We start from the raw sequence: 56,362 nt of genomic DNA, 5'->3' as shown, positions 1-56,362 counted from the left end.
GTAATTCAGTGCGACTGTCAAATGAACAAGATCGTTGTTCTGGGTTTCTTCTTCCAGAGAGTCCATCAACTCGATCAGTTTCGAATCCAACCGGACGCGGTCTCCGATAAACCGAACCCGGATGCCATTATCCGCAAGTGTCCGGGTTTCCTTGATGATATAGCGGCGGAACAGGTTCATCAGGCCCGCCACTTCGACCTGTGTCCGCTTCCAGTTCTCGGTCGAAAAAGCGAACACCGTCAGATACTTGATTCCCAAACTTGGACAGGCCTCGACAACCTCGCGCACGCGCCGCGCACCGGCATGGTGACCGAACAGCCTGGGACGACCGCGCGCCTGTGCCCAGCGGCCATTGCCATCCATAATGATGGCCACATGGCGCGGGCCGGACTCCAGGTCGGTTTGCGGGTCTTTTGGCATCAGTCGGGCTCAGACCTGCATGATTTCTGCTTGCTTGGTTTCCAGTGCTGCATCCACGGCTTTGATCATCTCATCCGTCATTTCCTGAACTTCGCCCTCCCACAGCTTCTGGTCATCTTCCGACATCCCGTCCGCTTTGGCTTTCTTGATCTGATCCATGCCGTCGCGACGCACATTGCGGATCGCGACACGTGCGCTTTCCGCATATTGACCGGCGACCTTGCTCAGTTCGCGGCGGCGTTCCTCGTTCAGCTCAGGTATCGGCAGCATTATAATGGTGCCGTTCAACTGCGGATTGATACCAAGGCCGCTTTCGCGAATGGCCTTTTCCACCTTACCGACCAGTGACTTATCCCAGACATTTACAGTGACCATACGCGGTTCGGGCACGTTCACGGTGCCCACCTGGTTGATTGGCGTCATCGAGCCATAAGCGTCAACCATGACAGGTTCCAGCATCGAGGCCGAAGCGCGTCCTGTTCTCAATGATGCAAATTCGGTTCTCAGATTGGCCATTGCGCCATCCATGCGGCGCTGCAGATCATCGGTGTCCAGTTCGAAGTCGTCAGACATTCTGCTCACTCCCCGTCTTCAGGTACTCTTTGGATGGGTCTTACGCCATCGCCATTGGGATGTATAGCAATCATGATCGGGAAATTTATCAATGGCCAGAGGTGTTGCGACCAATTTGGACAAACGTCGTCTTCCCGAACCTGGCCGAGTTTCTCCGGCCAGGTTGAGTTCAAAGCTCAGCCTCAGGCATTAATATCAACCACGACGCGCCCCTTGACCTGTCCTTTCAGAATGTCGGCCCCCAGTTGCGGCAGATCGGACAGACAGGCCGGTTGAACCATCGCCTCCAGCTTGTCCATCGGCAGATCCGTGGCGATCCGTTTCCACGCACGCACCCTGTTGTCATAGGGCTGCATCACGCTGTCGATCCCCAAAAGGTTCACGCCGCGCAGTAGGAATGGAATCACCGTCGCAGGCAAAGCAGCCCCCCCTGCCAAACCAACGGCGGCGACGGAGCATCCGTATTTCATCTGGCCCAGAACACGCGCCAGCATGGCGCCGCCCACAGCGTCAATGCAGCCAGCCCAGGATTCGCTTTCCAGAGGGCGTTTGGTCGTCTCATTCAATTCTTCTCGCGGAACAATTGTCGTCGCGCCCAGGGATTTCAGATAATCACCGGTTTCGGGGCGCCCGGTTACCGCAGCGACCTCATAGCCCAGCTTGCCCAGAATGGCTGTGGCCACCGAACCGACGCCACCCGCGGCCCCGGTCACCAATACCGGCCCCCGATCCGGGGTAAGCCCATGATCCTCCAGCGCCATGACCGCCAGCATCGCAGTGAACCCGGCGGTGCCCACGGCCATGGCCTGCCGCGTGGTCAGCCCTTCGGGCAGCGGCACCAGCCAGTCGGCCCGCGCGTTGGCTTTTTGCGAATAACCGCCCCAGTGAGCCTCGCCCACGCGCCATCCGGTCAGAACAACCTTGTCACCGGGCTTGTAGCGATCATCCGATGAAGCTTCGACCGTACCCGCGTAATCAATACCGGGGACATGTGGATAGGCCCGCACCAGCCCGCCCCCTTTCGGAGACAGGCACAGGCCATCCTTGTAGTTCACTGTGGAATATTCAACGGCGACCGTGACTTCACCATGCGGCAGATCATCCACTGACAACTGTTTGAGCGAGCCGGTGGCAAGTCCGCTTTCTTCATCCTTGTCCATTACAAGAGCATTGAACATCTGTCATTCCTTTCGTGTTTCAGCGACCAGCCCAATTCTTCACCTGGCCAAAAATATCCCGAGGACGACACAACAGCGCCCTTAACTGTGTTAGATCCAGAAATGCGATTGCACGGTTGCGCGACGCATCCCATCCGGTGTTTCCACGTCCAGTTCCGTTCCGGCATCCCAATGGCTCAGGCGCACCATACCGATCGCGACGTTGGTTTCAAAATCAGGAGACCAGGCCGCCGAAGTCACCTGCCCCACACGCTTTCCGTCCGCAAACATACCCCAGGGGCGATCGCAACCCGGCACCGGATCACCATCAATGGCGATAGGTCGGATTTGCTGTACTGGTCCCTCTTTGGCGACACGCAACAATGCGTCCCTGCCGATGCAGCCAATCGCGGTATGCGTGTTACAGAACTTCCCCAGACCGCATTCATGCGGTGTATTGTCATCGGTCATGTCGTTCCCGTAAGACAACAAGCCGCCCTCTATACGCTCAATCAGGTTCGGACAGCCCGCGCGCACCTGCAGGTCTTCGCCTGCCGTAAATAACGCGTTCCACAAAGGCATGCCGATATCGCTGCCATCCACATAGATCTCGAACCCGCCCTGTTTCGAATAGCCGGATCGTGCGACGGCCAGATCCCGTCCTTCGAACTCGAACATATCAAATTTGAAAAACCGGATGTCCCGCACGCGATCGCCGAACACACGGGCCATCAGATCGTCCGCCTTGGGCCCCTGAACGGCAAGCGGCGACACATCAGGTTCATCCACCAACACATCCAGACGGTAGCCAACGGCGATACCCTTGACCCACAGCAACAGATCGCTGTCGGCAATCGATATCCACCAGCGGTCTTCAGACAGTTTCACCGCAACCGGGTCGTTCAGCATGCCGCCGGTTTCATCAACGATAGGCACGTAGAAACATTGCCCCGGCAACATACCGCGCAGATCGCGCGGGGTCAGCATCTGCATCAGACGTGCAGCATCAGGGCCACGCAATTCGACCTGCCGCTCGCAAGACACATCCCAGACCTGCACATGGGTTTTCAGGTGCCGGTAATCAGCTTCAACGCTTTCAAAAACCGTCGGCAACAACATACGGTTGTAGACCGTGTATCCCTTGACCCCGGCAGCTTCGACCCCTTCAGAGAACGGAGTGCGCCGCAAGCGGCGTGAGGCGGAAATCTGTGGCATTCATACCTCCTCGGGCATAAAGACGATATCACTGACAGGCGCTTCCGAGCCCGTCTCGGTCAGCATTTTATGCACTTGTCCCCTGTGGTGGGTCTGGTGATTGAAGAAATGGATCACACACAACGCGTAAGGCATTGTGACATCGGCCTCTTTCGCGGCAGAGTACCACGTGAACGATCCGGTCAGCGGATCATCCCCCAACCCTTTCGCCCATTTCTGGATGCGGCCATCAATCTTCTCGCGTAACGCCAACCAGCTTTGCAGGTCCGGGCACAGGTATACACTTTCATGGATACCCCCGCCCGCATTGTGAATATTGCCGTCGGGCCCGTCGCGCTTTTCGAAACGAGACATCCACATCCAGTCGCCCCACAGCAAATGGTTTACCGTGCCCATGATCGAGCCAAAGAACGCCCCGCGTTCAAGGGTCAGTTCCTTGGGTGTCAGAGATTGCAAAAACTCTGACAACTGCTTGTTTTGCCAGTGATTGTACCGCGCCATTTCCCGCGCATACGCGCCCGTGATCATCATTTGGGCCCATGCCAGTCGATGGGGCAGATTTCAGCGGACTTGCCGCCGAAATCCCAGACTCTGCCGTAGTCGCGCACCTTCGATTTGGTACCACGCGCCACGATGATGTCCGGTCCCATCCAGTATTTGGAGTTTGAAACCATCACCGGATGCTCCGGATCCTTGCCAGCAAGCATCTCGATCTCGCCCTGGATTTTGCGACCAATCGCGATCCGGCGTTTGTTTCCGTCGCGTTCAATCTGGACCGGAGCTCGTTCCGCCCCAATGATCTCGCTGACCAGCATGGTAAACAGTCCGGTTGTACCGCCCGCCTGACCGCTGAAGATTTGCAACAACCCGTTATATGCCTTGCCGCTTGCTCGCTCATCAACGTAAGCGGCGACTTTCCACTGGCCTTCACCCATCCGGCCCGGAATATCGACCAGCAACCCGACATTCAGGCCCGACAGATCCTCGCCTTCATAGTGGCCTTCATCAACGATGATACCCATCCACGCATGACAATGACCTTCCGTCGGAGGATGCGCGCCCAGCGACACTACACAGGGGCAGAACACGTCACATGAACAGTTCAGGATCAGCTCACCCTTGATGGCCCAGTCCGTCGGGCTCATTTCACGCCGCTTGGGATTGGGCATGCGGCTGTCGATGCGCTGGCTGACAGGTAGCCGATCGGCGTCTTGTTTTCTGTTTTTAGCCATAGGCTTATCCTCCGTAGCTAATTGGGTACACGAGCAGAAAAAGACCGCCCGCAATTAATACAAATCCCATTGGACGGGTCACAGCGTGCCCGATCTGAGGGAGTTTCTCCAAAACCATGAACAGGGTTGCGAGCCCCATCCACAACAGGCTCATGACACCGCCGACAAAGCCAAGTGCCATGAAGCCCCAGCAACAGCCGACGCAAAAGGCACCAAGACCCAGGCCCATACGTAAACCGCCTGAAAAACCGGTTCTCCAATGCCCAAGGAAATAAGTCATCGGAGCATGGCAAACACCGTGGCAAACCTCTTTGACGCGGGAAAACTGAAAGGCGCCCACGGCAATCATCAAGCCGCCCGCGACCCAGCCGGATTTGGCAATACCCAGCATATCGACAACGCCACCAAACAGCAGAAGCAGTTGTATTCCTGCGATCAGAGCCGCAAACCCGACCCAGACGATGGAATACCCGACCAGAACCCCCAGCCAGCCTCCGCGGCTGCCATTTGCACTGCGGATCAGGTCCTCGTAACTGCGCAGGGTCGGAATCAGGGTCGGCAGCATCATTGCCGCCATCATGATCGCCCACATTGAAAACAGCGGGCCGAACTCGGCCATCGGCATGTACATATCCATGCGCGGATCCATTGCGGCCATCGCCTGCCCCATCGGCCCCGGGCGACCGATCAGATCAAGGTCCATGTCCCGGCTCATCGAGAACATGATCCACCACGCCAACAGGATCAGAACATAAAAGCCCAGCCACATTCCGCTGCGCAGCCACGTGCGACTCACTTCAGCCTCCCGACTCAACTCCCTTGCTTTTCAAATGTCAGACTTTTAAATGTCAGACAAATAAAAATTTACCCAAGGTCGTCTGAAGATGAAAACCGCGCCCCGAAAAACCGCAGACCTGTCTGCCCAGATCGCCCAAGCCATTCGGGATGCGATCGTGTCGGGTGAGCTGATCGTGGACGCGCGCTTGCCATCCGAAGCGGAACTGTCGGATCAGTTCCAGGTTTCTCGCCCGACTGTGCGTGAAGCATTGAAACGGCTGGCGGCGCAATCCCTGATCCGCACACAACGCGGCGCTTCCGGCGGCGCGTTTGTAAATCGCCTGAGCTTTGAGGACGCCTATTCTCAGCAAGTCACGACTTCGACATTGTTGCTGTCGATGAATGCGGTCAGCTTCGATACGGCTTGCGAGGCGCGATATGCCCTGGAAAGGGCCTGTGCGCCTTTGTCCGCGCAGCGACGCACTGCAGATCACCTGGCGACTATGCGGGCGGAGATATTCCGCCAGTCCCAACCCGGCCTGACGGATGAAGCCTTTTGCGCATCAGACGTGACTTTCCATCGCGCGTTGGTGGATGGGGCTGGAAACCCGGTCCTGTCCTATCAACTGGCAGGTGCTGTGGAAGCGATGCAACCGCTGATGAACATGATCACTTTCACTGCGCGATCCCGCGAGGAAATTATCAGCCTGCATGGTAAAATAGTGGACGCGCTTGAGACAAAAGACGCGGATACCGTGGACTCCGCACTGATTGATCTGGAACGTTACACACGACGGCTGGCCCATGATGTGGCCAAGAGCAAACGTAAACCGACTTGAGGGCTGAATTCGAAACAAAATCAGAACAAGGGGCACACGAGCAGGCAGATTGTCATCCGGCGCCAAGACCGGAACTCTCAATGTGAATTGAAGATCAATGACTTACGGGAGGACGTTATGAATCAAAGACCGGACCCTAGTTTTTATCCATCCGCAAAACTGGCGATGGAGGGCCCCGCTGAGACGCTTGCATTCACGCTGATGCTCAGCCCTGACTTTTCACAACCCGACGGACTGGCGGTTGTGAATGTTGATCCAAGCTCGGACGATTTCGGAAAGATCGTGCATCAGGTGATCATGCCCGAGAAAGGCGATGAATTTCACCATTTCGGTTGGAACGCCTGTTCTTCGGCCCTGTCGCCGCTCAGCGGTCACGCGTTTCTGGAGCGGCGCTATTTGATCATCCCAGGCATTCGGTCCAGCCGAATTTACGTCATCGATGTCAAAAACCCGCTCGAGGCCAAGATACACAAGATCATCGAACCCGAAGAAGTCTTTGCAAAGACTGGGTATTCCCGTCCGCACACGATCCATTGTGGGCCTGAGGGCATCTATGTAAGCACCCTTGGTGGCGGCGGCCCCGACGGCACAGATGGCCCTCCGGGCATTTTCATCATGGACTGCGAGACCTTCGATATAATCGGGCGCTATGAAATCGAGCGCGGCGTGCAGGACAAGCATTATGATTTCTGGTGGAACCTGCCGCGTGACTACATGGTCAGTTCCGAATGGGGCCTGCCACCGCAATTCGAAAACGGACTCGTGGCCGAAGACCTGTTGTCCAATAAATACGGCCATAGCATCCATTTTTGGAACCTTCGAAACCGGACGAACATTCAAACCATCGATCTGGGTGAAAACCATCAGATGGCCTTGGAAATCCGCCCCGCTCATGATCCCGTAAAACAATACGGGTTCTGCGGCGTTGTAGTCGATACAACAAACCTGCAAGGTGCGATCTTCACCTGGTGGCGCAATGATGACGGCACGTTCGAAGCCAAGAAAACCATAACAATCGATCCGCAACCCGCTGATCCCGATGATCTTCCTGACCTTCTGAAAGGCTTCTCTGCTGTTCCGCCGCTGGTCACTGATATCGACCTGAGTCTGGATGACAAGTACCTCTATGTCGCCTGCTGGGGAACCGGCGAGATGCATCAATACGATGTATCCGACCCGATGAATCCAACTCTGGCAGGCAAGGTCGAGATCGGTGGAATCGTCAAAAAGACAAAGCACCCAAATGGTCAAACCTTTGGCTATGGTCCACAGATGGTCGAAATCAGCCGCGACGGCAAACGGGTCTACTGGACCAATTCTCTCTATTCCACGTGGGACGACCAGTTCTACCCCGAGGAAGGCGGTGCGGCCATGGTCAAGGCTGATGTCGGCGAGAATGGTGGTCTGATACTGGATCCGAAATTCTGGGTGGAGTTTCCCAAGGGTTATCGCAGCCACCAGATCCGGTTAGAGGGCGGAGACTGTTCAACCGACAGCTTCTGCTATCCGTCGGTCTGAATTGGACGTTCTGATGTCATCAACGGCTGGCCTGTGGCTGGCCGTTGTTCTGAGCGGCGCCTATCACGGTCTGAACCCCGGCATGGGCTGGCCGCTGGCGGTGTCTTCGGCTTTGATGGAACAACGCCAATCCGCCCTGTGGAGCGCACTCGCGGCTTTGGCTGGCGGGCATTTCGTGGCCATGCTCGGCGTGCTTCTGCCTTTTGCCCTGATGGCCGTACTGGTCGACTATCAAAATGAAATCCGCATCGGCGCGGCCCTGGTCGTCATAGGCATGGGACTGTACATCGCCATAACCCGCCGTCATCCCCGCTTTCTTTCACGTGTTCCGCCAAGCAAGCTCGCGCTGTGGTCTTTTCTGGTGGCGCTTGCCCACGGAGCCGCCCTGATGCTGGTTCCAATCTATCTGGGCCTTTGCGCTGTGGATGAATTGGACGCGGGACATCAAGCGATTTCCCAGATCATGACGACAAATACGCTTTTGGTTCTGGGTGTCGCCGCGCTGCATACGGCCGCCATGGTTCTGGGCGGGGGGGTGTTGGCCTTTGCGGTCTATCGTTGGCTTGGTCTGCAATTTTTGTCGCGCAGCTGGTTCAACCTGGAACTGATCTGGGCGCTGAGCCTCATTCTGGTCGGTGGTCTGGGTCTTTGGTCCGCACTTGGCTGACCTTGTACTTTGTTTTGAAACGCGCTTTGTCTGCATCAAAACAAAACTGGAGCTTCCGAATGCAGGACCAAACCCGCCCAACCGAAGTGCTGCGTCAGGGCAAAATCGACCAGTGGCAGGCCGCGACAACCCATGCCTTCACCTGCGAACTGTCTGACGGCACCCTGCCCGAGGATAAAATGCGCTGGTACCTGCGGCAGGATTATCAGTTCGTCGACGGTTTCGTGCGTCTTTTGGCCAGCGCCATCGCGCATGCACCGACCCTTGCAGACAGCGTACCGGCCGCGCAGTTTCTGGCGGTGATCACAGGCCCCGAGAACACCTATTTTCTGCGCGCGATGGACGCTTTGGGCACTGAACCCAGCACCGACCCCGCGCCGGCCACACGGGCGTTTCAGGATCTGATGACCGAAGCCGTGGCCTCTGGCCGCTATCAGAACATGCTGGCGGTACTCGTCGTAGCAGAATGGGTTTACCTGAGCTGGGCCAGCCCGGAAAACCCACCCAAAGACGGCTTGCCGTTCTGGTTTGCGGAATGGATCACGCTACATGCGGGCGAAGGGTTCGAAAGCGTGGTGGAATATCTGCGGCGTCAGTTGGATAACGTCTGGCCAACGCTGGATGCGGATGAACAGGCCGAGGTTACACGGCTGTTTCATCGAGCCGTCGAGTTGGAACGTGATTTCTTTGACGCCGCTTACGCGGCCTGAACCAAGGAGGCCGCTATGGTCGCTACTCTGAACGTCATTGCGGCATTGCTGACCATCGGGTTCGGCGCATTCGGGTTTTTGGCCCCGGCCCATACCGCGTCGGCCCTGGATCTGGCCCCGACCAACAGCACAATGGGGTTGTCCGAGATGCGCGCCTCGGTCGGTGGTTTATTTGTTGTGACCGGGATCGCCGTTATCTGGCTGAACAACCCAATGGCCTATTTCATGCTGGGCATTGTCTATTCCGGTGCTGCACTGGGCAGGTTTGTATCGGTCGCGCTGGACAATCCACCCTTTGCCAAGGCGTTGATCTTTGGGGGAATCGAACTGGCTCTGGCGGTTTGGCTTATCTCCGCAAACTTCAACAAAGCCACCTAACAGATTGGAAATATGGGATGCGATAGACTTCATTCTGAGTTTGCATCCATCCATCACCTCACCTATATAAGAGGTGTCCTTCGGGACTATGGACATAAACGCGCTCGTAATAAGCGGATCGGACCCGGGGGCGGTACCCGGCGGCTCCACCATACACCTTCTGGGGGCATCCTTCGTTTGGGGATCACTTTCGGAACCGGGGGGCCGAAATAGGATCGACGAACGTCTAAAGGGGTTAGCTTTGTCCCGGCTGTCTGCCACCGTTACCGGCGAAAACAGTACAATTGCAAACGACAATCGTGCTCCGGTTGCAGTTGCTGCGTAAGCAGTAGCAAGACCGAAACTTAAGCCCTTGCGCCTAGCCGCGTAAGGCGGGGTTCGCAGGTACCTGGCAACAGAAACCTGCATTAATCTCCTACAAGTCTGAATTATTTACCCGCGTTTTCGCGGGTTCAGAGTTTGTTCACTCCTTTTTGTCATCTTACCAGCACTTGGACAGGAGAGCTGGGATGACGAATTCAGAGATACGCAGAACGTGGTATTCCGAAGTTTGGGAAAACGGAAACACCGAAGCAATCGATCAGTTCTTCGCACCCGAAACAATGGCCGAAGGGCTGATTCCGGAAATGCAGGTCGGTGCCGACGATTTCAGGGATCTGGTCATGGCGTTCCGCCACATTCTGGGGGACATCAAGGTCGAGTTGCCCAAGATCATCGAAAACGGCGACTGGGTGTCAGCCATTCTGCATGTTCGTACTTTTCGTGCCGACAATGGCGCGCCACTGGAAGTCACCGGCCAGGTCATGGCGCGGTTCAAAGACGAAAAGATGGTCGAGGCTTACAATCATTTTGATTTCATCTCGTTTTTTGAAGAACTGGGCCAGTTTCCATCAGACACCCTACCCGTGTGCATGACAGGGCAGCGCCTGGACTGGGCGTGAACACAACGCAATCTTGACCCCTATGACCCTTGCGCGTTAGCAAGTGTCATGGGGTAAGATTGCGAACGCCCCGTGAGGCGACAGCCCAAGTTTCGCATGTATCCGCGGTTACAAGGAAACATGCCATGGCATCGCCCAACTCTATTTCCCCCAAACAACTCCTGCGTCTGATTGGTACTCCGAATGCGCCCGTTCTATTCGACGTCTGCCTGAATGACGATTTTGACGAAGATCCCTATCTGATCCCCGCGTCAGTCCGACACCCGGTCACAGATCTTCAGGGGCTGAAATGCAAGATCTCCGGCCGCTCGGCTGTGATTATCTGTCAAAAAGGTAAGAAGCTGAGCCAAGGCGTTGTATCCTGGCTGCGCAGCGAAGGGCATCAAGCCGAATATCTGGAAGGTGGTATGTATGCCTGGCGCGAATTGACCGACGCGCTACGCGTACCCGCAGCCCGCATTCCTGAACGGATTGGTGGTCATACGCTCTGGGTCACGCGCCACCGACCAAAGATCGACAGAATCGCATGTCCCTGGCTGATACGCAGGTATGTTGATCCCGACGCAAAATTCCTGTTTGTGGCACCCGGCGAAGTCGAAAGCGTTTCGACTGCTTTCAGGGCGTCACCTTTTGATATCGAGAACACGTTCTGGAGCCACCGGGACGACAATTGCACGTTTGACACCATGTTGGATGAATTCGAGCTTCACTCCCCTGCACTTGACCGGTTGGCCACAATAATCCGGGCAGCAGACACGAACCGACACGCGCTTGCACCCGAAGCGGCGGGATTGTTGGCGGTGTCCGTCGGGCTTTCAAGGCAGTATCGCGATGACCACGAAAACCTGGAGGCCGGGATAACCCTTTACGACGCGCTGTATCGCTGGGCTCGCGATGGGTTTGACGAAAGCCATGACTGGCCCACAGGTCAAACACCATGACACCGGTACTGACAGAGATTATCAAGGTCTTCGGCAGGATCGGACTGCTGTCTTTCGGTGGACCCGCTGCACAAATTTCCTTGATGCATCAGGAATTGGTCGAGCGTCGATCCTGGCTGGATGAACAGACGTACCTGCGCGCCCTGTCTCTGTGCATGTTGCTACCTGGTCCAGAGGCGATGCAGCTTGCGACCTATGCGGGGTGGCGTCTGCGCGGTGTTGCTGGCGGGCTGATTGCCGGCAGCTTGTTCGTGTTGCCCGGCGCGGTGGTGATCGCGGTTCTGGTCGCACTCTATTCAGCATTTGGCGATATCCCCTTGGTGCAGTCGGCCTTCACGGGCATCAAGGCAACTGTCATCGTGATCGTTTTGCAGGCGCTTCGCAATCTTTCGCGTAAGGCATTGAACGATCGCGAGCACCGGACAATCGCAATTCTGTCCTTCCTGTCCATTTTTCTGCTGAACCTCCCCTTTCCAGCGATCATTTTCGCTGCCGCTTTCTGGGGGTACGTGACGTTCAAGGGACCCGTTGAAACACCCACACGGGAAGGAACATCACATCTGGCGCGTTCGCTTCGAACGATTGCTGTCTGGTTGCCGCTGTGGCTGGGCCCGCTTGTCGCTCTGAGCGTCACTGGTCATCAACTGCTGAGCGATCTGGGGTGGTTTTTTGCCCGTCTCGCTGTCGTGACCTTTGGCGGCGCATATGCCGTGTTGGCCTATATGACCCAAACGGTTGTTGACCAGTACCACTGGATCAGCACGGATCAGATGATAGACGGGCTGGGTCTGGCGGAAACGACACCGGGTCCGCTAATTCTTGTTACACAGTTTGTCGCCATGCTGACCGGGCAACAGACTAGTGGGTTTACGTTGGCACTTGCCGCTGGTGCAGTTGCATTGTGGGCGACGTTCGTTCCCTGCTTTCTTTGGATTTTTCTTGCGGCCCCTTATCTTGATCGTTTGGCTGCACGTCCCCGCCTGTCAGCAGCCCTGCACGGAATCACCGCAGCCGTCGTCGGAGTGATTCTCAACCTTTCCGTGTGGTTCGCCCTGAATGTTCTTTTCGAATCGGTGCCTAAAAAATCAATGGGGCCATTGGCAATACCCGCGCCGCAGTTATCCGCATTGGATTTCACAGCACTTAGTCTAACTATCCTTGCTGGGGCCTTGATTTTTCGACTGAAATTAGGGATGGGAACTGTGTTGGCCTTGATGTCGATGGCCGGGCTGGTTGCACACAATATCTGATCAATCCGGTCATACCCGCCCTTTCGTTTCCGAACAAAACCCCTATGCTGAGCATAACCACTTTTGAGGATCAAATATGTCGCAAGGCATCGATTATGGAAACCTGATGCACACCGCCATGCGCGGCCTGATCAAAACAGTGCTGACGGAAGTTTCCCAAACCGGTCTACCCGGGGCGCATCACTTCTTTATAACTTTCGACACGCGTGAGAATGGTGTGGAAATCGCAGACTGGCTGCGTGAACGCTATCCCGAAGAAATGACCATCGTCATGCAGCATTGGTTCGAGAACCTGGAAGTCGGAGAGGCCGGCTTTTCCATCACTTTGAATTTCGGAGACGCACCAGAACCGCTGTATGTCCCCTATTCCGCAATCAAGACGTTTGTAGATCCATCGGTCGAGTTCGGCCTTCGCTTTGAAAGCCCGGAAGATGAAGACGAGGAAGATCACATCATCGAAGATGAGATCGAAATCGAAGTCGAGGAAGATGAAGTCCATCACGATGCGGAAGTCGTGTCGCTGGACAGCTTCCGGAAATAACACTTAAAACCCCGCCCTGCGCGGGGTTTATCGTTTCATCAGAAAAGTCTCGACCGACCGGGATTTTTGGCCGTCGATGAATCGTGAAAACGCGAGGTTCAGCCCGCCTTCGGCCAGTGTACGGTCGAATTGCTGCAACTCATAACCTCCATCCTCATCTATAAACAACGAAAACACAGTCAGCGTGTCGCCGACAATGCGGCCCCATACAAACGGCTCGCCCTTCATCGGGTCCAATGGCACTTCGTGACCAAAGACATTGCGTTTCATCGCCGCCGAAAACACGTCCGGGCGGTCCGACGGGACAAAATCAATCGAAAACTTCTGTTCCTTTATACGACCGTCCAACTTGTACGTCGTCGTCCGCCAACTGACGTTGAAACCGTTTTTGGTCTCGACAATAGAAACGCTCATGTCGCGTGGCGTTGCAGTGCCATCCGCGTCCACAACTTCGGCTGAACCGATATAGTCACCTATGAAAGGTGCTATGTCTGACGCGCGGGCCTGCAAACTCAGAATCGACAGCCACAAAGCGCAAACTGCAAGTATCGCGGCAGCTTTTTCAAGCTTAAGGCGATGGAAATTTGGCATTTTATCCTCCTGGGCGGTCATTGCTCTATTGTAGCCCAGAGGTGTCCGCAAACAACGCACATTCTCCCCCAATTACGATTAAAGTGACGCACCCCGCGCCTATACGTTTGACGTCCTTAAGTTTAAGGTGCGCGCAACTGGCCGATTGCGTCACGGCGTGGCTGCGGCTAAACGGCATACAACTGCATACCAGACGGAGTGACCGATGTCTCAAACCCGCACAGAATCCGACAGCTTTGGCCCGCTCGAGGTTCCTGCCGACAAGTATTGGGGCGCACAGACGCAGCGCTCGATCATGAATTTCCCCATCGGCTGGGAGAAGCAGCCGGTCGCCATCGTGCGCGCGCTGGGCGTGATCAAGAAAGCCTGCGCGATGGAGAACAAGGCGACCGGAACGCTGGACGTCAGGATTGCCGATGCGATCATCCAGGCCGCAGGCGAGGTGATCGAGGGCAAATTTGACGACAACTTCCCGCTGGTCGTATGGCAGACGGGTTCGGGCACCCAGTCGAACATGAATGCGAACGAGGTCATCGCCAACCGCGCTATCGAGATTCTGGGCGGCGTCATTGGCTCAAAGGACCCGGTGCACCCGAATGATCACTGCAACATGGGGCAATCGTCGAACGATACCTTCCCAACCGCCATGCATATCGCCACTGCAATGAGCGTCAGGGACGTGTTGCTTCCGGGGCTTGAGAAACTGGCGTCCGGGCTCGAGCAGAAGGCCAAGGAGTTCAAAGACATCATCAAGATCGGCCGAACGCACACGCAGGACGCGACACCGCTGACACTGGGTCAGGAATTCAGTGGCTATGCCCACCAGGTTCGTCAGGGGATCGCACGCGTACACGCGGCAATGCCGGGGATTTATGAACTGGCCCAGGGCGGTACGGCCGTTGGCACCGGCCTGAACACCCAACACGGCTGGGATAAAGCCGTTGCAGGCCATATGGCACAGATCACCGACCTGCCCTTCGTGACAGCCCCGAACAAGTTCGAAGCGCTGGCCGCCCATGATGCCATGGTCTTCCTTTCGGGCGCTTTAGCGACGATTGCCGGCAGCTGCTACAAGATCGCAAACGACATTCGTTTCTTGGGCTCCGGTCCTCGTTCCGGTCTGGGTGAGCTGATCCTGCCGGAAAATGAGCCCGGGTCGTCGATCATGCCCGGCAAGGTAAACCCGACGCAGGCCGAGGCACTGACTCAGGTCGCCGCGCATGTGATGGGCAACAACGCTGCGATGACATTTGCCGGGTCGCAAGGTCATTTCGAGTTGAACGTCTATAATCCGATGATGTCCTACAACCTGCTGCAATCGATCCAGTTGCTGGGAGATGCCTCCGACAGCTTTACCGAGCGGATGCTACTGGGCATCAAGGCCAATGAGCCGCGAATCGACAAGCTGATGAAGGAATCGCTGATGCTGGTCACGGCGCTTGCCCCAACCATCGGGTATGACAATGCCACCACCGTTGCGAAGACCGCTCATAAGAACGGCACCACCCTCAAGGAAGAAGCCATCGCGCTGGGCTTTGTGGATGAAGCAACCTTTGACGCCGTCGTCCGTCCCGAACAGATGATCGGCCCGAAAGACTGATGGGCAAGCCGGTCAATCTGAACCGGTATCGAAAAGAAAAAGCGCGGGCCGTGAAAAAGGCCCGCGCTGACCAGAACGCGGTCGCGTTTGGACAAACGAAAGCTGAAAAAGAAATCGTGAAGCTTCAACAAGAAAAACAAAAGCGCGACCTCGACAATCATGAGCTGGACGAATGAGCGGCCGCCCTGTCAAACGCTCTCTGACCCTGAAAGGGCATCGAACCTCGGTTTCACTCGAGGATGAGTTCTGGAGGGCTTTTCGCGAGATCGCTCATGAAAAAGGGCAACCAATCAATGTCTTGGCGGCTGAGATTGATGTGGAACGCGACCCGCAAACCGGCCTTGCATCGGCCATACGCGTCTTTGTTCTGAACTGGTTTCGCAATCGCGATTAGGACTTGTCACTCCTTGATCACCGCGTGTAACGTGAATGGAGAACAAAAGAGGTACATTCATGAGCAACACCATTACCGGCCCGGATGGTCAGCAAAGGTGCGCATGGTGTCAGGCCGCGCCCGAGTTCTTTGAGTATCACGACAATGAATGGGGCTACCCTGTTGGCGAAGACCAACGGTTGTTTGAAAAACTGTGCCTCGAGAGCTTTCAGTCAGGCCTCAGCTGGCGGACAATCCTGAACAAGCGCGAAAACTTCAGGAAAGCCTTCTGCGGATTTGATTTCAACAAGATGGCTGCGTTTTCTGATGCAGATGTGGAACGCCTGCTACAGGACGCCGGGATCATCCGTCATCGCGGCAAGATTGAAGCAGTGATCAACAATGCGCGTTGCGCGCAGGAGTTGGTGGCCGAGGAAGGGTCTCTGGCGGCCTATGTCTGGCGTTATGAAGCTAAAACGCCGCCGCCACCGCAAACAGCATCCACATCTCCCGAGTCTGTAGCCATGTCAAAGGATCTCAAGAAACGGGGGTGGAAGTTTGTTGGCCCCACAACCGTGTTTGCGTTCATGCAGGCCATGGGCCTGGTCAATGACCACGCCGAGGGCTGCATCGGCAGAAAAAAAGCGGCACAGATGCGCCGCTCTTTCACCAAACCTGCCTGACGGATCAGACCGAGGCTTTGTAAATCTTGTCGATGTTACCACCCAGAGCCGCGTTGAATTCGGCATCTGACTGCTGCTTCGACAGACCTTCGGTCAAAGCCCGCGAGAAGGATGCGATCATCTTGCCGTTCTGACCCAACAGGTCGCAGGCTTGTTCCGTCGAATAACCGCCCGACAAGGCCACAACACGCAATACCCGCGGGTGGTCTGCCAGCGCGTCATACAGGTTTGCCTTTGTCGGGATCGTCAGCTTCAGCATCACTTCCTGACCCTCGGCCAGTTGATCGAGGTTTTTGAGGATTTCCGCCTTCAGGATTTCTTCTGCCTCGGCCTTGGTTTGCGAATGGATGTTAACTTCGGGTTCCACGATCGGAACCATACCGGCATCGGTGACTTCGCGGGCAACGTCGAACTGTTGGGCAACCACCGCCGCGATGCCGTCGGCATTCGCTTCGTGAATGACAGAGCGTTCCTTGGTGCCGAACACACCATCGGCCTTGGCCAGGGTCTCGGCCAGACCGGGGATCGGTTTCATCACCTGGACGCCGTTTGCCTGTTCTTCCAGGCCTTTGTCGATCTTCAGGAAAGGCACGATACCTTCGACAGACCACAGGTAGTCGGCAACCTTGCGACCTTCGATCTCTTCCCCCAGCGTACGTTCGAACAGGATTGCGCCAATCACTTTGTCCTTGGTGAAGTCGTCGGCCAGAATGATGCGGGCACGCATCTTCTGGATTTCACCGAACATCTCTTCGTCTGAGCTGTAGTCAGATGCCTCGACACCATACAACGCAAGCGCTTTCGGGGTTGATCCGCCGCTTTGATCCAGTGCCGCGATAAAGCCCGTGCCGTTGATCATCTGCGCGCGCTGTTCTGCTTTGGACATATTGTTTTCCCGTTCAATGATGATTCCGATGTTCTTCCCCGCATACAACAGGGCGTGAACCGATGGTAGGTTGTTAGCGCTCAAACAGGCGTAACCATATGCCATCTTTAGATCGAACCGTCAGATGTGCGACCGGAACAGGTGTTTTTCCCGGGATTGTTTCGAACCGGAAACGGCGCAAGAGCATCGACAGGATCAGCGGCCCTTCGACCATTGCAAACCCGGCCCCGGTGCACACTCGAGGGCCCGCAGAGAACGGAATGTAGGCGTCGCGCTGGCAGCGCTTGCCGTTTTCCGTGCCCCAACGCATAGGATCAAAACCGTCCGGATTGTCCCACAAACGCTCCTGACGGTGCAAATGCCAGGGGCTGATCACGATTTGCGCGCCAACCGGCACATCCCTGTTACGGAACCGTTCGGGGCACGTGGCCTCGCGGACCATCATGGGCACCGGAGGATAAAGGCGTAGCGCTTCGCGAAACACTTCCCGGCTGATCCTGAGTTTTGAAACAGAGACAAATGAAGGCTCATCCAGAACAGCGGCTTCATCTGCAACTTTCTGTTGCCATTCCGGGTAAAGGGCCATCAAGTACAGCGTCCAGGCCAGGGCGGACGCACTGGTTTCATGCCCGGCAAGAAAAAAGATCGCTACCTGATCAACCATTTCCTCGGGGTCGAAGAACTGTCCGGTTTCGGGATCAGCCGTTGTCATGATCTTGGTCGCCAGATCATCCGGTGCCGTTCCGTCCTTGATGGCCTTTGCGCGTGTTCCGGTGAGTTCCGCAATCAGCGCCCTGATATCCCGCGCGTTTTGTTTCGTCGCCTTGGAATGGAACCGGGGCAGCCACTTTGGCAACGGAACAAAGGCCGCGAGATTCAGCAAAGGTTGCTCACGCTGATAGGCCCGAAACTTGTCAAACACCTGACTGGCAATAACGTGTTCGATAGGAACGGAAAACAAGGTGCGGAATATGACGTCCGCCGCCGCATGGCTTGTCTGTTCTTCAAATTCGATTTGTCCGCCGACGTGAGGTCGCAACCGTTCCACGCACGCCTCGGCAGCAGCCAGCATGGCAGGAAATGTATCCTTCAACCGCCCGCCTTCGAACGCCGGATCGATAATCCTCCGCTGTCGTTTCCAAGTCTCACCATTGGTCAGAAATACCGAATTGCCAAGCAACGGCCGCAGGCCTTCGCTGATCCTGCCAGATTTCGGGAAATCGTCAGGTCGCTTCTTGAGGACCGTTTGAATCAGGTCCGGTTGATTGATCATGAACGACCGGAAGAACGGAGTTTTGAATTCGGCCATCCACGCGCGATACAGCCGGGCTGGCTGGGCCGACAGCAGGTCATGTCTGAACAGTTTCAAATAGCGCAGCAAAGAAACCTTATCAGGGCGCGGTTCTGGCTTGGGCGGGGTCATGGGCGTACCGCGGTGAACTTGGACACAGGCGTCTCGATGCGGCTGCGCGAAGCCTCACGATCCGCAAACCTTTGCTTCAGCGTCAAAGGACCAGCCGTTATCCGGAAATAGTCATAGCTTCCCGGCTTGTCGAACGCGCAAAGGTACTGAAAGTGCAGGCGAAAAAACCGCCATCGCAACGCCTTCCAACGTTCCGGCGACAACGTTTGCGTAAAGGCCGCCGACAGGACCAGCGGCCAACGCTTGTCAGAGGGCGCAACCCCCGTGACCGCAACCGGATCGCAAAGAGCAAAGGCGCAGCCGTCTCCGGGGGCAGAGACATCGACCCAGGTGAGTTCAGACCGCGTGGACAGGAATTGCAGATCGGACCGCAACTCATATGCCTGAGGCAGAAATGAAACCATCGGAACAACCTGCCCCAAACTGAGGAAAGACAGTGCTGCCCGCCGCTCCTGCACGTTCGTTTTTCGGATCAGTTCAGCCAGAACAGACGTTCCCATATGCGCGCCCGAGCTGTGGCCTACGACCAGCACTTCATCCACATCGGACTTAAGCGCAGCTTCGATCGTTTCTCGAAACGCAGCCAACCTGTCATGCAGCTTGGCAGGAGTTTTTCCCTTCAACTGTGCAGAATAAGCGTAATCATGCATCAGGTAGTAAGCAAACAGCCGGTTGTCGACCTTGCGAAACCATAACAACAGCGCAACGGCTGCGGCCGCTCCCGGGAACAGCCCCCACCAACCTGCCATGGCTGTGCATGCCCATGCTACCGCAAGCGCAATCAGCAACTGGGACACCAACATACCTACTGGATACAACGCCGCGATCACCGGCCCCTTACGGAGGCGCATCAGACGCCACAATGTGCCGGTTGAAATGTAGATCCAGGCCGTGCGCGCCAATTGCCAATAGGTCGCCGGAATCGAGACCGACATGCTGTCGCGCACGATGTCGGACCACACCAGAACCTCGAACTCAGTTTCAACGGTCTGGCCATCTTGTTCCGAGGTCACACGCCACCCAAAACGCTCGCCTGTCGTCTTTGGGGCGATTGCGATCTTGTACCCCGAGATCCGGGCCTGTTTCTGAGACTCGGTGCGATACAACTCTCGATACCGCCGGGGCGGCATAGGATCGTAGCCGGGTATATAGAACACCCGACGTCTGCGCACCTGCGGCTGATTTGTGTGACTGCTCATGCCCTCACCTTCTGACGCGCAGGTTAACGCAGGCTTGAGGTCAAGGTAAGAGGGTCAGGTGCTCAACCGAAATTTGCCAGCGCCGGGAAGGTTTCCAGCAGCCACCAGCTAAAGCGGGTGAAAAGACCCGTGATCAGCATTATTCCGACAAACAACAGCAGGCCGCCCATGACCTTCTCGATCGTGCCCATATACGGTTTGATCCGGTTCATCACGGTCATAGAGCGATTCAGGAACATGGCTGCCAACAAGAACGGAATACCCAAACCCGCAGCGTAAACACCCAGCAAAAGCGTGCCTCGTGCAACCGAGGCTTCGTTGGCAGCCAGTGACAGGATCGCCCCCAGTTGTGGCCCAATGCACGGAGTCCAGCCGAATGCAAAAGCAAGGCCAAGGATATAGGCACCAAAGACCGAACCACCGGAATCACCGGTTTCAATCCGTGCTTCGCGATCCAGAAAAGGAATCCGGAAAACATTCAGGAAGTGCAGACCGAAGACAATAACAACGGCTCCGGATAACTTGGCAAATAGCACCTGATTTTGCAGCACAAACGCGCCAAAGGCCGATGCGGTAAATCCAAGCAGCAAAAAGACGGTCGACAGGCCCATGACAAAGAACAGGGCCGACATGGTTGCCTTGCGCCGCGCGCGCGCCTCGTCCTGCATCTCATGTATGGTGACGCCGCTCATATACGCCAGGTAAGGCGGTACGATGGGCAATACGCAGGGCGACAGAAAGCTGATCAAACCACCCAGAAGCGCGACGAACATGGCGGGCAGAAGTCCCGCGTCTATGATTTCGATTCCGAACATGTTTCTGCACATATGTGATGAAGAACGATCCGTCACGGGGCCAAACAGTCACATCCTCGTGCTCGAAATCTGGACAATATTACAACTTCACCCTATCCCGATAATCATGTCAGAGATTACAGATACCCTGGACGCCTTGGGCCTGTTGTGCCCGTTGCCCGTCCTGAAAGCCCGTAAACGACTGAAGTCTATGCCTGAAGGTGCTGTTCTGCGGGTACTGGCCGATGATCCTGCGGCCATAGTGGATGTCCCACATTTTTGTGCCGAGGCCGGACACACGCTACTTTCGCAAGACCTTGACGGCGCGCATCAGATTTATCTGATCCGGAAATCCTGCTGACCTTTCGTGAGGTCAAAAAAAGGCGGGCCTGTCAGCCCGCCTTTTTTGTCAACTTCCCAGCGACCACCAACCGCGCCGTTTAGGCTTAGTTGATACAGGGTCAGGTTCTTCCGCGACGGCTTCCAGCACCGGCTCGGGCGTAGCTGCTACTGGCGCGTCATCGACGGGATCGTCGGCATCTTTTACCTCGGATGCTTCCACAGATTCCATAGATGGCTCTTCTGACTCATCGGTCTGTTCCGCCGCATGCGCCATATCCGTGCCGTTTACAGATTGCTCTGTTGGCAACGACGAATCAGGTTCCGCTTCGACAGATTCAGCGGTCACCTCAACCTGATCCGCTGAGACCTCAACGCCTTCACCCTCAATGCTCTCGCGAGCTTCTTCGGTCGCTGATTCTTCTGCAACAGCTTCAACCGCAATGGCAGTTGTTTCTTCAGACTGATTTGTAGCTTCTTCCGCTGTTACGTCTTTCTTACGACGACGTGGAGCACGTTTGCGCTTGGGCTTGGCAGGCTTCTCTTCCTCCGAAGCTTCAGCTTCAGCCGATTCAGCATTTTCAACGTCAGAAGCATCGCTCTCTGCGTCTTCTTGTGCAGGCGTTTCGTCCTCTTCCGCGCTCTGCTCCTGCGTGTCGCCATTGCCCGAGCCCTTTTTGCGGCGGCGGCGACGGCGTTTGCGCTTGGGTTTTGTCTCTTCTTCGGTCTGAGCGATTTCCTCTTCAGCCTCTTCCTCGTCAGAGGAATCGACAAGATCCATCAGCGACGCATCGACCGACACGACAGGCGCCGTGGCCTCGGGAACGATCCTGCTGGCCGTCTTGAATTTCTCCATCGAGAATTCCGGGCTGACCAGATGGATATCCCCTTCGATCCTTACCGACAGGCCGTACCGCGCCTCAATCTGCGCAATATGTTCCCGTTTCTGGTTCATAAGGAAGTTGGCGATGCTAACCGGGCAGCGTACTAACACTTCGCGCGAACGTCGACGGGTACCTTCTTCTTCAATTTGACGCAGGATAGACAAAGCCATGTTGTCGTCCGAGCGGATCAGGCCGGTGCCATGACACGCAGGGCAAGGCTGTGTCGTTGCCTCGATCATACCGGGGCGCAGGCGCTGACGGCTCATTTCCATCAAGCCAAAGCCCGAAATACGACCCACTTGGATGCGCGCACGGTCGGTTTTCAACCGCTCTTTCATACGCTTTTCAACGGCCGCATTATTCTTGCGCTCATCCATATCGATGAAGTCGATCACGATAAGACCGGCCAGATCGCGCAGACGCAACTGCCGTGCAACCTCCTCTGCAGCCTCAAGGTTGGTCTTGAGTGCGGTTTCCTCGATCGACCCTTCCTTCGTGGCACGGCCCGAGTTCACGTCGATCGCCACCAGTGCTTCAGTCACGCCGATCACGATATAGCCACCGGATTTCAACTGTACGGTCGGGTTGAACATCCCCGCCAGATAGCTTTCCACCTGATAGCGCGCGAACAGCGGCAGCGCATCCTCATACCGTTTCACGTTCTTGGCGTGAGACGGCATGATCATCTTCATGAAATCCTTGGCGATGCGGTATCCGCCCTCGCCTTCAACCAGAACCTCGTCGATATCGCGGTTATAAAGATCACGGATCGACCGTTTGATCAGGTCGCCTTCCTCATAGATTTTCGCGGGCGCAATGGATTTCAGCGTCAGTTCGCGGATCTGTTCCCACATGCGCTGCAGGTACTCATAGTCGCGCTTGATCTCGGATTTGGTGCGTTTGGCCCCTGCAGTCCGAATGATCAGACCAGCCCCGGTAGGCACATCAATTTCCGCAGCAATCTCTTTCAGTTTTTTACGGTCCGGCGCATTGGTGATCTTACGGCTGATGCCGCCGCCGCGCGCCGTGTTCGGCATCAAAACGCAATAGCGACCGGCCAGCGACAAATACGTGGTCAGAGCGGCACCCTTGTTGCCACGCTCTTCCTTGACGACCTGAACCAGCAGGACCTGACGTACTTTGATGACTTCCTGTATCTTGTAGCGACGCGGGCGCGGTTTGCGCGGCGGACGAATGTCTTCGCTGTCATCCTCATCAGCTACCGTTTCAATCGAAGCGTCTTTTGAAGCAGCGTCAGCGTTCAGCGTATCGTTGCCGTCCTCATCGGAGTCCTGTTGATCCTCAGTAGCGTCAACAGGTTCTTCTGTTTGCTCCGATTCAGATTGGGTTTCATCCCCTTCCGATTGAACTGCTTCTTCGGGTTCCACAGCCTCTTTGGCTTGTTCGTCTGCGTCGTTTTCCGACGCCTCGACAGCCTGTTCCGTGACAACCTCGGCAACGTCTAACGCGTCCTCATCCGATGCGGCTACAGCCGCTTCTTCGGCCGCCAGCGCGTCGTCACCATCTGGCTCCTCTACCGGAGTTTCAGCGACGACTTCCATCGGCGAGGTACCCTCGGGCACGTCTCCGTTGGAATCGTCACCCTCATCCAAATCAATGGTTTCCATGCCGGATGGTTCCGTCGACACCTCCATCGATTCGACCGGATCGTCGGATTTCACATCCGCGGCCTTTGAACGTGTCCGGGAACGCCGCTTCTTGGGTTTGGCCTCTTCAGCCTCATCGCGCGCCTTCATTGCCTCGGCATAGGCGCGCTCTTCCTCCATCAGCGCCTCGCGGTCAGCAACGGGGATCTGGTAATAGTCCGGATGAATTTCGGAAAACGCCAGGAAACCATGCCGGTTCCCGCCATAATCCACAAAAGCCGCCTGCAGTGACGGCTCAACCCGTGTTACTTTTGCAAGATAGATGTTGCCAGCAAGCTGGCGTTTGTTTTCGGACTCAAAATCGAACTCCTCGACCTTGTTTCCGTCCACCACCACGACGCGGGTTTCTTCCGCGTGGGTGGCATCGATAAGCATTTTCTTAGCCATGTGTCCTTGGTGCACCGCGCCAAACGCGTTGTCCTGACCTGTCCAGGCGGACAGGCGCTTTTGGGGAGGTGTCTTGTCAGGGCGATATCGGACGGCGCGCGGCAGGGTCTGGCGCTTTGGCCCCCTGCCCGTTCTCTCAATCGTTGCGCGCGCGTCATCGCGGTTCTTCTCCGACAGGCGCGTCTGAACGCAGCCTGCCCATTTATTCCTTTCGCCCAGATGTTCCGGGCTCAGGTACTCTACTGCCCCTATCGAGGCACAATCGGTCTGCTGAACCGCGAGGTCTTGATCCTCACCAACGGATCAGCAGCGAAACTCAAAGATTCGGGACTTGTAGGCGTCAAATACACCCGGCCCGTTCGGACACAATAAAAGCAACCCTGTGGAAAAGACAATGGGCAAACTGCATTCCATCACCCAACCAGCGTGACGGATCCACTTCATCTGGCCAAAAATATCTCGGGGGAGGCGTCATAGGCGACGGGGGCAGAGCCCCCGATCGCATCGCTTAAAGATAATCCGAACGCTGGAGGCCGTATTTCGCCATCTTTTCGTTCAGCGTCCGACGCGGGAGGCACAGCTCATCCATGACAGACGCAATCGAGCCCTTGTGCCTGCGCATCGTGTTGTCGATCAGCATTCGCTCGAACGCTTCGACATATTCTTTCAACGGCTTGCCTTCGGTCGTCATCACCGGCTGCATTTCCTCATGATCCGACATCAAAAGCGACGCGATCGTGCCTGACCCACGACGCGACTGAAGCACCGCCCGTTCGGCAATATTGATCAACTGACGCACATTGCCCGGCCAGGGGGCCTGCAACAACTGCGCCGCCTCCTGCGCGCTCACCTGAGGTGCATCGCAACCATATTCCTCGGCAAACTGCTCACTGAGACGGGTGAACAGGGTCAGGATATCTTCCCCACGCTGGCGCAACGGTGGCATGGTGATGCGCAGCGCCGCCAGGCGATAGAACAGATCTGGGCGCAGCACGTCTTCCGACGTCTTGCCCGCCTCCTGCAAGTTCGAGATGGCAACGATCCGAGTCTCCGCAGGTGTGCCTTGCTCGTTCATCACGCTCAACAGCTTGGCCTGCAACGTATCGCTCAACGCTTCGACATCTTCCAGAACCAGCGTCCCGCCCCGCGCCTCTTCGATGGCAGGCAGTTGCGCATCCTCGGGCATCATCGGACCAAAGAGACGCTTGGCCAGTGCGTCTTCTTCAAGCGCAGCACAGGATACAAGGACAAATTTCTTGCCTGCACGGCTGCCAACAGCATGAAGCGCGTGTGCTACAAGGGTTTTCCCGGTTCCGGTTTCTCCGTCGATCAACACATGACCGTCGGCCTGGCCGAGATCCAAAATATCCTCACGCAGCCGCTCCATAACCGGGCTGGCACCGATCAGCTTGTTCATGATCTGCGTGCCACCGGACAGCTCGCGCCGCAGCGCACGGTTGTCCAGTGTCAGTCGGCGCGCATTGCTGGCGCGTTTGGCCAGCTCAGACATACGGTCTGGATTGAACGGTTTTTCAAGGAAATCAAACGCGCCAACCCGCATCGCCTCAACCGCCATCGGGACATCACCGTGACCGGTGATCATGATCACCGGCAGGGTACTGTCGGCTCCCATCAGCTTTTTCAGAAGCTGAATGCCATCCATACCCGGCATCTTGATATCCGAGATTACGATCCCTGGATAATCCGGACCCAGAACCTTGAGCGCATCTTCCGCGCTGGCAAAGGTTTCCGTGTCATATCCGGACAAAGCAAGCCATTGGCTGATTGACTGGCGCATGTCCTGTTCGTCATCCACAATGGCAATTTTCATGGCCTGTGCCATAGTCATTCCTCGTTATTCCGCGGCCTCGAGGCCGTCGCTTCCCAGTGCTGGCAACTGCATTTCAAACACCGCACCGCCGTATTGGCCGTTGCGCGCAGTCAACCGTCCCCCATGGTCGTTCACGATCCCTGACGAGATGGCAAGCCCCAGCCCAACTCCATCTCCGGGTTGTTTGGTGGTATAGAACGGCTCGAACAGGTTCTCGATATTCTCGATCCCATGCCCGTTGTCGCGCACCGTCAGTACAGCCGTATCACCCGCCGCCAGGATGATTTCCACATCTGGCTCTGCCATTGATTTGGTGGCGTCCAGCGCGTTTCTCAAGAGGTTGACCATAACCTGCTCGATCCGCATCCGGTCCCCCATCACCATCACCGGTTCTTCAGGCAGGATCTGAGTGATCTTGACATGGCGCTGGCGCAACTGCGGTTCCATCATCGACAAGGCTGAGGCCAGTGCTTCGCCAAGGTTTACAGGTGAAAACGCGTCCGCCCCCTTGCGGGCGTAAGATTTGAGCTGCCGCGTAATCGCCCCCATCCGTTCGATCAGACCATCGATGCGGCCGAAACTTGCCAGCGCTTCTTCAGGCCGGTTTCGACGCAACAGCAAACGGGCACCGGCCAGATAGGTTTTCATTGCAGCCAGCGGTTGATTCAGCTCGTGACTGACTGCGGCTGACATCTCACCCAATGCCGCCAGTTTCGAGCTTTGGGCAAGGGTCTGTTCAGCCAAATCCAACGTCTTTTCAACCCGTTCACGTTCAGCGATTTCCCGCTGTAGCCGGGCGTTCAATGCGCGAAGCTCTGCCGACTCGCGCTGAAACAGGGTCATGCGCAACGTCGCGCGTCGGCTCAGCGCGTAGAACGCCAGCGCCAGAAGAATCGCAAAGCCCATGATCTCGAGCGCCAGAACGCTGTTCACTTTCTCGCGGATCGAGGCATAGGTCGTGAATGACGTCATTTGCCAGCCGCGGAAGGGAATGCGCGTTTCCAGACGCATTACCGCCTCGCCTTGCAGGTAGGCGTCGGGTGGCAAAGCTGTCCAATCGGTCGTTGCGCGAATGGCCCGCTGGATGGCCCCTTGGGGTGGCTGACGCAGCAGGGCCGAGCCCTCATCTAGACCTCGCCAGCGCGGCTCAGTAGACAAGATGATGGTTCCGGTGCTGTCTGTAACCATCACCGCATCAGAAATACCGGCCCAGGCCTGTTCAAACTTTTGCAGATCGACTTCGACAACAATTACGCCCAGTATTTCAGCGCTGTTTTCAAGTCGCCGTGAGTAGACAAAGCTGTACCCGCCGGATTCCTTGGGAATGACGGAAAAGATTGTCGCATTTGACCGGATCGCGTCCACGAAATACGATGTGTTCCTGTGTGCCTCGCCCAGTTTACTCCGATCTGTCGCTGCAACCGTTCGTCCGTCACCATCCAACAACCTCAGCGACGCCGCACCGATTTCTTCGACGAAAGAGATCAATCGCTGCGTCGACAGCGAATAGTCCCTGGATTGCAACGCCGAAATCAGGGTCGGGTCCCGCGCCAGCAATTGCGGCACGATGGAATTGCGCCGCAATTCGCTCAGCAAATTACCGGAATACAGCGCAAGGCGCAGCTCGGCCCGATTGCGTGTGGATTCGGTGAACCTGTCAGTCAGCAGACGGTTGGTGACCCAAACCGTTGCAATTGTCGCCACCATCAAAACCAGAACAGCCAGCCGCAGTCGCCATCCCAATGGGGCGCCGCGAAACGGTTTCAGCAGTTTTGACCAGCCTGATCGCACGTCCGAGTTCATGGTCAGACGTTACGCGTGGGCGCGCGTGACCTCAAGTCACGCCGCTTGAAACACACCTGACAATGCGCGGAACAGCGCCGCCCCGTCGGTGCCGCCATGCCCTTGGTCCGCCGCGCGTTCGGGGTGCGGCATCATACCCAGAACACGACGGTTTTCGGAAAGGATCCCCGCGATATCACCGACCGAACCGTTGGGGTTCTCGGTATAGGTGAATGCGATCCTGTCCTGACCCCTCAACGCCGCCAGCGTCGCGTCATCTGCGAAATAGTTGCCGTCGTGATGCGCGATCGGAATACCGATCACGTCGCCCGCATTGTAGCCGCCGGTAAAAACACTGTCGCTGGTTGCGACTTTCAGGCCCACGGTCTTGCAGATGTATTTCAACCCGGCATTTCGCAACAGTGCCCCTGGCAGGATACCCGTTTCCGTGAGAACCTGAAATCCGTTGCAAATCCCCAAGGCGTAACCGCCACGTTCGGTGTGATTGACCACGGCCTTGCAGATCGGAGATTTCGCGGCAATTGCACCACAGCGCAAATAGTCGCCATAGGAAAAACCACCTGGAACGCCCACGATATCAATGCCTTCCGGCAGCGCGGCATCTTTGTGCCAGACCATGTCGACCTGAAAACCGGCCTGCTCGAAAGCGACCGCGAGGTCTCGGTCACAGTTTGATCCGGGGAATACGATTACGGCTGCGCGCATGGCGGGCCCTCCTACGAGACAAAATCGGTGACGACCGCAACACCCGGAGGAGTTGAATGGTCAAAGGCGGCAAGCTCTGTGCTCACCTGGTTCAGAGATATTTTTCGCGTGACCAATGGGCTCAGGTCAACTCCGCCGCCTGCGATCAGCGACAACAAAGAGGGATAGCGCCAGCTTGGCATTCCACGCGTTCCGAAGACAGAAAGTTGACCGGAATAAAGAACATCCATCGGCAACGCCATCTGAGTGTGGTCCCCGGCAGGCATCCCGATCTGCACCATGCGCCCCATTTTACGCAGGGATCGCATTGCTGAAACGGTCGTCACTTCAACGCCAAGCGCCTCAATCGCAACATGAGCACCGCCACCGGTGAGATCCTTCACCGCCTGCGGCGCATCGCAGGTAGCCGCATTGACCGCCGCGTCAGCGCCCAGAGCCTTGGCATAGTTCAGTTTATCATCCGTGATATCGACAACCACGACACGAGCGCCAAGCGCCTTACCCAAAAGAAGCGTGGATATCCCTACTCCGCCGCCGCCGAAGACAGCGATCCATTCACCACCCTGAACCTTTGCCCGACCGACCAGAGCCTGCCAGGCTGTCGTCACCCGACACCCCAACGCGGCCGCGGTTTCCGGCGCAATACTGTCCGGCAATGACGTCAGGTTCGCATCGGCATGCGCCACCGCTATGTATTCCGCAAAAGCGCCGTCACAGGTGAACCCCGGTACAACCTGATCGGGGCAGATCGTCTGATGACCCTGCGCGCAATCGGGACACCGGCCGCAAGCCAGAATGAAAGGTGCGATCACCCGATCCCCGACACGCCACCGGGTGACGCGCGCGCCGACTGAGACCACCTCTCCGCAATATTCATGCCCGGGAGTGATGGGCAAGACGACGTCCGGATCCGAACCAGACCACGCGTGCCAGTCTGACCGGCACACGCCGCAGGCCAGCACCCGCACGATCACGCCGTCTTCCGCAGGTGCGGGATCCGGGATCGTCGTTACCTCAAGCGGCTGACGGGAGGTGATCAGACGCGCGGCCCGCATTCAATCAGACCAGTTCGATCTCGTAGCGTTCGATAACCGTGTTGGCCAACAGCTTTTCGCACATCTCGGTCACATCTGCTTCGGTCGCGCCGTCGGCCAGTTCAAGGTCGATCACCTTGCCCTGACGCACACCTTCGACCTGATCAAAGCCCATTGCACCCAATGCGTGCCGAACTGCTTCGCCCTGCGGGTCCAGCACCCCGTTCTTGAGCATCACATGAACCCGTGCTTTCATTTTGGCAACTCCACCTGCGGGCCGCAATCTGCGGCCCATTTCGTTGCGCGGGGGATAGCGCGCCAAATGGCATTCGACAACCCTGTTTGCAAAGCAGTTTGCCGCAGCAATCCAACTATCCGCTTTCTTTGACCAATCCCGGATAATGCGCATCAATTGCATGGAACGTGCCCGTTAGAACCATCTCGACCGCGACGGCGACCAGCAGGATTGCCATGATCCGGGTCAGGACATTGATCATTGTCTCACCCAACAGGCGCGAGATCTGATCTGCGAACAACAAACCCAGCCCCACGATCGCGCAGGCAATCAGGATCGCCGAACCCAGCGTCAAGATTTCGGCGCCGTTAGAGAGTTGGTGCGAAAAAACAATCGTAATGGCAATCGTGCCCGGCCCGATGGTCAGAGGAATGGCCAGCGGTACGACGGCGAAATTCAATTTGCGCTCATGCCCGTCGTCCATCGCAGCCTGATCGCCCGGCGGCCTGTCCTCGGCCTTCAACATCGACATCCCGATTCCGAAAATGATGATCCCGCCAGCAATCCGAAAAGACGGCACATCAATACCGAACACCCCGAGCACTTCTTCCCCGATCACAACCGCGGTCAGCGCAATGACAGTAACCGAAATCGTAACAACGACCGCAACATGCCGCCGTTCGGCCGCAGTACAGTTCTTGGTCATGCTCAGAAAGATCGGGATATTGTACAGCGGATTGAAGATTGCAAGCACGGCTGCCAGAAACTTCAGAAACACCGTCTGATCAAACAGTTCAGCCATTTGACACCCATCCTGAACCTTTTGTGACTGCACGGGGCAAACATGCTCAGGAAACGGGAGGCTGTCAAATTCAACCGCCAACGAAAAAGCGCCGCAAACACAGCCGCGGCGCTTTGGCGAGGTTCCGATCCAGCCCTGCTTAGTTGATCAGCGTCGGTTTGGTGACATTGTTGCTGGGCAGGACGCCCAGTCGGCGTGCAACTTCGGAATAAGCGTCGGTCAAACTGCCCAAATCGCGGCGGAAGACGTCCTTGTCCAGTTTCTGGCCAGTTTCGATATCCCACAGGCGGCAGCTGTCGGGGCTGATTTCATCAGCAACGATCAGGCGCTGATAGTCGCCTTCGAACACGCGTCCGATCTCGATCTTGAAGTCCACCAGACGGATGCCCACCGCCAGCATCACACCACTCATGAAGTCGTTCACCCGCAGGGCGAGGCTGAGGATATCGTCCATGTCCTGCTGGCTGGCCCAGCCAAAAGCGGCAATGTGTTCTTCGGTGACAAGCGGGTCACCCAGCGAGTCGTCCTTGTAGCAATACTCGACGATCGGTCGGGGCAGTTGGGTGCCTTCTGCAATACCCAGACGCTTGGACATCGATCCGGCGGCATAGTTGCGCACGATCACTTCCAGCGGAACGATTTCGCAGTTGCGAACCAACTGCTCACGCATGTTCAGGCGGCGAATGAAGTGGTTCGGGATGCCGATCTGGGTCAGGCCGGTCATGAAGAACTCGGACAGGCGATTGTTGAGCACCCCCTTACCGTCGATCACGTCCTTCTTTTCCGCGTTGAAGGCAGTAGCGTCATCTTTGAAATACTGAACGATCGTGCCCGGTTCAGGGCCTTCGTACAGAATCTTGGCCTTGCCTTCGTAGATTTTCTTGCGACGCGCCATAAGCGACCTTTCCACTCTGCACAGAGGGATTGAGTCCCCTCACGTTGGCGTCCTCATAGTCCAAGCACCCATTTCCCGCAAGTTCATGTACCCGAGAGGCTTTGACGCAGCGCAAATCCCTTGCGTATGGGACGTCGTATAGTCATATCATCAGGAAACAAGATGTAACCCAAGAGGTCCTTACCCTATGACCACGTTCGACGAACGCGAAAACGCCTTTGAAGCCAAGTTTGCCCATGATGAAGAGATGCAGTTCAAGGCGCAGGCCCGCTGCAACAAACTTCTGGGTCTGTGGGCCGCAGAAAAGCTTGGTAAAACTGGTGCAGATGCAGAGGAATATGCAAGGACGGTTGTAATTTCAGACTTTGAGGAAGCCGGACACGAAGATGTCGTACGCAAGGTTTCGGGCGATCTCGGAAACCTGTCCTCGGACGACGAAATCCGCGCAAAAATGGCCGATCTTCTGCCGGAAGCCAAGGCGCAGGTCCTGAGCGAGAAAGGCTGAGCCTCAGGTGCCTGACTCATGATCTTCATGAGTTTTATGAATTTGATTTGACGCCTTGGTCATGAGACACGGGGCGTCTCTTTTTAACGGCGTTTTGCGCCTTTTTCTGGAACAACCCTATGACAAACGCGCTGAGCAAGCTTCTGGAAACCAATGACGCCATTCTGGCCGATGGTGCAACAGGGACGAACCTGTTCAACATGGGCCTGCAGTCTGGTGACGCTCCTGAACTTTGGAACGTGGATGCTCCGGACAAGATCCGGGCGCTGTATCAGGGTTCGGTTGATGCAGGCAGCGACCTGTTCCTGACCAACACATTCGGCGGCACATCGGCACGGCTGAAACTGCACGACGCGCAAAATCGCGTGGGAGAGTTGAACCGCATCGGTGCAGAGCTGGGACGTGAAGTCGCCGACAAAGCCGGACGACCTGTCATTGTTGCAGGATCGGTCGGTCCAACCGGAGAAATCATGGAACCGGTCGGCAGCCTGTCGCACGCCGAAGCAGTGGAAATGTTCCACGAACAGGCTGAAGCGCTGAAAGAAGGTGGCGTGGATGTTCTGTGGGTGGAAACCATCAGCGCACCCGAAGAGTTCCGCGCCGCTGCCGAAGCCTTTGCCCTGACCGACATGCCCTGGTGCGGCACGATGAGCTTTGACACGGCCGGTCGCACGATGATGGGTGTGACATCAGCCGATCTGGCCCAACTGGTCGAAACCTTGCCGAATCCGCCTATCGCGTTTGGCGCCAATTGCGGCACTGGCGCATCTGACATTCTGCGCACCGTTCTGGGTTTTGCCGCGCAAGGGACTGAGCGCCCACTGATCTCGAAGGGCAACGCAGGCATTCCGAAATACGTGGATGGTCACATCCACTATGACGGCACGCCCGAGCTGATGGGGCAGTATGCCGCCATGGCGCGGGATGCCGGCGCGACGATCATTGGCGGGTGCTGCGGAACCATGCCCGATCACCTGCGCAAGATGCGTGAGGCGTTGGACACCACGCCTCGTGGCGAACGCCCGACTCTCGATCAGATTGCTGATGCTCTGGGTTCGTTTACATCCGCCTCGGACGGGACGGATGACGATGCGACACCGGAACGCCGCACACGCCGCCGCCGCCGCGCATGATACCAGCCTGATCAGCGCCCTTCGAATTTCGGAGGGCGTTTTTCCATAAAGGCCACCACGCCTTCGGCGAAATCTCTGGAGCGGCCACATTTGCCTTGCAGGTGCGCCTCGGTCTCAAGCTGCTGTTGCAGGGTGTTTTCATAGGTTCCGCGAATGGCCCGCTTGATCGCGTCATAGGCCGCCGTGGGACCTTTCGCCAGATACTCTGCCCTTTTGCGCCAATGGTCGACAAATACGTCATCCGGCACGGCTTCCCAGATCATGCCCCATTCATCCGCCTGCTTTGCAGTGATCTTGTCTGCAAACAAGGCCGCGCCCATTGCTTTGGCCAGCCCCATCTGGCGAGGCATGAACCATGTTCCCCCAGCATCAGGAAGCAGGCCGATACGTGCAAATGCCTGCAGGAAATAGGCGCTTTCCGTCGCAATTACCACGTCGGCACAGAGGGCGAGGTTCGCGCCTGCCCCGGCTGCCGGTCCGTTAACCGCGGCAATCGTGGGCACCGGGCAATTGTGGATGGTGTCCAACATCGGTTCATATTCATCGCGCAACGACCGTTCCAGATCGATCTTGCCGGTTGACGACGCATCACCCAGGTCCTGCCCCGAACAAAACGCAGGACCAGCACCGGTGATAACTATACAGCGGGCCTTGACCGCTGCGTCTTTCATGGCGTGAGTAATCTCTGCCCGCATCTGAGTGGTCAGTGCGTTCATCTTGTCCGGCCTGTTCAGTGTCAGAACTGCCAGACTGTCTGTAATATCCAAAGCAACCGTTTCGTAATTCATGAAAACCCTCCCGTCGCGCCACGTGTTTTTGCACACTTACTGGCCCTGACGGAACGGGAAAAGCGGAACCACGCGTCAGTCTTCAAGAATTTGACGCAGACGTTCTTTTTCGTCGTCGCTCAACGCCGCGGAGTCAACCGAAGCATGAGCCTTGGCCCGGGCTCGGAGAAAGTTCAGCCCAACCGCTGCAGCGATCAACAGCATGATGGGCCCTGCCAACCACAAAAGCAGGTTCGAGCCGCTGGTGGTCGGCTTCAGAAGGACGTATTCGCCAAACCGATCTACGATAAACGCGATGGCCTGTTCGTCCGTATCCCCTGCGACCAACCGTTCCCGCAGCAGCAGACGCAGGTCTCGGGCCAGATCTGCGTTGCTTTCGTCAATGCTTTCATTGCGACACACAAGGCAACGCAATCCGGCGCTGAGGTCGCGTGCCCGTTGTTCCAGAACAGGATCATCCAGTACTTCGTCAGGCTGAACCGCAAAGACAGGTGATGCGAGCATCATCAGAATCAGAACAAGGCGTTTCATTCTGCAGGTACTCCGCCAACCGGGGTCTTTCTGGCACCTGCGGCCACGCGGAACCGCCTGTCACACAGGCTCAGGACACCGCCGAGCGCCATCAGGATACATCCACCCCAGATCCAGTTTGCCAGCGGCTTGATATAGGTTCGCATGACCCAGCCGCCATCTGCCTGTTGATCGCCGATCACGACATAGAGATCCCCAAGGAAACGATAATCGATGGCGGCTTCTGTCGTGGGCATTCGCGCAACGGGGTAATCCCGTTTTTCGGGATGCAATGTCCCGATCGGGCGGCCATTCTTTTCAATCAGAACATCCGCCGTGGTCGAGAAATAGTTCGGCCCCTCAACCCGACGGACGTCTTGCAGCGTCAGTGTGAACTGCCCGACTTCGAAAGGTTGTTTGAGCTGAGCGACGCGAATATCCTCGTCCTCCCACGCCGTCAGGCCGGCAATGGCAAAGATAGTGACCCCCAGTCCGGTATGAGCGACGGCTTTGCCCCAATCCGCGCCCGGCAGACGGAACAAGCGCTTCAGACTGCCGTTGCGACCGGTACGGCTCCACAAATCAACTGTGGCGCCAAACGTAATCCACGCCCCAAGGAACAGACCCACTGGCCCCAAAGCGCTGCGCCCGGTCTGCATCGCCCAAACCAACAGGGAAATCGCCAGAGCCAGACCAAAGGCATAACGCAGGGACCAAGCTGTCTTTCCAATCCGCCCGCGTTTCCACGGCAGCATTGATCCAATCGGCAGAATCAATCCCAGCAGCACCATGAACGGTGAAAAAGCAGCATTGAAAAACGGAGCCCCAACCGAGAGCTTTCGATCAAACATCATCTCGGCCAACATCGGCCACATGGTGCCGACAAAAACCACGAAACAACTGACCGCCAACAACACGTTGTTCACGATCAGCGCGCTTTCACGGCTGACCATGCCGAAGACGCCCTTGGCCTCCATCGCCTGCGCCCGTGCTGCAAACAAGGTCAGCGCGCCACCGATAAAGATCACCAGAATGAACAGAATAAAGACACCACGCTCGGGATCATTGGCGAAGGCGTGAACCGACGTCAGCAGCCCTGAACGAACGATGAATGTCCCGATCAACGAAAACCCGAATGCAATGATCGCCAGCAGGATGGTCCAGCTTTTCAGCGCCTCGCGCTTTTCCACAACGATTGCGGAATGCAGCAGCGCCGCCGCCAGAAGCCATGGCATGAACGAAGCGTTTTCAACCGGGTCCCAGAACCAGAAACCGCCCCAGCCCAGCTCATAATAGGCCCACCAGGAACCCAGTGCGATACCTATGGTCAGAAAGACCCAGGCAGCCAGCGTCCATGGGCGAACCCATCGCCCCCAGGCCGCATCGATACGCCCTTCGATCAGTGCCGCGATGGCAAAGCTGAAAGCCATGCTCAGACCCACATAGCCGAGATACAGAAATGGCGGGTGGAAAGCCAAACCGGGATCCTGCAGGAGAGGGTTCAGATCGCGACCGTCGAATGGTGCTATTGCCAGCCGGTCAAACGGGTTCGAAGTTAACAGAATGAATGCGAAAAACGCGACTGCGATGGATGATTGTACCGCCAGCACACGCGCCTTCAGGCTTGGTGGCAACCCGCCCCCGAAGAAAGCTGCCATCGCTCCGAACAGAGTGACAATCAGCACCCACAGCAGCATCGACCCCTCGTGGTTCCCCCACGTCCCGCTGATCTTGTAAAGCATAGGCTTTGCTGAGTGACTGTTTTCGACCACGATCCGCAGCGAAAAATCCGACATTATGAAAGCCCAGATCAGCGCACCGAAGGAAAACGCAGTTAGCAGGAACTGGACGATGGCAGCAGGCTCTGCAAACGCCATCCAGCCGGTCCAGTTTTTTGAAGCGCCGATCAAAGGCACCACGCTTTGCACGATGGCAACGAAAAAGGCGAGGATAAGGGCGAAGTGGCCGAGCTCTGTAATCATGTCCCGGAATATACTCCGAGGCCGAACCGGGGGCCATTAACTTTCGCATGATCCGGGGGCACATAGTGTCGCGGGTCAGCGCCCCCGAAGCCTGCGCCAATCGTTCAGTGCAGGGTTCGCGTCGAGATGTGAGGCGTTCTGTATCAGGTTGGCATCGGGGCCAGGGTCGGCGACGCCCGGACTGTCGCTGCGCATGGCCCGTACCGTTTCTATGTTTCCCATGACCGTCGGCAAGCGCTGCATCGCTGCACCTATATCCCGCTGAAAATCCTGCATTTTGATCTGATGGCGCGCACCGAAATAGAAAGACACAATCACGCCCAGCAACCACCAAAGAGGTTCCGGCACCAGTGCAATGCCCTGCATACGTTCGGCAAACCACAGTGGATTTACCATTGCGGCAACGAACAATCCCAGCGTTCCAAGTGCCAAAGCCGGGCGCGGCAACCGGTTGACACCATCCATGACGCGGTCGAACAGGCCTTTCTCAGCAACCTGAAACTCTCCGCCAAACTGCATCATGGCCTGGCTTTGCAACTCTGTTGTTCTCTGAGCACGAGACTCAGCGTTTTCCCGGTATATTTCAACCGTTTCACGCACAGCGTTGCGACCGCCCCCGAACAACAGCGCCAATACTCCCGAAATCAGCCCCATGCCGAAACCCTTTCGTTGAATTCACTTACTGACAAACGATAGCGCGGCGACAGAAACTCTTCGGCCCTCTTGATCCAGCCTCCTTTGCCCCCGGACCGGGTGCGCGCGTATTTTCTGGATGCCGGGCGTTTGTCGGCGAGCCGAAAGTAATAGTTCCGCCGAGCCACGCCGTACGCATCGCGCAGCGCAATGGGATCAGGCTGTGCCGCCTCTTCGCACGCCTGCGCCGTTTGCAGGCCGATCACGCCATCTGCCACAACTTCAAATCCCATTTCACGCAATAGCCGTTGCAGAATTTTCACCGCCTGTGCACCCGCATTCACACACATATCGAAGACAGAAGCATGCAGAACCTCTGGCAGCAGCGCGATACGCGGTTTTTCAAAGTAGTGCTGAACAAAGATATCGACTGCCTCGCGCCGAGTAAGCGCCCGAACGTCCATTTCGTCAACCAGCCCATCCCCGGTCAGATCCAATCCAAACCTGCGCATAGTATGGATCGTGACACCAAACTTGGTTGTCCCGCCCGGATCGTCCGGGTCGCTTACGAACCCGCCTTCCCGATGCACAATTTCTTTGGCAATCTGCCGAACCGTTTGCATGGCGCCCTCATTTCGTTGAATGGCGCTGACGATCCTGAAAAAGGATTAACAAGCTCGAATGATTAAGGGCGCTGCCCGCATCCCGCGCGCAACGCCCTCAATACGAAATCCGGTTGGATCAGCTGTCTTCGGCCTCTTTGTATACACCCTGTTCCTTCAACGCGTCCACGACTTCCTTAGGCATGTAAGTCTCGTCATGTTTTGCAAGAATTTCAGTGGCTTCAAACACGCCGTTCACGTAGCTTCCGGTGCCCACCATACCCTGATTTTCAGAGAACAGGTCAGGCAGGACGCCGGTAAAAGAAACCTTGACGCTTTCGCCGCCATCGGTAACGACAAAGCGCACGGTTTCACCCTGCCCACGGATGATCGAACCTTCTTCGACCAGGCCGCCAATCCGAAAGACCTCGGTCGGTTTGGGTGGTTCGGCAATCACCTGGCTTGGCGAGCGGAAAAAGTTGATCCCATCGCGCATGGCATACCCAATCAACGCCGTCGACGCCACCAAGGCAACGACAGCTACCAGAATGACTTGTACTCGGCGACGTTTCTTGAGCGTTTTCATACCATCCTCACGGGAATAACGGAGCCATCATCAGGCCTTGGGTTTCAATCTCACCTAACATCAGGTTGGCGTTCTGCAAGGCTTGGCCGCTGCTACCTTTTGTCAGGTTATCCAGCGCCGCGATCACGATCGCGCGCCGTTCGATCCGATCTGCCACAACACCGACATGACAGAAGTTGGACCCGCGCACATGGTGGGTCGACGGTGTCTCGCCCATTGGCAGCATCTGAATGAAAGGCTCGTCCGCGTACGCCTTTGCAAGCGTTTCATAGATGCTCAGCGGGTCGCCTTTTACGTATGTCGTGGCCAGAATGCCCCTGTTAGCAGGGATAAGGTGCGGTGTGAACTGCACATGAACCGTACGCCCGGCCAGTTTGGAAAACTCCTGATCGAATTCGCCCAGATGCCTGTGGGTCCCGCCGACGGCATAGGCATTGGCGCCCTCGCTCAGTTCAGCGTGCAGCAGGTTTTCTTTCAGCGACCGCCCTGCCCCGGAAACAGCGCATTTCAGATCCAGCACGATATCGTCCAGATCAATCACTCCGGCAGAAATCAGCGGCCGAAGAAGGTATTGCCCGGTTGCCGCATTGCACCCCGTGCCCGCCACCAGTCGCGCGTCCCGAATTTCGTCGCGATAGAACTCGGTCAGGCCATAAACGGCCTCTTCCTGCTGCTCGAGCGCGGTATGCGGGTTTCCGTACCACTTTTCATATTCGTCCGGGTCAGTCAGCCGGAAGTCAGCAGACAGGTCGATGATCTTCAGATCCTTGGGCAGCGCACTGATCACTTCCTGACTGGTCTTGTGTGGGAGGGCACAAAAACACAGATCGATCCGGGAAAAATCGATCTCGGAAATCTTGCACAGATCCGGCAGGTCCATGTGGCGCAGATGGGGAAAAACCTGCGCCATTGTCATTCCCGCCTTCCGTTCAGCGGCCAGCGCAACGATATCCATGTTCGGGTGTTCGGCGATCAGCCGCACCAGTTCCGCGCCGGTATAGCCCGAGGCGCCCAGAATTGCGATTTTATGGGTCATGTCAGACCTCTTCTCAACGTGTGTCACATGTTACGACCGACGATGCGACGGCCTTGAAATAAAGAAAGCAGAACGGCCGCGTCCTTGACCTAAGTCAGGCGGCCTCGAATGTGATTTGTCGTCGGAGGAACTGAGTTGCCCGATCGCTCACCACATTGGGTTTCCCCGTTGTCAGGAATCCTCCCGGGCCGGTACCCAACATGTTGGGGTGGCGATGCAAATAATCCGCAAGGCTTTCAGCAACCAGCGCTCCCTGGCTGTAGACCTGTACGTCAGGTCCCAATGCCGCCTGAAATGCTTCGGCCATCAGCGGGTAATGCGTACAGCCCAGAATGGCTGCCTGCGGTTCGGGCATCTTGCGTTTGAGAGCATCCACATGGCTGCGCACCAGCGCCTCGGCCAGGATCATGTCACCGTCTTCAATGGCATCCACAACGCCACCACATGCCTGCGCCTCGACATCCACGCCAATTGCCCGGAACGCCAGCTCGCGCTGAAAGGCCCGGCTGGATACAGTCGCGGGCGTGGCGAACAAGGCGACATGCTTGACCGCCACTTCGCGTGGTGGGGAATTGTCGCCCCATTGCCGTTCGGTCAGGGCTTCGATCAATGGAACAAAGACACCGAGAACCCTTTTGCCGTCGGGCACGCCTTCTTCCTGCATCCGACGCAGCGCCGCTGCACTGGCGGTGTTGCAAGCCAGAATCACCAGATTGCAGCCGCGATCCCAAAGGTCCTGCACGGCCTTTCGGGTCAGCTGATAGATGTCCTCGGCATCGCGCACACCGTACGGGGCATGCGCGCTGTCCGCGTAATACAGGAAATCAACGTCAGGCAGACGTGTCTGCGCGGCGCTCAGGACGGTAAGACCGCCCAATCCGGAATCAAAGATACCTACTGCCATTAGCCCCTTCAGGCGCGATGCCGTTCCTCAAACTCGTAGCCATAGTCATACGACTTCAGCGGTGTCGGAGACAGCTCATACGTCGCTTTGCGCAGGAAATCCATCATCTTGCGCGTATCCTTGCCCAGCGGGTCCAGAATGTCGCGTCCGATCGGCGCGCCAATCACCACATTGACCGGGGTATCGACACGTTTTTTGAATTCCTTGATCAGCAGTCCCATGCGCAGTGTGTTATGCATATGGCTTGCGATCTGAAACAGACGTGAGGTGTGCCCGTCGAAGAAAACCGGAACTACAGTGGCGTTGGATTTGGCTACCATACGGGCCGTAAAACCGCGCCAACCCGGATCCATGGGATACGCGAACGGATTAACGCCAGTGCTGACCGTACCACCAGGGAAAATCCCGATCGCGCCACCATCCCCAAGGTAGTTCAACGCGGTTTTTCGCGTATCCAGGTTCAGCTTCAACGCTTCTTTCGTATCATCAAACGAAACTGGTAAAACGATACGGTTCAGGTCTTCGGCCTTGCGGAAAACGCGATTTGCAAGAATTCGGAAATCACCACGGGTCTGAGATAAAATGTGACCCATCATCAGGCCATCCAGAATTCCATACGGATGGTTTGCAATCAGGATAAGGGGACCCTCTTTGGGGATATTCGCCAGTGCGCCACCAACGACATCCAAGGTCAATCCATAGCGATCGACCATAACCGACCAGAAATCGCGACCCTTTGCGACCTCTTTCTCGTACCCGTCCGCCCGTTTTATCAGACGCAACCGGCCCGTGGTGTTTTCCATCAGCCTGATAACCAACCGCCCCCCCCTGGTTTCGGCGGAATGGGCATACGAGATGTCACGAACGACATGACGGCGAGAAGACATGTAGGGCTCCGTTTTGCTGCACGCAAAATAAATGCAAGCAGCAGTTTTGACCAGCTATCGTGACACCCTAGTGACGATTTACTCCGCTGCGGCCTGCAATTCTGGCCCACCGCTGCGGATGGATGCCAGCAACTCCTCTCTCCGCTTGGCAGCTTTGGCCTCTTTTTCCCGCAGTACCGGCCCAAATCCGCGGATATCCAACGGTAAGCGGGCCAAAGCGGAAATCGCATCACGCGTCTCCTGCGACACCAGGGGCAAAACTTCGCGCATGTCCTTTTCATACTGGCGGATCAGGGCGCGTTCCATCTTGCGTTCGGATGAATACCCGAAAATGTCCAGAGGCGTCCCGCGCAACGCTTTCAGTTTGGTCAACAGTTTCAACGCAGTCATGATGGATTCGCTGAACGCACGCTTTTTTGGCCTGCCGTTGCTGCCCGATCCTCCGAATATCGGCGGGGCCAGATGGAAGGTCATCTTGAAGTCACCATCAAACTCTGCCGCCGCCTTTTCCCGACTGGTCAGCAGAAGGCGCGCAACTTCGTACTCGTCCTTGTACGACAACAGCTTGTGATAGCCATTTGCCACCGCTTCGCGTACATCCGCGTCCTCTACACTGTCCACCAGCTTGCGGTACCGCTTGGCCAGCCGTGCACCTTGATAGTCCGTCAGGTGCTGGGCACGGAACGCAATGATCTGGTCCAGTGACTTGGGCATTTCAGCCAGGGTTGGGGAAAGGATGGATTGTACTTCTTCTGGATGCAGAACCGCCCAACGGCCGACATCAAACGCGCGCTTGTTGCGTTCGACTGCTGCGCCGTTCAACTCAATGGCCTCAAATATCGCCTGATGGCTGACCGGCAACAGTCCGCGCTGCCAGGTCGCGCCGAAGATCATCATGTTGGAATAGATTGAATCCCCCATCACTGCGCGCGCCAGTTCGGTCGCATCAAACAGCGAGACATCTTCTTTCAACCGCGCTTGCAGGGCCAGTTCCAGCTGATCCGTCGGAATGCTGAACTCGGTATCACGCGTGAAGTCGCCAGTCACCGTTTCATGGCTGTTCACGACGGCACCCGTACGTCCGGTACGCGTCAGGCCTAACGTTTTTGCGCCGGCCGAGACCACCAGATCACCGCCAATCAGCGCATGGGCTTCGCCAGTGGCGACACGTATCGCGCTGATGTCCTCGGGGCGGTTGGCCAATCTGCAGTGGATGTGAACTGCGCCGCCTTTCTGCGCGAGGCCCGCCATTTCCATCATGCCCGCGCCTTTTCCGTCAATCTGCGCCGCCTGCGCCAGGATGGCGCCAATGGTGACGACACCCGTACCGCCAACACCGGTAATCACGACGTTGTGCGTGCCGGTGATCTTCGGCAGATCCGGTGTTGGCAGATCCGGCAGATCAATTTCGGTCGTCGCCTCCTTGCGAATTTTCGCACCCTCAAGCGTCACAAAAGATGGGCAGAAACCGTTCAAGCATGAAAAATCCTTGTTGCAGCTTGATTGGTCAATGGCGCGCTTGCGACCCAGTTCAGTTTGCTTGGGAACGATCGAAACGCAGTTTGACTGTACGCCGCAATCACCACAGCCTTCGCATACATCGGTGTTGATGAACACTCGCTTGTCGGGATCGGGGAATGTACCGCGCTTGCGGCGGCGGCGCTTTTCGGCGGCGCAGGTTTGAACATAAACGATGACCGAAACACCCTCGATCTCGCGAAACTTCTCCTGCACCTGCATGAGGTCGGCTCGCTCGAATGTCTGAACGCTGGCGGGCAAAGCCTTGAAGTTGACGTCTTCCTTTTCGTCATAAACCAGAGCCACCTCTCGAACACCCATTGCCTTGACCTCGGCAACAATCCGTTCGGCAGTCAGGTCACCTTCATTGTCCTGCCCGCCGGTCATGGCGACCGCGTCGTTGAACAGTATCTTGAAGGTGATGTTGGTACCTGCGGACAACGCCGCCCGGATCGCCTGAACGCCCGAATGGTTGTACGTGCCATCGCCAAGGTTCTGGAACACATGCTTGGTTGTCGAAAACGGTGCCTCGCCGATCCAGTTCGCGCCTTCCCCGCCCATTTGCGTGAATCCGGTCGTCTCGCGATCCATCCATTGTACCATGTAGTGACAGCCGATGCCGGCATAGGCGCGGCTGCCATCCGGCACCTTGGTCGAGCTGTTGTGTGGACAGCCGGAACAGAAATACGGAAGCCGTGTCGCAATTTCCTGCGCGTTGTCAGCCCGGCGCGCTTCTGACAAAGACGCCAGCCCGGCCCGGATACCATCAGTCTCGCGCCCCTCTTCAATCAGGATTTCGCCCAGCTTTTCAGCGATCATGATCGGGTCAAGCGCACCCCGCGTCGGGAACAGTTCTTCCCGGTGCAACGTCCCGGCACCGCCTTTGTACCAGCCATAGACCCGGCGTCCGCGCCGGTCGTCAAAGATGGCCTCTTTGACCTGTACCTCGATCAGCTTGCGCTTTTCTTCGACGATCACGATCAGGTCCAGCCCCTCGGCCCAGTCGTGGAAACCGGCCATATCCAGCGGGAAAGTCTGCCCCACCTTGTAGGTGGTAATGCCCAGACGCTCGGCCTCGGCTTCGTCAATATTCAGAAGCGAAAGTGCATGTGTCAGGTCCAGCCAGTTCTTGCCTGCCGCGACAAAGCCTATCTTGGCGCCGGGTTTACCCCACATCCGCCTGTCCAGCTTGTTGGCGTGTGAAAACGTCTCGGCCGCGAACCTCTTGTAGTCGATAACGCGCGTTTCCTGCAGATGCGGCGTGTCCCCCAATCGAATGTTCAATCCGCCATCCGGCATATCGAATTCAGGGATGACCACCTGCATTCGGTCCGGACTGCCATCCACGACCGAGGTGACTTCGATCGTGTCCTTCATCGTCTTCAGGCCGACCCAGACACCCGCGAAACGGCTGAGTGCAAATCCATAAATTCCATAATCGAGGATTTCCTGAACGCCAGCAGGGCTGACGATAGGCATATACATGTCGACCAGCGACCATTCCGACTGATGCAGCACCGTCGAGCTTTCGCCGGTATGGTCATCACCCATCGCCATGAGCACGCCGCCATGTTTGGCTGTACCCGCCATGTTTGCGTGGCGCATGACGTCACCGGATCGGTCAACGCCCGGACCCTTGCCATACCAAAGCCCGAATACCCCATCGAACTTGCCGTCGCCGCGCAGACCCGCCTGCTGGCTGCCCCAAAGTGCGGTGGCTGCCAGATCTTCGTTCAAACCGAACTGAAACGTGACATCGCTTTCGGCCAACGGCTTCTGAGCCCGCATCATTTGCTGATCTACGGCCCCCAAAGGAGACCCGCGGTATCCAGTGACCAATCCCGCGGTGTTAAGACCCGCTTGCCGGTCTCTGGCCTTTTGCATCAGCATCAAGCGCACAAGCGCCTGTGTTCCGTTCAGAAGAACGGGGTTTTTCTCAAGATCGAACCGGTCGTTCAGCGTTATCTGTGGCTGGCTCATCAGACGTCTCCCCTCGTCAGATCAGTGTGCTTTACTTAGGTTCATTTTAGGTCATAATTTCTGACCTGTATAGAATTTATCCACTGATATTTAACGATTTCGTCCTTTGAATGTAGAACTTGTTACCTATTTCATATAGGGCTTCTGAAAGATAACGAAAGTTGCGGCGATGGATTGGGACAAGCTTAGAATATTTCACGCGGTGGCCGATGCTGGCAGCCTCACGCACGCCGGAGACAAGCTTAATCTGTCTCAATCCGCCGTAAGCCGACAGATCCGTGCACTGGAAGAGTCGCTGGATGCCACTCTTTTCCACCGTCATGCCCGGGGGCTGATTCTTACTGAACAGGGTGAATTGCTGTTCGACGCCACATCCGCCATGTCCAAACGGCTTGATGCCGCTGCTGCGCGTATTCGGGACAGCGAAGAAGAGGTCTTTGGTGTCTTGCGGGTCACGACGACTTTCGGGTTCGGAACACTCTGGTTAGCCCCGCGCCTGCCCAAGCTGTACGAGCAATACCCTGATCTGAACATCGACCTGATGCTTGAAGAACGCGTTCTTGACCTGCCAATGCGCGAGGCCGACGTCGCCATCCGCATGAAAGAACCAAGCCAGGCTGATCTGGTGCGCAAACGTCTGATGACAGTTCAGATGATGTTGTATGCGACCCAGGACTATATCGACACTCATGGCGGCATGCTGCAATCACTGGACGAGATCAAGGACCACCGTCTGATCTGTCAGACCCCTGCGGCACCGCAGGTTGGAGCCAGTGCATCCATGGTGCGCCACCTGATGACCTATAATCCCGGCTCCTTGCTGACGGTGAACAACTATTTTGGCGTGCTTCAGGGCGTTTTGCACAATCTGGGTATCGGTGTCCTGCCCGATTATGTCACGCAGGATTTTCCGCACCTTGTGCCCATCCTGTCAGACATCGAAACCGCAGATGTCCCGGTCTACTTGGCCTACCCGGAAGAATTACGGCACTCAAAACGCGTTGGCGCGTTCCGAGATTTCGTGCAGGACGAAATCCTCGCGCAGCGCAAACAGCTGAAACAGATGGGAAAACTGTAGCTATGCGCATGCAGCATATCGGACATGAAGAGATCACAGGGTTAATTATCTTGAACGTTCACAAACTGACCCCTAAATGAGCACTCGAAGGCGGTGATGCTGAAACGCTCATCATCTTCATACCTCCCTGTTGGACTACGGCCGAGCTTATAGCTCGGCCTTTTTTTTGCCCAGGGCATTACATTAAGCCAGCGAAAGCTCTGGGAAAAAAACACGCATAGGCATATGATCCCAAAAAAACGATACAATTTCGTGTTTGAGGGAAAATACATGTTCCACCTACCCCGCCTCGTTTTGGCGATCATCTCCGCACTATTCTTGGCGGTGCCGCTATACGCACAAGACACAGGTTCAACTTCTACCGTGACCATTCCGGAAGACCTGACACCCGAACAGGTCGACGATCTGGTCGCGCGTATGTCCGATGACCAGGTTCGCGCCATTCTATTGGAACGCCTTGATGCCGTGGCGGAAAAACAAGCCGCCGAGAAGGCGAACGTAGAAGACCCGTTGACGGAAATAAGCGATATCTGGGCAGAGATGGTCACGTCTTGGACTCATGTTCTGACCACCGTTCCCAACATTGTCACGGCACAGATAACCGCGTTCAGCAATTTTAGAGACACGTTCGGAACGACTGGTGTCTTTACTCTGTTCGGGCTTGTCCTCTCAGTGCTTGTTGTCGGGTTTATTGCTGAAAAGCTGTTTATATTCCTGACCCGCCGCTGGCATGAGGCAACCGAAGCGGCGGACGAGGCCGATCTTTGGGGCGCCGTCAGCTACCTGTTTCGTCGGTTCTGCCGGGAAATCGCCGGGCTGATCGTATTCTATGTCGTGATACGCGCGGTCGGCCGCGGCCTTCTGACAACGGAACAGATCACCTATGCCGCTCCGTTTGTATTTTATCTTATCTGGGTGCCGCGTTTGGGTGCAGCGGCGTCACGCTTTGTTCTGGCACCGGAGAAACCTCAATTCCGGTTGGTCAACATAGACGACCACTGGGCAAAGTACCTGCATCGCAACCTGATCGGATTGTTGATCCTGATCGGGTTCACGCTGTTCGTCGTTCGGTTCAACGCGCTTAATGGCATCACGGGTGACGATACCCGCATTGGCTTCTGGCTGAACGCCGCAATTCACATCTATATCGCCGTAATCGCCTGGACTGCTCGCGAAGGGCTTTCGCAAATGATGCTGGGGACGGACCCGGACCATACGAAGTTCGATGAAGAAGTCGCGCATTATTACCCCTATTTTGCCATCGGCGTTTCGGTGGCGATCTGGCTGCTGGTTGAGTTTCTGGTCGCACAGCGCGACCCATCGACATTGAGGTTGCTGACCAACGGTGCACATTTCACAACCTTGTTCTGGTTGCTGATCGTCCCCGCGCTTGATACGCTGATCCGTGGTTTGGTGCGGCATTTGCAACCCCCCATGTCGGGCGAAGGCCCTCTTGCCGAACGCGCCTACCGTTCTGCGAAACGCAGCTATATCCGGATTGGTCGCGTTATCGCGGGCCTGGTCGTGGTTTTCATGATCGCACGCGCGTGGCACCTTGACCTGCGCAATGTCGCCTCAGCCGGTGTTGGTGCCGAAGTCGGCGGTGCTGTGATTGAGTTCCTGCTGATCATCGCCGTTGGCTATATCCTGAACGAGGTCGTCTCGTTGTGGATCAACCGTCGATTGGCAAGGGAACAAACTGCGGCCGAGGAGCTGGACGAAGAAGCAGGCGGTGAAGGCGGCGGTGCCGGTGGATCTCGTCTGGCGACCGTTTTGCCCCTGATGCGGATAACGGCCCAGATCACAATTGCCGTGATTTTTGGCCTGCTGGCACTGGGTGCATTAGGCATCAACATCACGCCGCTGCTGGCCGGTGCCGGTGTTCTGGGCCTGGCTATCGGCTTTGGCGCGCAGAAGCTGGTCGCTGATATCGTGGGCGGGGTATTCTTCCTGATCGACGATGCCTTCCGCGTTGGAGAATATGTCGACGTCGGCGGCACGATGGGAACGGTCGAGAAGATCTCGGTTCGCTCAATGCAGCTGCGTCACCATCGAGGTGCCGTGCATACGATCCCATATGGTGAGATTCAGAAGCTGACAAACTTCAGCCGTGACTGGGTTATCATGAAGCTGAAATTCACCGTGCCGTTTGATACCGACCCCAACAAGGTCAAGAAGATCTTCAAGAAGATCGGTGCCGAGATGATGGCCGACGAGACCCACAAGGATGGCTTCCTGCAACCCTTCAAATCGCAGGGCGTGTTCGACTTTGACGATGTCGGCATGATCATCCGCGGCAAGTTCATGGCCAAGCCCGGAAAACAATTCACACTGCGCAAGGAAATCTTCAACCGGGTCAAGGCAGCCTTCAAGGAAAACGGCATCGACTTTGCCCGCCGTGAGGTGCGTGTTGCGATGCCGGGGCAGGAAGAAGCCGAAAACCTGACCCCGGAACAGAAGGCCGCTGTAGGTGCCGCAGCCGCAGCTCAACTCAACAAAGACCAGGGGTCAGCGTAACCTTCGCGGTTTACGCCTTCGATTTGCGCCAGTACTGGGGTGCATTTCTTCGGAACCGGCAGTGATGCCGGTTCCGTTTTTCTTTGAAAGAAGCAACCTGCGCCGTCTTGACCCTTTCCACATGCGCGCGCTTGCCCTACAAGGCGCGCAATCTCGGCCCATTTGGACACAGGACAGAAGATGCAAGAGCCCGCCATCACACCCGATCTGATTGCTGCACATGGGCTCAAGCCCAAGGAATACGACATGATCCTCGAGATCATCGGGCGTGAACCTACTTTCACCGAGCTTGGCATTTTCTCGGCCATGTGGAACGAACACTGTTCCTACAAGTCTTCGAAGAAATGGTTGCGCACCCTGCCCACCTCTGGGCCTCAGGTGATTTGCGGCCCGGGTGAGAACGCAGGTGTGGTCGATATCGGCGACGGTCAGGCTGTGGTCTTCAAGATGGAAAGCCACAATCACCCGTCTTACATCGAACCTTATCAGGGTGCTGCGACCGGCGTGGGGGGCATCCTGCGCGACGTCTTCACGATGGGCGCACGCCCCATCGCGTCCATGAACGCTTTGTCCTTTGGCGAACCCGGCCATCACAAGACCCGCCAACTGGTCAATGGTGTGGTCGAAGGGATTGGCGGCTACGGAAACTGCTTTGGCGTGCCTTGCGTCGGTGGCGAAGTCCGCTTCCACCCTGCCTACAACGGTAACTGCCTGGTGAACGCATTTGCAGCCGGTCTGGCCGACAGTGACAAGATCTTCTACTCGGCTGCCTCGGGCGTAGGTATGCCCGTCGTCTACCTAGGTGCAAAAACCGGTCGCGACGGCGTGGGCGGCGCAACCATGGCATCCGCCGAGTTCGACGACACCATCGAAGAAAAGCGCCCCACCGTGCAGGTCGGCGACCCCTTCACCGAAAAACGCCTGATGGAGGCGACGCTGGAACTGATGCGGACCGGTGCGGTGATCTCGATCCAGGATATGGGCGCGGCGGGCCTGACCTGTTCCGCCGTTGAAATGGGCGACAAGGGCGGCCTTGGCGTGCGTCTTGATCTGGAAAATGTCCCCCAGCGCGAAGAAAACATGACAGCCTATGAGATGATGCTGTCCGAGTCCCAGGAGCGTATGCTGATGGTCCTCAAGCCCGAGCTTGAGGCCGAGGCCCGCGCCGTCTTCGAAAAATGGGATCTTGATTTCGCAATCGTTGGCGAAACGATTGCCGAAGACCGCTTCCTGATCATGCATAACGGCGAAGTCAAAGCCGATCTGGTTCTGTCCAAACTGTCTTCTACCGCGCCGGAATACGACCGCCCATGGGAGCCTACGCCAGAGGCAGAGGAACTGGCCGAAGTGCCTCAGATCGACCCGATTGACGGGCTGCGCGTTCTGCTCGCTTCGCCCAACTACGCAGGCAAGCAGTGGGTCTATGAACAGTACGACACCATGGTGATGGCGGATTCCGTCCGTACGCCGGGTCTGGGTGCGGGCATGGTTCGCGTCCACGGTACCGACAAGGTGCTTGCCTTCACATCCGACGTGACCCCGCGCTATGTGCGCGCAAACCCTTTTGAGGGCGGCAAACAAGCCGTGGCCGAAGCCTATCGCAACCTGACCGCCGTTGGCGCAAAGCCGCTGGCCACCACGGACAACCTGAACTTCGGCAACCCCGAAAAGCCCGAGATCATGGGCCAGTTTGTCGGTGCCATTCAGGGCATCGGCGCCGCCGTTGACGCGTTGGATATGCCGATCGTGTCGGGCAACGTGTCTCTATACAATGAGACCGACGGGCAGGCCATTCTACCAACCCCCACCATTGGTGCAGTCGGCCTGTTGCAGCACTCGGACGAGGTCATCGGCAACGAAGTGCGCGAAGGTCATGTCGCGCTGGTGATAGGTGAAACCAAGGGGCATCTGGGTCAGTCCGCCCTGTTGGCAGAGGTCTTCAACCGCGAAGACGGCGATGCACCTCATGTCGATCTGGATGCCGAAAAGCGCAACGGTGATTTCATCCGCGCCAACCGCGAAATGATCAAGGCCTGCACCGACCTCAGCGATGGCGGTATCGCTCAGGCTGCCTTCGAACTGGCGGAAGCCGCAGGCGTTGGCGTGTGTCTGGACGATGCGCCGACTGAGTTCCTGTTCGGTGAAGATCAGGCCCGCTATCTTGTTGCGTGCAATTTCGATCAGGCCGAGGCATTGATGATTGCTGCCGGTCAGACCGGCGTTCCGCTGAATGCGGTTGGTCGTTTCACCGGCGAGACGGTCAAGATCGGCAGCTCGGAAGCCTCGCTTGATGAACTTGCCGCAGTTTACCGCAACAGCTTTGCCGAGGCCGTAGCCTGACAACGCCACACGAAAACCAATGGAAACCCGCGCTGTTATCCCGTGGGGGTTTCGTTGTTATTGCATGAGCCAGCGCCCTTGCACGGCCGGTTCATGCGCTCTACATCTTGGGAAAGACCTTCTGGAGTTACCTACATGCCGATGAGCGCCCACGAAATCGAACACCTGCTGCGCGAAGCCTTTCCTGATGCCGAGATTCAGGTCGGTGGCCAGGACGGTGTTCATATGTCTGCCATGGTGGTGGACGAAAGCTTTCGCGGAAAGAACCGGGTACAACAGCAGCGTGCCGTTTATGCCGCGCTGAAAGGCAAGATGGATGGCCCGGATGGTGAGTTGCACGCGCTGGCGCTGACCACCAAAGTGCCGGAGTAAAATGGAACATGCGATTGTAATCTCAATTGCGGTCACTGTCTTTGTCGTGCTTGTCGCGCTATTGGCTTGGAGCCGATCCAAAAACGAACCGCAACCAAAGCGCGGATCGCTTCCTGGGATAGGTTATCGCACAATCCACGCAAACTATGAGTCAGGCGGGTCTGGCGGAGGGCATTCCACGCAATATCGTGTCCCCAAAGACCCTCAAGACTACGCCAAAGCTATGATGCCGAAGAGCAAAGGAAACGCAAAATGACCGATGTAAAAACCCAGATCGACGAAACCGTCAAAGCCAATGACGTGGTGCTGTACATGAAAGGCACCAAGGAAATGCCTCAATGTGGCTTCTCGTCCCGTGTTGCCGGCGTTCTGAACTACATGGGTGTTGAATACACCGACGTGAACGTACTGGCCGACGAAGACGTGCGTCAGGGCATCAAGGATTATTCCGACTGGCCGACCGTGCCGCAGCTGTATGTCAAAGGCGAATTCGTAGGCGGTTGCGACATCATCACCGAAATGACCCTGTCCGGCGAACTGGACACGTTGTTTGAAGAAAACGGTGTCGGCTACAACAAGGAAGCAGCCGACAAAATCCGCGAAGCAAACGCGTAATCCGGCCTACCGGCTGGAACAGTCCTGATAAATCACCTGCTCATTGGCGGCGCCTGCCGCCAAATAGCTGATTGCCGCGTTCCAGCCTTTTGACCGCAGGATATAGGTTCCTTGATCTCCAACGGATTCGTAGCGGATGCCCGACCCGCTTTCGACCTGGCGCATCGCAACCAGAGTGTTGTCCACCATCGTCGCCGCCGCGCCTGATCCGTCAAGCGCGTTGAAATAGGTCACCGGCAACGGAACTCCGTTCTCACAGGTAAATGTAACGGACAGAATGTCGATTTCGGCGAGTGCAGCTGTTGCCGGGAAAACAAGCAGAGCACCGCAGAAGAGATTGCGCAGGTACGTCATTGTGCCGTTTTCTCCTCAACCACCGAAGCCAGCGCTTCTGCACGTGCCGCCAGCTCTGCCAGCGTATCCGTGACGGAAGGCGGGACGACCGCGACTTCAATGCGCTCGGGTTCCGGCGCAGGCGCATTTCGCAGCGATTGAAGCTCGGCCTCGGCCTCGGCCAGCTTGGCCTCTAACGCCTTTACCTTGTCTTCCGTTGCCGCTGTCTTGTCAGCCAGCAGCAGACCGGCCATCAGCAACATGCGCGCTTCCGGCATCCGCCCGATCTGATCGGACAAAACCTGCGCTTCGTCATCCAGCATCTTGGCGGCAGCGTGCAGAAAGGGCTCTTCCCCGTCCCGGCAGGACACATCAAAACCGCGCCCGCCGATATGAATGGTTACCTCGGGCATTACTCTACCTCACCTTCAACAAGTTTCGCCTGCGACAACAGAGGTTCCAAACGTGCCAGCACGGCCTGTGCTTCGGCGGCGTCCGAAGCCTGCGCGGCACGTGTCGCCTCCAACTCGGCGACGGTGGCGCGGTTCAGCAATTCAGCGTCCGTCAGCCCTTCTGTGGCCGCAGAACGCAATTCTTCGACCGAATTCCGCAACTGCTCGTTCGCCTTGCGCATACGTTGCAGATCGTCATCAAGGCGGGACATCGCAGCACCATGGCTGGCCCTCTCGGCCCGCAGCATCTCAAGCTCTGCGCTCAGTTCATTGACCCGCTCGGTATCTTCAAGCTCTGCCTTGAGGCGGCTGTTTTCCGCTTCAACTTCTTTTGCCTGAGCAAGCAATTCACGCATTTGCTCAAGCTCGGCCTTCAACGCGGAAGGATCTCCGATTCCGTCAAGCTCTGCGCGCATCCTTTCGTTCTCGGACTTCAACGCTTCCAGTTCGGCACTGTTGTCCAACGCAGCCTTGGCCTCGGCCAGCTCGGCACGGGCCGCTTCAACAGACGTGATTTTTGCCCTGGCTTCTTCCAGCTCAGCGCGCAACGCATCCGTTTCGTCAGAGTCTGCTGGGGCTGTCCTCAACTCCTCCAGATCGGCACGCAACTCGTCCACTTGCTGTTCGTGCTGCTCTTTCAGGGTCTTCAGGCGCTCCTGAAGCTGTGCATTGGCGACTCTTTCGTCTTCAAGTTCGGCCTGAAGCCTCTCATCCGCCCCGGTATTCCGGGACGCATCGCCCATTGCTTCGACGCCCGCGCTGATACGGTCCATCGCAGCTACAATGCGGTGTTGTAATTCCTCTATCTGGCTCATGCCCCTGTCACCTCTTTATCAAGGTTCATTCTGTCGCGAAGTGATCCGAATCAAAACCGAATCCCGCTTGTTGACAGTCTAACGGAATGCGACAGAAAATACCCACTGTTTGGTTTCAACTACTTGGACCGCACTCTTCACCCGCCCAGTGCGATCAAGGCCCGGTTCCGCTTGCACTTTGGGTGCTGAATGGTATTGAGCCCGCAATCTGCTTTTTATCCAAAGGAACAACGCCCGTGGACCTGACTGCGCTGCGCAAAGCCAACCCCGAACACTGGGACAAAGCTGCGGCAATCCGCACCCTGACCCTTGACGCCGTCGCCGCCGCAAATTCCGGCCATTCCGGCATGCCCATGGGCATGGCCGATGTTGCGGCCGTTCTATTCGAAAAGCACCTTAAATTTGATGCCTCCGCCCCGAACTGGCCGGACCGTGACCGGTTCATCCTGTCGGCTGGCCATGGTTCGATGCTGGTCTATTCGCTGCTCTATCTCACCGGTCATGCCGATGTAACGCTGGAAGAGATCAAGAACTTCCGCCAGTTGGGCGCCAAGACCGCGGGTCACCCCGAAAACTTTCTGATCGACGGTGTTGAAACCACAACTGGCCCGCTTGGTCAGGGCATTTCCAACGCGGTGGGCTTTGCCATGGCCGAGGAAATCCAGCGCGCGCATTACGGCAAGAAAGTCGTGGATCACTATACTTACGTGATCGCGGGCGACGGCTGCCTGATGGAAGGTGTCAGTCAGGAAGCGATCACGTTGGCCGGCCGCCATGAGCTGAGCAAACTGATCGTCTTCTGGGACAACAACAACATCACTATCGACGGCACTGTCGATATTGCGGATCGCACCGATCAGGTCCGCCGTTTCGCGGCCTCGGGCTGGCATGTGATCGAAATCGACGGCCACGACCCCAAGGCCATCGATGCAGCCATCGTTCAGGCGAAGAAGTCGAACAAACCAACCATGATCGCCTGTGAAACCCACATCGCTCTGGGTCATGCTGCACAGGACACCTCGAAAGGTCATGGGGCACTGACAGATCAGGATCAGCTGGAAGCCGCGAAAGAGGCCTACGGCTGGCCCCACGGCGCTTTCGAAGTTCCTGGCAACGTCAAATCCGCTTGGAAAGCCATTGGTGCACGTGGCACAGTCGAGCGTGCCGCTTGGGAAGAACGTTTCGCGCAACTGTCCGAGCGCAAGCAGGCCGAGTTCAACCGCGCCTATGCGTTTGAGGCCCCCAAACGACTGGCTGGTGCCATTCGTGCGTTCAAAAAGCAGATGTCCGAAGAACAGCCGAAACTGGCCACCCGCGCCTCTTCTGAGAGGGTTCTGAACGTTGTGAACCCGATCATGACCGAGACCGTTGGTGGTTCGGCTGACCTGACCGGATCGAATAACACCAAGTCGGCTGATATGGGTGTCTTCCTGCCGGAAAACCGCAAAGGTCGCTATATTCACTACGGTATCCGCGAGCACGGCATGGCCGCAGCGATGAACGGTATGGCCCTGCACGGTGGCATCCGCCCCTATGGCGGTACGTTCATGGCCTTCACCGATTATGCCCGCCCATCGATGCGTCTTGCGGCACTGATGAAGATCCCGTCGGTTTTCGTGATGACCCACGACTCGATCGGTCTGGGCGAAGACGGCCCAACCCACCAGCCGGTGGAACATCTGGCCATCTCGCGCGCGACGCCGAACACCTATGTGTTCCGCCCCGCCGATACGATCGAAACCGCCGAAGCCTGGGAACTGGCGTTGACCTTCAAAGGCAGCCCCTCGGTGCTGTCGCTGACCCGTCAGGGTGTGCCGATCGTGCGCGAGGATCACAAGACCAAGAACCTGACCGCGCAAGGCGCCTATGTTCTGGCCGAGGCCGAGGGCAAGCGTCAGGCGATCCTGATTGCAACAGGTTCAGAGGTTTCGCTGGCAATGGAAGCCAAGGCGATGCTCGAGGCCGAAGGCATCGGCACCCGCGTCGTCTCCATGCCCTGCATGGAGCTGTTCGCACAGCAGGACGAAGCCTATCGCAAGCGCGTGCTGCCCGCCGGTCCGGTTCGCGTCGGCATCGAGGCCGCCGTGCGCGCCGGTGGCTGGGATCGCTGGCTGTTAGGCGAGCGTGGCCGCGAAGCCAAGGCAGGCTTTATCGGCATGTCCAGCTTTGGCGCCTCGGCCCCTGCCGGTGAGCTGTACAAGCATTTCGGCATCACAGCCGAAGCAACCGTTGCCAAAGTCAAGGAACTGCTGGGACTGTGAGACAGGCCCACCTGATCGAGCAAAGGGCGGCCTTGGCCGCCCTTTTCAATTGGGTTCAGCGTTAACCCGAAGTGCAAGTTCTTCGTAGGCTTTCAGAGCGTAATCCAAACGCAACTCATACCGTCCTTGCACCACCACTTTCTCAGGGGCTTGCAAACCGAGGCAAGACAACGCCTGGCGAAGATGTGTTCCGGACAGCGGAACATAGGTGGCCGATTGTCCCACCAAAGCGTTGTAGAAGCGTCCCCCGAACCAATTACTACGCTTCTGCGCCGTGAACGCAGTATCAATACGAAAATGCAAGAAACCATACAGATCAGTTTCATCGAATGGGACTTCGTCGGCCGCAACACTCAAAGCAGATAGAAATGAAGCTCCGCCGGTTGATCCGCGCTTACCGACTTGCCGAACCAGAGGGCCATCAATCATCGCGGCCAGACGATAACGGGTCAACTCAATGTTTCGTCTTCTTGTTTAACAGTGGTGAAATGATCCGGGTCGCCACCGGGATCAAAACCAATCCCCAGGCCAAACCAAATACGCCATCCATCGTGGCCTTGGATATCCATTCAACTGCGCCAACCCATTGATCAGAAACCGAATGTCCAATTGCATAGGCCCAATCGTGGATATGATGGCCCAACCATCCAAAGCCCAACACCTCCATCCCGTGGATCACAATTGAGCCGCCGACCCACAGCATCGCCGCGGTTCCCACAATCGACAGGGTTTTCATCACCCCGGGCATCGCTTTGACCAAGCCGCGGCCCATACCACGACCAACAGGAGTTGGAGCGTTATTCGCCAGAAACAGCCCCACGTCATCCATCTTCACGATCAACGCCACCGACCCATAGACGGCCACCGTCACGCCAATCCCCACAACGGCCAAAGTAGCGGCCTGCATCCACAGGTTCGGGGCTTCGATCGCCGCCAATGCAATGGTCATGATCTCGGCAGACAGAATGAAATCCGTTTTGATGGCGCCCTTGACCTTTTGTTCCTCCAGATGGCCCGGGTCGGGGTTCTTCATGTCTTCCTCAATGACATGGCTTCCATGAGGAAACAGAACGTGAAAAATCTTCTCGGCCCCTTCAAAACACAAATATGACCCACCAAGCATCAACAAAGGCGTAATCAGCCACGGTGCAAAATTGGCCAGCAACAAAGCCACAGGCAGCAAGAGTATGATCTTGTTGAAGACCGAACCGCGCGCGATGCGCCA

The 56,362-nt window shown here is 56.8% G+C and carries 57 protein-coding genes and 1 other RNA gene (2 of these 58 only partly in view); 23 read left to right on the top strand and 35 right to left on the bottom strand.

Annotated elements, in window-relative coordinates:
- From uppS to AC2FLP_RS05855, 7 genes are all read right to left on the bottom strand, one after another.
- A protein-coding gene (gene uppS / locus AC2FLP_RS05885; protein ID WP_117869016.1) for an undecaprenyl pyrophosphate synthase crosses the window boundary here: on the bottom strand, window positions 1-420 show its 5' portion. The gene continues 312 nt to the left of window position 1, outside the view; the window shows 420 of its 732 coding nt (coding positions 1-420); the start codon lies at window positions 418-420; its stop codon lies off the left edge, out of view.
- 9 nt (window positions 421-429) lie between these two features.
- A complete protein-coding gene (gene frr, locus AC2FLP_RS05880) occupies window positions 430-993 on the bottom strand; it encodes a ribosome recycling factor (protein WP_117869017.1) in 564 nt (187 codons plus the stop codon).
- 182 nt (window positions 994-1,175) lie between these two features.
- Entirely contained in the window at window positions 1,176-2,171 is a 996-nt protein-coding gene (gene acuI, locus AC2FLP_RS05875; RefSeq protein ID WP_496682129.1) for an acryloyl-CoA reductase, read from the bottom strand.
- A 90-nt stretch (window positions 2,172-2,261) separates the two neighbouring features.
- Window positions 2,262-3,365, bottom strand: a complete 1,104-nt coding sequence (locus tag AC2FLP_RS05870) for a dimethylsulfoniopropionate demethylase (RefSeq protein ID WP_117869019.1) — start codon at window positions 3,363-3,365, stop codon at window positions 2,262-2,264.
- Window positions 3,366-3,893, bottom strand: coding sequence for a DinB family protein (locus tag AC2FLP_RS05865; RefSeq protein ID WP_117872762.1), 528 nt, complete (start codon window positions 3,891-3,893; stop codon window positions 3,366-3,368).
- Window positions 3,893-4,597, bottom strand: coding sequence for a DUF1326 domain-containing protein (locus AC2FLP_RS05860; protein ID WP_299896906.1), 705 nt, complete (start codon window positions 4,595-4,597; stop codon window positions 3,893-3,895). The genes AC2FLP_RS05865 and AC2FLP_RS05860 overlap by 1 nt, the downstream gene beginning before the upstream one ends.
- A gap of 4 nt (window positions 4,598-4,601) precedes the next feature.
- On the bottom strand, window positions 4,602-5,366 hold the full coding sequence (locus tag AC2FLP_RS05855) for a DUF2182 domain-containing protein (protein WP_299897250.1): 765 nt from the start codon (window positions 5,364-5,366) through the stop codon (window positions 4,602-4,604).
- A gap of 115 nt (window positions 5,367-5,481) precedes the next feature.
- Here AC2FLP_RS05855 and AC2FLP_RS05850 point away from each other — a divergent pair, with 115 nt between their 5' ends.
- From AC2FLP_RS05850 to AC2FLP_RS05805, 10 genes are all read left to right on the top strand, one after another.
- Complete coding sequence (locus AC2FLP_RS05850; RefSeq protein ID WP_299896903.1) at window positions 5,482-6,213, top strand: FadR/GntR family transcriptional regulator; 732 nt, start codon at window positions 5,482-5,484, stop codon at window positions 6,211-6,213.
- Window positions 6,214-6,330: 117 nt separating this feature from the next.
- Window positions 6,331-7,731 (top strand): selenium-binding protein SBP56-related protein, encoded by a 1,401-nt coding sequence (locus AC2FLP_RS05845; RefSeq protein ID WP_299896900.1) that lies wholly within the window; start codon window positions 6,331-6,333, stop codon window positions 7,729-7,731.
- Window positions 7,732-7,744: 13 nt separating this feature from the next.
- On the top strand, window positions 7,745-8,398 hold the full coding sequence (locus AC2FLP_RS05840; RefSeq protein WP_299896897.1) for a hypothetical protein: 654 nt from the start codon (window positions 7,745-7,747) through the stop codon (window positions 8,396-8,398).
- A gap of 59 nt (window positions 8,399-8,457) precedes the next feature.
- Window positions 8,458-9,108: a TenA family protein gene (locus AC2FLP_RS05835; protein ID WP_117869025.1), complete on the top strand. Its 651-nt coding sequence runs from the start codon at window positions 8,458-8,460 to the stop codon at window positions 9,106-9,108.
- 15 nt (window positions 9,109-9,123) lie between these two features.
- Window positions 9,124-9,486, top strand: a complete 363-nt coding sequence (locus AC2FLP_RS05830) for a DUF4345 family protein (protein WP_117869026.1) — start codon at window positions 9,124-9,126, stop codon at window positions 9,484-9,486.
- Between the two features lie 36 nt (window positions 9,487-9,522).
- Window positions 9,523-9,895, top strand: a transfer-messenger RNA (tmRNA) gene (gene ssrA, locus AC2FLP_RS05825).
- A gap of 100 nt (window positions 9,896-9,995) precedes the next feature.
- The gene (locus AC2FLP_RS05820; protein WP_496682125.1) at window positions 9,996-10,427 is read left to right on the top strand and encodes an ester cyclase; all 432 of its coding nucleotides are present in this window, start codon (window positions 9,996-9,998) and stop codon (window positions 10,425-10,427) included.
- Between the two features lie 125 nt (window positions 10,428-10,552).
- Window positions 10,553-11,368 (top strand): chromate resistance protein ChrB domain-containing protein, encoded by an 816-nt coding sequence (locus tag AC2FLP_RS05815; RefSeq protein ID WP_496682123.1) that lies wholly within the window; start codon window positions 10,553-10,555, stop codon window positions 11,366-11,368.
- A complete protein-coding gene (chrA, locus tag AC2FLP_RS05810) occupies window positions 11,365-12,618 on the top strand; it encodes a chromate efflux transporter (protein WP_496682120.1) in 1,254 nt (417 codons plus the stop codon). The genes AC2FLP_RS05815 and chrA overlap by 4 nt, the downstream gene beginning before the upstream one ends.
- A 76-nt stretch (window positions 12,619-12,694) precedes the next feature.
- Window positions 12,695-13,159 (top strand): SspB family protein, encoded by a 465-nt coding sequence (locus AC2FLP_RS05805; protein WP_299896882.1) that lies wholly within the window; start codon window positions 12,695-12,697, stop codon window positions 13,157-13,159.
- A gap of 27 nt (window positions 13,160-13,186) precedes the next feature.
- On the opposite strand, the gene AC2FLP_RS05800 is transcribed toward AC2FLP_RS05805, so the two are convergent.
- Window positions 13,187-13,750 (bottom strand): hypothetical protein, encoded by a 564-nt coding sequence (locus AC2FLP_RS05800; RefSeq protein ID WP_117869031.1) that lies wholly within the window; start codon window positions 13,748-13,750, stop codon window positions 13,187-13,189.
- 205 nt (window positions 13,751-13,955) lie between these two features.
- On the opposite strand from AC2FLP_RS05800, the gene fumC reads away from it, so the two are divergent.
- Genes fumC through AC2FLP_RS05780 form a run of 4 tightly spaced genes read left to right on the top strand, consistent with a single transcriptional unit; the run spans window position 13,956 to window position 16,406 of the window.
- Entirely contained in the window at window positions 13,956-15,350 is a 1,395-nt protein-coding gene (gene fumC, locus AC2FLP_RS05795) for a class II fumarate hydratase (RefSeq protein ID WP_299896880.1), read from the top strand.
- Complete coding sequence (locus AC2FLP_RS05790; protein ID WP_117869033.1) at window positions 15,350-15,526, top strand: DUF4169 family protein; 177 nt, start codon at window positions 15,350-15,352, stop codon at window positions 15,524-15,526. Before fumC ends, AC2FLP_RS05790 begins: the two co-directional genes overlap by 1 nt.
- Window positions 15,523-15,744 carry a ribbon-helix-helix domain-containing protein gene (locus AC2FLP_RS05785; protein ID WP_299896876.1) on the top strand — a complete coding sequence of 74 codons (222 nt, stop codon included), beginning with the start codon at window positions 15,523-15,525 and terminating at the stop codon, window positions 15,742-15,744. The genes AC2FLP_RS05790 and AC2FLP_RS05785 overlap by 4 nt, the downstream gene beginning before the upstream one ends.
- Window positions 15,745-15,803: 59 nt before the next feature.
- Window positions 15,804-16,406 (top strand): DNA-3-methyladenine glycosylase I, encoded by a 603-nt coding sequence (locus AC2FLP_RS05780; protein WP_299896873.1) that lies wholly within the window; start codon window positions 15,804-15,806, stop codon window positions 16,404-16,406.
- 4 nt (window positions 16,407-16,410) lie between these two features.
- Here AC2FLP_RS05780 and AC2FLP_RS05775 read toward each other — a convergent pair whose 3' ends face one another.
- From AC2FLP_RS05775 to AC2FLP_RS05760, 4 genes are all read right to left on the bottom strand, one after another.
- On the bottom strand, window positions 16,411-17,292 hold the full coding sequence (locus AC2FLP_RS05775) for a fructose bisphosphate aldolase (RefSeq protein WP_496682114.1): 882 nt from the start codon (window positions 17,290-17,292) through the stop codon (window positions 16,411-16,413).
- A gap of 73 nt (window positions 17,293-17,365) precedes the next feature.
- Window positions 17,366-18,715, bottom strand: a complete 1,350-nt coding sequence (locus tag AC2FLP_RS05770; RefSeq protein WP_496682112.1) for a cytochrome P450 — start codon at window positions 18,713-18,715, stop codon at window positions 17,366-17,368.
- Window positions 18,712-19,914: a hypothetical protein gene (locus AC2FLP_RS05765; RefSeq protein WP_496682110.1), complete on the bottom strand. Its 1,203-nt coding sequence runs from the start codon at window positions 19,912-19,914 to the stop codon at window positions 18,712-18,714. The genes AC2FLP_RS05770 and AC2FLP_RS05765 overlap by 4 nt, the downstream gene beginning before the upstream one ends.
- 62 nt (window positions 19,915-19,976) lie before the next feature.
- Window positions 19,977-20,729, bottom strand: a complete 753-nt coding sequence (locus AC2FLP_RS05760) for a cytochrome c biogenesis CcdA family protein (RefSeq protein ID WP_117869038.1) — start codon at window positions 20,727-20,729, stop codon at window positions 19,977-19,979.
- 106 nt (window positions 20,730-20,835) lie between these two features.
- Between AC2FLP_RS05760 and AC2FLP_RS05755 the strand changes: the two genes are divergently transcribed.
- Window positions 20,836-21,069 carry a sulfurtransferase TusA family protein gene (locus tag AC2FLP_RS05755; protein ID WP_117872764.1) on the top strand — a complete coding sequence of 78 codons (234 nt, stop codon included), beginning with the start codon at window positions 20,836-20,838 and terminating at the stop codon, window positions 21,067-21,069.
- A 48-nt stretch (window positions 21,070-21,117) separates the two neighbouring features.
- On the opposite strand, the gene AC2FLP_RS05750 is transcribed toward AC2FLP_RS05755, so the two are convergent.
- The 8 genes from AC2FLP_RS05750 to purC all read right to left on the bottom strand — a co-directional run bounded on the left by AC2FLP_RS05750 (window position 21,118) and on the right by purC (window position 31,290).
- Window positions 21,118-23,985, bottom strand: a complete 2,868-nt coding sequence (locus tag AC2FLP_RS05750; RefSeq protein WP_496682107.1) for an Rne/Rng family ribonuclease — start codon at window positions 23,983-23,985, stop codon at window positions 21,118-21,120.
- A gap of 508 nt (window positions 23,986-24,493) precedes the next feature.
- On the bottom strand, window positions 24,494-25,828 hold the full coding sequence (locus tag AC2FLP_RS05745) for a sigma-54-dependent transcriptional regulator (RefSeq protein WP_050603452.1): 1,335 nt from the start codon (window positions 25,826-25,828) through the stop codon (window positions 24,494-24,496).
- A gap of 12 nt (window positions 25,829-25,840) precedes the next feature.
- On the bottom strand, window positions 25,841-27,619 hold the full coding sequence (locus AC2FLP_RS05740; protein ID WP_117869040.1) for a sensor histidine kinase: 1,779 nt from the start codon (window positions 27,617-27,619) through the stop codon (window positions 25,841-25,843).
- 36 nt (window positions 27,620-27,655) lie between these two features.
- The gene (purQ, locus tag AC2FLP_RS05735; protein WP_496682104.1) at window positions 27,656-28,324 is read right to left on the bottom strand and encodes a phosphoribosylformylglycinamidine synthase subunit PurQ; all 669 of its coding nucleotides are present in this window, start codon (window positions 28,322-28,324) and stop codon (window positions 27,656-27,658) included.
- 11 nt (window positions 28,325-28,335) lie between these two features.
- Window positions 28,336-29,379 carry a zinc-dependent alcohol dehydrogenase family protein gene (locus AC2FLP_RS05730; protein ID WP_299636171.1) on the bottom strand — a complete coding sequence of 348 codons (1,044 nt, stop codon included), beginning with the start codon at window positions 29,377-29,379 and terminating at the stop codon, window positions 28,336-28,338.
- 4 nt (window positions 29,380-29,383) lie between these two features.
- Entirely contained in the window at window positions 29,384-29,614 is a 231-nt protein-coding gene (gene purS, locus AC2FLP_RS05725) for a phosphoribosylformylglycinamidine synthase subunit PurS (RefSeq protein ID WP_117872765.1), read from the bottom strand.
- 115 nt (window positions 29,615-29,729) lie between these two features.
- The gene (locus AC2FLP_RS05720) at window positions 29,730-30,395 is read right to left on the bottom strand and encodes a MarC family protein (protein WP_117869043.1); all 666 of its coding nucleotides are present in this window, start codon (window positions 30,393-30,395) and stop codon (window positions 29,730-29,732) included.
- Between the two features lie 139 nt (window positions 30,396-30,534).
- Complete coding sequence (purC, locus tag AC2FLP_RS05715) at window positions 30,535-31,290, bottom strand: phosphoribosylaminoimidazolesuccinocarboxamide synthase (RefSeq protein ID WP_117869044.1); 756 nt, start codon at window positions 31,288-31,290, stop codon at window positions 30,535-30,537.
- Window positions 31,291-31,477: 187 nt separating this feature from the next.
- Here purC and AC2FLP_RS05710 point away from each other — a divergent pair, with 187 nt between their 5' ends.
- Together AC2FLP_RS05710 and bmt are read left to right on the top strand one after the other, a co-directional pair.
- A complete protein-coding gene (locus AC2FLP_RS05710; RefSeq protein WP_117869045.1) occupies window positions 31,478-31,795 on the top strand; it encodes a DUF1476 domain-containing protein in 318 nt (105 codons plus the stop codon).
- A gap of 119 nt (window positions 31,796-31,914) precedes the next feature.
- Window positions 31,915-32,928 (top strand): betaine--homocysteine S-methyltransferase, encoded by a 1,014-nt coding sequence (gene bmt, locus AC2FLP_RS05705; protein WP_496682100.1) that lies wholly within the window; start codon window positions 31,915-31,917, stop codon window positions 32,926-32,928.
- Between the two features lie 11 nt (window positions 32,929-32,939).
- Here the strand turns inward: bmt and AC2FLP_RS05700 are convergent, their stop codons facing one another.
- From AC2FLP_RS05700 to AC2FLP_RS05655, 10 genes are all read right to left on the bottom strand, one after another.
- Window positions 32,940-33,716, bottom strand: a complete 777-nt coding sequence (locus AC2FLP_RS05700; protein WP_117869047.1) for an enoyl-CoA hydratase-related protein — start codon at window positions 33,714-33,716, stop codon at window positions 32,940-32,942.
- Window positions 33,717-33,791: 75 nt separating this feature from the next.
- A complete protein-coding gene (locus AC2FLP_RS05695; protein WP_299636155.1) occupies window positions 33,792-34,247 on the bottom strand; it encodes a cytochrome c-type biogenesis protein in 456 nt (151 codons plus the stop codon).
- The gene (locus AC2FLP_RS05690) at window positions 34,244-36,208 is read right to left on the bottom strand and encodes a heme lyase CcmF/NrfE family subunit (RefSeq protein WP_496682096.1); all 1,965 of its coding nucleotides are present in this window, start codon (window positions 36,206-36,208) and stop codon (window positions 34,244-34,246) included. The genes AC2FLP_RS05695 and AC2FLP_RS05690 overlap by 4 nt, the downstream gene beginning before the upstream one ends.
- Before the next feature lie 75 nt (window positions 36,209-36,283).
- Window positions 36,284-36,862: a holin family protein gene (locus AC2FLP_RS05685; RefSeq protein WP_299896836.1), complete on the bottom strand. Its 579-nt coding sequence runs from the start codon at window positions 36,860-36,862 to the stop codon at window positions 36,284-36,286.
- A complete protein-coding gene (locus AC2FLP_RS05680) occupies window positions 36,853-37,464 on the bottom strand; it encodes a holin-associated N-acetylmuramidase (RefSeq protein ID WP_299896833.1) in 612 nt (203 codons plus the stop codon). The genes AC2FLP_RS05685 and AC2FLP_RS05680 overlap by 10 nt, the downstream gene beginning before the upstream one ends.
- A 118-nt stretch (window positions 37,465-37,582) precedes the next feature.
- Window positions 37,583-38,029 carry a cytochrome c maturation protein CcmE gene (gene ccmE / locus AC2FLP_RS05675; RefSeq protein WP_299636146.1) on the bottom strand — a complete coding sequence of 149 codons (447 nt, stop codon included), beginning with the start codon at window positions 38,027-38,029 and terminating at the stop codon, window positions 37,583-37,585.
- A gap of 7 nt (window positions 38,030-38,036) precedes the next feature.
- Window positions 38,037-39,065, bottom strand: coding sequence for an N-acetyl-gamma-glutamyl-phosphate reductase (gene argC / locus AC2FLP_RS05670; protein WP_496682093.1), 1,029 nt, complete (start codon window positions 39,063-39,065; stop codon window positions 38,037-38,039).
- Window positions 39,066-39,159: 94 nt separating this feature from the next.
- Window positions 39,160-39,969, bottom strand: a complete 810-nt coding sequence (locus AC2FLP_RS05665; RefSeq protein ID WP_496682090.1) for a glutamate racemase — start codon at window positions 39,967-39,969, stop codon at window positions 39,160-39,162.
- Between the two features lie 8 nt (window positions 39,970-39,977).
- Window positions 39,978-40,856 (bottom strand): lysophospholipid acyltransferase family protein, encoded by an 879-nt coding sequence (locus AC2FLP_RS05660; RefSeq protein ID WP_496682087.1) that lies wholly within the window; start codon window positions 40,854-40,856, stop codon window positions 39,978-39,980.
- Between the two features lie 78 nt (window positions 40,857-40,934).
- On the bottom strand, window positions 40,935-44,354 hold the full coding sequence (locus tag AC2FLP_RS05655; RefSeq protein ID WP_496682084.1) for an indolepyruvate ferredoxin oxidoreductase family protein: 3,420 nt from the start codon (window positions 44,352-44,354) through the stop codon (window positions 40,935-40,937).
- Window positions 44,355-44,523: 169 nt separating this feature from the next.
- Here AC2FLP_RS05655 and AC2FLP_RS05650 point away from each other — a divergent pair, with 169 nt between their 5' ends.
- The 5 genes from AC2FLP_RS05650 to grxD all read left to right on the top strand — a co-directional run bounded on the left by AC2FLP_RS05650 (window position 44,524) and on the right by grxD (window position 51,276).
- The gene (locus AC2FLP_RS05650; RefSeq protein ID WP_496682082.1) at window positions 44,524-45,432 is read left to right on the top strand and encodes a LysR family transcriptional regulator; all 909 of its coding nucleotides are present in this window, start codon (window positions 44,524-44,526) and stop codon (window positions 45,430-45,432) included.
- Between the two features lie 270 nt (window positions 45,433-45,702).
- Window positions 45,703-47,949, top strand: coding sequence for a mechanosensitive ion channel family protein (locus AC2FLP_RS05645; RefSeq protein WP_496682080.1), 2,247 nt, complete (start codon window positions 45,703-45,705; stop codon window positions 47,947-47,949).
- A gap of 180 nt (window positions 47,950-48,129) precedes the next feature.
- Complete coding sequence (purL, locus tag AC2FLP_RS05640; RefSeq protein ID WP_496682077.1) at window positions 48,130-50,289, top strand: phosphoribosylformylglycinamidine synthase subunit PurL; 2,160 nt, start codon at window positions 48,130-48,132, stop codon at window positions 50,287-50,289.
- 135 nt (window positions 50,290-50,424) lie between these two features.
- Window positions 50,425-50,661, top strand: a complete 237-nt coding sequence (locus AC2FLP_RS05635) for a BolA/IbaG family iron-sulfur metabolism protein (RefSeq protein WP_117869058.1) — start codon at window positions 50,425-50,427, stop codon at window positions 50,659-50,661.
- 252 nt (window positions 50,662-50,913) lie between these two features.
- Window positions 50,914-51,276, top strand: a complete 363-nt coding sequence (gene grxD / locus AC2FLP_RS05630) for a Grx4 family monothiol glutaredoxin (protein ID WP_117869060.1) — start codon at window positions 50,914-50,916, stop codon at window positions 51,274-51,276.
- 6 nt (window positions 51,277-51,282) lie between these two features.
- Here grxD and AC2FLP_RS05625 read toward each other — a convergent pair whose 3' ends face one another.
- From AC2FLP_RS05625 to AC2FLP_RS05615, 3 genes are read right to left on the bottom strand one after another with little or no spacing between them, the layout of a single operon-like run.
- Window positions 51,283-51,630 carry an MliC family protein gene (locus tag AC2FLP_RS05625; RefSeq protein WP_299896810.1) on the bottom strand — a complete coding sequence of 116 codons (348 nt, stop codon included), beginning with the start codon at window positions 51,628-51,630 and terminating at the stop codon, window positions 51,283-51,285.
- Window positions 51,627-52,022, bottom strand: a complete 396-nt coding sequence (locus AC2FLP_RS05620) for a cell division protein ZapA (protein WP_117869062.1) — start codon at window positions 52,020-52,022, stop codon at window positions 51,627-51,629. The genes AC2FLP_RS05625 and AC2FLP_RS05620 overlap by 4 nt, the downstream gene beginning before the upstream one ends.
- Window positions 52,022-52,876, bottom strand: a complete 855-nt coding sequence (locus AC2FLP_RS05615) for a hypothetical protein (RefSeq protein ID WP_496682072.1) — start codon at window positions 52,874-52,876, stop codon at window positions 52,022-52,024. The genes AC2FLP_RS05620 and AC2FLP_RS05615 overlap by 1 nt, the downstream gene beginning before the upstream one ends.
- A 236-nt stretch (window positions 52,877-53,112) precedes the next feature.
- Between AC2FLP_RS05615 and tkt the strand changes: the two genes are divergently transcribed.
- A complete protein-coding gene (gene tkt / locus AC2FLP_RS05610; RefSeq protein ID WP_496682069.1) occupies window positions 53,113-55,137 on the top strand; it encodes a transketolase in 2,025 nt (674 codons plus the stop codon).
- A 45-nt stretch (window positions 55,138-55,182) separates the two neighbouring features.
- Here the strand turns inward: tkt and AC2FLP_RS05605 are convergent, their stop codons facing one another.
- Window positions 55,183-55,590, bottom strand: a complete 408-nt coding sequence (locus AC2FLP_RS05605) for a hypothetical protein (RefSeq protein WP_117869064.1) — start codon at window positions 55,588-55,590, stop codon at window positions 55,183-55,185.
- Window position 55,591: 1 nt separating this feature from the next.
- Window positions 55,592-56,362, bottom strand: the 3' portion of a protein-coding gene (locus tag AC2FLP_RS05600) for a DUF808 domain-containing protein (protein ID WP_496682066.1). Its footprint extends 189 nt past the window's final position; only the last 771 of its 960 coding nucleotides appear in the window; its start codon lies beyond the right edge, outside the window; it ends in the stop codon at window positions 55,592-55,594.

This window comes from Ruegeria sp. CDSA141 (genome assembly GCF_059612005.1).
Note: the sequence above shows the minus strand (reverse complement) of the source record. Positions and strands in the feature narration are given on the sequence as shown.

Bases quoted from the DNA above. Each gene is read 5' to 3' on its own strand.
- AC2FLP_RS05830 (WP_117869026.1), top strand. From the start codon at position 9,124: ATGGTCGCTACTCTGAACGTCATTGCGGCATTGCTGACCATCGGGTTC.
- AC2FLP_RS05815 (WP_496682123.1), top strand. From the start codon at position 10,553: ATGGCATCGCCCAACTCTATTTCCCCCAAACAACTCCTGCGTCTGATT.
- grxD (WP_117869060.1), top strand. From the start codon at position 50,914: ATGACCGATGTAAAAACCCAGATCGACGAAACCGTCAAAGCCAATGAC.
- AC2FLP_RS05650 (WP_496682082.1), top strand. From the start codon at position 44,524: ATGGATTGGGACAAGCTTAGAATATTTCACGCGGTGGCCGATGCTGGC.
- AC2FLP_RS05800 (WP_117869031.1), bottom strand. From the start codon at position 13,750: ATGCCAAATTTCCATCGCCTTAAGCTTGAAAAAGCTGCCGCGATACTT.
- AC2FLP_RS05845 (WP_299896900.1), top strand. From the start codon at position 6,331: ATGAATCAAAGACCGGACCCTAGTTTTTATCCATCCGCAAAACTGGCG.
- AC2FLP_RS05625 (WP_299896810.1), bottom strand. From the start codon at position 51,630: ATGACGTACCTGCGCAATCTCTTCTGCGGTGCTCTGCTTGTTTTCCCG.
- AC2FLP_RS05700 (WP_117869047.1), bottom strand. From the start codon at position 33,716: ATGAATTACGAAACGGTTGCTTTGGATATTACAGACAGTCTGGCAGTT.
- AC2FLP_RS05680 (WP_299896833.1), bottom strand. From the start codon at position 37,464: ATGCAAACGGTTCGGCAGATTGCCAAAGAAATTGTGCATCGGGAAGGC.
- AC2FLP_RS05760 (WP_117869038.1), bottom strand. From the start codon at position 20,729: ATGTTCGGAATCGAAATCATAGACGCGGGACTTCTGCCCGCCATGTTC.
- AC2FLP_RS05770 (WP_496682112.1), bottom strand. From the start codon at position 18,715: ATGACCCCGCCCAAGCCAGAACCGCGCCCTGATAAGGTTTCTTTGCTG.
- argC (WP_496682093.1), bottom strand. From the start codon at position 39,065: ATGACCCATAAAATCGCAATTCTGGGCGCCTCGGGCTATACCGGCGCG.
- AC2FLP_RS05690 (WP_496682096.1), bottom strand. From the start codon at position 36,208: ATGATTACAGAGCTCGGCCACTTCGCCCTTATCCTCGCCTTTTTCGTT.
- fumC (WP_299896880.1), top strand. From the start codon at position 13,956: ATGTCTCAAACCCGCACAGAATCCGACAGCTTTGGCCCGCTCGAGGTT.
- frr (WP_117869017.1), bottom strand. From the start codon at position 993: ATGTCTGACGACTTCGAACTGGACACCGATGATCTGCAGCGCCGCATG.
- AC2FLP_RS05685 (WP_299896836.1), bottom strand. From the start codon at position 36,862: ATGGGGCTGATTTCGGGAGTATTGGCGCTGTTGTTCGGGGGCGGTCGC.
- AC2FLP_RS05850 (WP_299896903.1), top strand. From the start codon at position 5,482: ATGAAAACCGCGCCCCGAAAAACCGCAGACCTGTCTGCCCAGATCGCC.
- AC2FLP_RS05740 (WP_117869040.1), bottom strand. From the start codon at position 27,619: ATGAACTCGGACGTGCGATCAGGCTGGTCAAAACTGCTGAAACCGTTT.
- purQ (WP_496682104.1), bottom strand. From the start codon at position 28,324: ATGCGCGCAGCCGTAATCGTATTCCCCGGATCAAACTGTGACCGAGAC.
- purC (WP_117869044.1), bottom strand. From the start codon at position 31,290: ATGGCGCGTCGCAAGAAAATCTACGAAGGCAAGGCCAAGATTCTGTAC.
- chrA (WP_496682120.1), top strand. From the start codon at position 11,365: ATGACACCGGTACTGACAGAGATTATCAAGGTCTTCGGCAGGATCGGA.
- AC2FLP_RS05860 (WP_299896906.1), bottom strand. From the start codon at position 4,597: ATGGCTAAAAACAGAAAACAAGACGCCGATCGGCTACCTGTCAGCCAG.
- AC2FLP_RS05855 (WP_299897250.1), bottom strand. From the start codon at position 5,366: ATGTGGCTGGGCTTTTATGTTCTGATCCTGTTGGCGTGGTGGATCATG.
- bmt (WP_496682100.1), top strand. From the start codon at position 31,915: ATGACAAACGCGCTGAGCAAGCTTCTGGAAACCAATGACGCCATTCTG.
- ccmE (WP_299636146.1), bottom strand. From the start codon at position 38,029: ATGAAAACGCTCAAGAAACGTCGCCGAGTACAAGTCATTCTGGTAGCT.
- AC2FLP_RS05720 (WP_117869043.1), bottom strand. From the start codon at position 30,395: ATGGCTGAACTGTTTGATCAGACGGTGTTTCTGAAGTTTCTGGCAGCC.
- AC2FLP_RS05755 (WP_117872764.1), top strand. From the start codon at position 20,836: ATGTCAGAGATTACAGATACCCTGGACGCCTTGGGCCTGTTGTGCCCG.
- AC2FLP_RS05665 (WP_496682090.1), bottom strand. From the start codon at position 39,969: ATGGCAGTAGGTATCTTTGATTCCGGATTGGGCGGTCTTACCGTCCTG.
- AC2FLP_RS05790 (WP_117869033.1), top strand. From the start codon at position 15,350: ATGGGCAAGCCGGTCAATCTGAACCGGTATCGAAAAGAAAAAGCGCGG.
- AC2FLP_RS05620 (WP_117869062.1), bottom strand. From the start codon at position 52,022: ATGCCCGAGGTAACCATTCATATCGGCGGGCGCGGTTTTGATGTGTCC.
- AC2FLP_RS05840 (WP_299896897.1), top strand. From the start codon at position 7,745: ATGTCATCAACGGCTGGCCTGTGGCTGGCCGTTGTTCTGAGCGGCGCC.
- AC2FLP_RS05835 (WP_117869025.1), top strand. From the start codon at position 8,458: ATGCAGGACCAAACCCGCCCAACCGAAGTGCTGCGTCAGGGCAAAATC.
- AC2FLP_RS05785 (WP_299896876.1), top strand. From the start codon at position 15,523: ATGAGCGGCCGCCCTGTCAAACGCTCTCTGACCCTGAAAGGGCATCGA.
- AC2FLP_RS05870 (WP_117869019.1), bottom strand. From the start codon at position 3,365: ATGCCACAGATTTCCGCCTCACGCCGCTTGCGGCGCACTCCGTTCTCT.
- AC2FLP_RS05805 (WP_299896882.1), top strand. From the start codon at position 12,695: ATGTCGCAAGGCATCGATTATGGAAACCTGATGCACACCGCCATGCGC.
- AC2FLP_RS05775 (WP_496682114.1), bottom strand. From the start codon at position 17,292: ATGTCCAAAGCAGAACAGCGCGCGCAGATGATCAACGGCACGGGCTTT.
- purL (WP_496682077.1), top strand. From the start codon at position 48,130: ATGCAAGAGCCCGCCATCACACCCGATCTGATTGCTGCACATGGGCTC.
- AC2FLP_RS05730 (WP_299636171.1), bottom strand. From the start codon at position 29,379: ATGCGGGCCGCGCGTCTGATCACCTCCCGTCAGCCGCTTGAGGTAACG.
- AC2FLP_RS05660 (WP_496682087.1), bottom strand. From the start codon at position 40,856: ATGTCTTCTCGCCGTCATGTCGTTCGTGACATCTCGTATGCCCATTCC.
- AC2FLP_RS05780 (WP_299896873.1), top strand. From the start codon at position 15,804: ATGAGCAACACCATTACCGGCCCGGATGGTCAGCAAAGGTGCGCATGG.
- purS (WP_117872765.1), bottom strand. From the start codon at position 29,614: ATGAAAGCACGGGTTCATGTGATGCTCAAGAACGGGGTGCTGGACCCG.
- AC2FLP_RS05695 (WP_299636155.1), bottom strand. From the start codon at position 34,247: ATGAAACGCCTTGTTCTGATTCTGATGATGCTCGCATCACCTGTCTTT.
- acuI (WP_496682129.1), bottom strand. From the start codon at position 2,171: ATGTTCAATGCTCTTGTAATGGACAAGGATGAAGAAAGCGGACTTGCC.
- AC2FLP_RS05865 (WP_117872762.1), bottom strand. From the start codon at position 3,893: ATGATCACGGGCGCGTATGCGCGGGAAATGGCGCGGTACAATCACTGG.
- AC2FLP_RS05765 (WP_496682110.1), bottom strand. From the start codon at position 19,914: ATGAGCAGTCACACAAATCAGCCGCAGGTGCGCAGACGTCGGGTGTTC.
- AC2FLP_RS05645 (WP_496682080.1), top strand. From the start codon at position 45,703: ATGTTCCACCTACCCCGCCTCGTTTTGGCGATCATCTCCGCACTATTC.
- AC2FLP_RS05635 (WP_117869058.1), top strand. From the start codon at position 50,425: ATGCCGATGAGCGCCCACGAAATCGAACACCTGCTGCGCGAAGCCTTT.
- AC2FLP_RS05710 (WP_117869045.1), top strand. From the start codon at position 31,478: ATGACCACGTTCGACGAACGCGAAAACGCCTTTGAAGCCAAGTTTGCC.
- AC2FLP_RS05820 (WP_496682125.1), top strand. From the start codon at position 9,996: ATGACGAATTCAGAGATACGCAGAACGTGGTATTCCGAAGTTTGGGAA.
- AC2FLP_RS05655 (WP_496682084.1), bottom strand. From the start codon at position 44,354: ATGAGCCAGCCACAGATAACGCTGAACGACCGGTTCGATCTTGAGAAA.
- AC2FLP_RS05615 (WP_496682072.1), bottom strand. From the start codon at position 52,876: ATGAGCCAGATAGAGGAATTACAACACCGCATTGTAGCTGCGATGGAC.
- AC2FLP_RS05745 (WP_050603452.1), bottom strand. From the start codon at position 25,828: ATGGCACAGGCCATGAAAATTGCCATTGTGGATGACGAACAGGACATG.
- AC2FLP_RS05750 (WP_496682107.1), bottom strand. From the start codon at position 23,985: ATGGCTAAGAAAATGCTTATCGATGCCACCCACGCGGAAGAAACCCGC.